At 65.7% G+C, this 55405-nt stretch carries 53 protein-coding genes, 1 tRNA gene and 1 pseudogene (1 of these 55 cut by a window edge); 30 read left to right on the top strand and 25 right to left on the bottom strand.

Annotated elements, in window-relative coordinates:
• Together HV701_RS20620 and HV701_RS20615 are read right to left on the bottom strand one after the other, a co-directional pair.
• Nucleotides 1–702, bottom strand: partial view of an ABC transporter substrate-binding protein gene (locus HV701_RS20620; RefSeq protein WP_175134869.1) — the 5' portion only. It extends 624 nt beyond the left edge of the window; only the first 702 of its 1326 coding nucleotides appear in the window; the start codon lies at nt 700–702; its stop codon lies off the left edge, out of view.
• A 128-nt stretch (nt 703–830) separates the two neighbouring features.
• Complete coding sequence (locus HV701_RS20615) at nt 831–1253, bottom strand: FlxA-like family protein (RefSeq protein ID WP_175134868.1); 423 nt, start codon at nt 1251–1253, stop codon at nt 831–833.
• Between the two features lie 131 nt (nt 1254–1384).
• Here HV701_RS20615 and HV701_RS20610 point away from each other — a divergent pair, with 131 nt between their 5' ends.
• Nucleotides 1385–2695, top strand: coding sequence for a solute carrier family 23 protein (locus HV701_RS20610; protein ID WP_175134867.1), 1311 nt, complete (start codon nt 1385–1387; stop codon nt 2693–2695).
• Between the two features lie 44 nt (nt 2696–2739).
• On the opposite strand, the gene HV701_RS20605 is transcribed toward HV701_RS20610, so the two are convergent.
• A complete protein-coding gene (locus HV701_RS20605; protein ID WP_175134866.1) occupies nt 2740–4350 on the bottom strand; it encodes a methyl-accepting chemotaxis protein in 1611 nt (536 codons plus the stop codon).
• Nucleotides 4351–5061: 711 nt separating this feature from the next.
• On the opposite strand from HV701_RS20605, the gene greA reads away from it, so the two are divergent.
• Nucleotides 5062–5538 (top strand): transcription elongation factor GreA, encoded by a 477-nt coding sequence (gene greA, locus HV701_RS20600; protein WP_175134865.1) that lies wholly within the window; start codon nt 5062–5064, stop codon nt 5536–5538.
• Between the two features lie 141 nt (nt 5539–5679).
• Here the strand turns inward: greA and HV701_RS20595 are convergent, their stop codons facing one another.
• Nucleotides 5680–6282, bottom strand: coding sequence for a YhbY family RNA-binding protein (locus HV701_RS20595; protein ID WP_175134864.1), 603 nt, complete (start codon nt 6280–6282; stop codon nt 5680–5682).
• 18 nt (nt 6283–6300) lie between these two features.
• Between HV701_RS20595 and HV701_RS20590 the strand changes: the two genes are divergently transcribed.
• The 5 genes from HV701_RS20590 to HV701_RS20570 all read left to right on the top strand — a co-directional run bounded on the left by HV701_RS20590 (nt 6301) and on the right by HV701_RS20570 (nt 12283).
• Nucleotides 6301–6933 carry an RlmE family RNA methyltransferase gene (locus tag HV701_RS20590; RefSeq protein WP_175134863.1) on the top strand — a complete coding sequence of 211 codons (633 nt, stop codon included), beginning with the start codon at nt 6301–6303 and terminating at the stop codon, nt 6931–6933.
• A 228-nt stretch (nt 6934–7161) separates the two neighbouring features.
• Nucleotides 7162–9060, top strand: a complete 1899-nt coding sequence (gene ftsH, locus HV701_RS20585) for an ATP-dependent zinc metalloprotease FtsH (RefSeq protein ID WP_175134862.1) — start codon at nt 7162–7164, stop codon at nt 9058–9060.
• A gap of 18 nt (nt 9061–9078) precedes the next feature.
• Nucleotides 9079–9924 carry a dihydropteroate synthase gene (folP, locus tag HV701_RS20580; protein WP_175134861.1) on the top strand — a complete coding sequence of 282 codons (846 nt, stop codon included), beginning with the start codon at nt 9079–9081 and terminating at the stop codon, nt 9922–9924.
• A complete protein-coding gene (glmM, locus tag HV701_RS20575; protein WP_175134860.1) occupies nt 9921–11264 on the top strand; it encodes a phosphoglucosamine mutase in 1344 nt (447 codons plus the stop codon). The genes folP and glmM overlap by 4 nt, the downstream gene beginning before the upstream one ends.
• A 215-nt stretch (nt 11265–11479) precedes the next feature.
• Complete coding sequence (locus tag HV701_RS20570) at nt 11480–12283, top strand: GNAT family N-acetyltransferase (protein ID WP_175134859.1); 804 nt, start codon at nt 11480–11482, stop codon at nt 12281–12283.
• A gap of 167 nt (nt 12284–12450) precedes the next feature.
• On the opposite strand, the gene ppx is transcribed toward HV701_RS20570, so the two are convergent.
• Nucleotides 12451–13938 (bottom strand): exopolyphosphatase, encoded by a 1488-nt coding sequence (ppx, locus tag HV701_RS20565; RefSeq protein ID WP_175134858.1) that lies wholly within the window; start codon nt 13936–13938, stop codon nt 12451–12453.
• 218 nt (nt 13939–14156) lie between these two features.
• Between ppx and ppk1 the strand changes: the two genes are divergently transcribed.
• The 5 genes from ppk1 (at nt 14157) to pstB (ending at nt 20483) form a co-directional block, all read left to right on the top strand.
• Complete coding sequence (ppk1, locus tag HV701_RS20560) at nt 14157–16232, top strand: polyphosphate kinase 1 (RefSeq protein WP_175134857.1); 2076 nt, start codon at nt 14157–14159, stop codon at nt 16230–16232.
• 349 nt (nt 16233–16581) lie between these two features.
• Entirely contained in the window at nt 16582–17622 is a 1041-nt protein-coding gene (gene pstS / locus HV701_RS20555) for a phosphate ABC transporter substrate-binding protein PstS (protein WP_175134856.1), read from the top strand.
• A gap of 138 nt (nt 17623–17760) precedes the next feature.
• Complete coding sequence (pstC, locus tag HV701_RS20550; protein ID WP_175134855.1) at nt 17761–18777, top strand: phosphate ABC transporter permease subunit PstC; 1017 nt, start codon at nt 17761–17763, stop codon at nt 18775–18777.
• A 24-nt stretch (nt 18778–18801) separates the two neighbouring features.
• Nucleotides 18802–19659, top strand: a complete 858-nt coding sequence (pstA, locus tag HV701_RS20545) for a phosphate ABC transporter permease PstA (protein WP_175134854.1) — start codon at nt 18802–18804, stop codon at nt 19657–19659.
• A 47-nt stretch (nt 19660–19706) separates the two neighbouring features.
• Nucleotides 19707–20483, top strand: coding sequence for a phosphate ABC transporter ATP-binding protein PstB (gene pstB / locus HV701_RS20540; protein ID WP_006385463.1), 777 nt, complete (start codon nt 19707–19709; stop codon nt 20481–20483).
• Between the two features lie 37 nt (nt 20484–20520).
• On the opposite strand, the gene HV701_RS20535 is transcribed toward pstB, so the two are convergent.
• Entirely contained in the window at nt 20521–21876 is a 1356-nt protein-coding gene (locus tag HV701_RS20535; protein WP_175134853.1) for an MFS transporter, read from the bottom strand.
• A gap of 210 nt (nt 21877–22086) precedes the next feature.
• Between HV701_RS20535 and HV701_RS20530 the strand changes: the two genes are divergently transcribed.
• Together HV701_RS20530 and HV701_RS20525 are read left to right on the top strand one after the other, a co-directional pair.
• Nucleotides 22087–22163 (top strand) — tRNA-Pro (locus HV701_RS20530).
• 162 nt (nt 22164–22325) lie between these two features.
• A complete protein-coding gene (locus HV701_RS20525; protein ID WP_175134852.1) occupies nt 22326–22793 on the top strand; it encodes a carboxymuconolactone decarboxylase family protein in 468 nt (155 codons plus the stop codon).
• Between the two features lie 17 nt (nt 22794–22810).
• Here the strand turns inward: HV701_RS20525 and HV701_RS20520 are convergent, their stop codons facing one another.
• The 3 genes from HV701_RS20520 to HV701_RS20510 form a co-directional block, all read right to left on the bottom strand.
• Nucleotides 22811–23413, bottom strand: a complete 603-nt coding sequence (locus HV701_RS20520) for a LysE/ArgO family amino acid transporter (RefSeq protein WP_175134851.1) — start codon at nt 23411–23413, stop codon at nt 22811–22813.
• Between the two features lie 112 nt (nt 23414–23525).
• On the bottom strand, nt 23526–23777 hold the full coding sequence (locus HV701_RS20515; RefSeq protein WP_175134850.1) for a hypothetical protein: 252 nt from the start codon (nt 23775–23777) through the stop codon (nt 23526–23528).
• 258 nt (nt 23778–24035) lie between these two features.
• Nucleotides 24036–24260: an HP1242/YdcH family protein gene (locus HV701_RS20510; RefSeq protein ID WP_175134849.1), complete on the bottom strand. Its 225-nt coding sequence runs from the start codon at nt 24258–24260 to the stop codon at nt 24036–24038.
• Between the two features lie 261 nt (nt 24261–24521).
• Here HV701_RS20510 and HV701_RS20505 point away from each other — a divergent pair, with 261 nt between their 5' ends.
• Nucleotides 24522–25667 carry a sterol desaturase family protein gene (locus HV701_RS20505; RefSeq protein WP_175134848.1) on the top strand — a complete coding sequence of 382 codons (1146 nt, stop codon included), beginning with the start codon at nt 24522–24524 and terminating at the stop codon, nt 25665–25667.
• A gap of 10 nt (nt 25668–25677) precedes the next feature.
• On the opposite strand, the gene HV701_RS20500 is transcribed toward HV701_RS20505, so the two are convergent.
• The 4 genes from HV701_RS20500 to HV701_RS20485 form a co-directional block, all read right to left on the bottom strand.
• Complete coding sequence (locus HV701_RS20500; protein WP_175134847.1) at nt 25678–26409, bottom strand: anti-sigma factor; 732 nt, start codon at nt 26407–26409, stop codon at nt 25678–25680.
• Entirely contained in the window at nt 26406–26975 is a 570-nt protein-coding gene (locus tag HV701_RS20495; RefSeq protein WP_150101821.1) for a sigma-70 family RNA polymerase sigma factor, read from the bottom strand. Before HV701_RS20495 ends, HV701_RS20500 begins: the two co-directional genes overlap by 4 nt.
• A 92-nt stretch (nt 26976–27067) precedes the next feature.
• Entirely contained in the window at nt 27068–27631 is a 564-nt protein-coding gene (locus HV701_RS20490; RefSeq protein WP_150101822.1) for a DUF3455 domain-containing protein, read from the bottom strand.
• 169 nt (nt 27632–27800) lie between these two features.
• Nucleotides 27801–28745 carry an AraC family transcriptional regulator gene (locus HV701_RS20485; protein WP_175134846.1) on the bottom strand — a complete coding sequence of 315 codons (945 nt, stop codon included), beginning with the start codon at nt 28743–28745 and terminating at the stop codon, nt 27801–27803.
• 317 nt (nt 28746–29062) lie between these two features.
• On the opposite strand from HV701_RS20485, the gene HV701_RS20480 reads away from it, so the two are divergent.
• From HV701_RS20480 to HV701_RS20470, 3 genes and pseudogenes are all read left to right on the top strand, one after another.
• Nucleotides 29063–30109: an aldo/keto reductase gene (locus HV701_RS20480; protein WP_175134845.1), complete on the top strand. Its 1047-nt coding sequence runs from the start codon at nt 29063–29065 to the stop codon at nt 30107–30109.
• A 123-nt stretch (nt 30110–30232) separates the two neighbouring features.
• Nucleotides 30233–30448, top strand: coding sequence for a hypothetical protein (locus HV701_RS20475; protein WP_175134844.1), 216 nt, complete (start codon nt 30233–30235; stop codon nt 30446–30448).
• Nucleotides 30449–30455: 7 nt separating this feature from the next.
• Nucleotides 30456–31193, top strand: a pseudogene (locus HV701_RS20470) (YoaK family protein); the annotation flags it as partial.
• Nucleotides 31194–31249: 56 nt separating this feature from the next.
• Here the strand turns inward: HV701_RS20470 and HV701_RS20465 are convergent.
• The 3 genes from HV701_RS20465 to HV701_RS20455 all read right to left on the bottom strand — a co-directional run bounded on the left by HV701_RS20465 (nt 31250) and on the right by HV701_RS20455 (nt 33630).
• Entirely contained in the window at nt 31250–32068 is an 819-nt protein-coding gene (locus HV701_RS20465) for a hypothetical protein (protein ID WP_254595221.1), read from the bottom strand.
• Between the two features lie 68 nt (nt 32069–32136).
• A complete protein-coding gene (locus HV701_RS20460; RefSeq protein WP_254595220.1) occupies nt 32137–32937 on the bottom strand; it encodes a tetratricopeptide repeat protein in 801 nt (266 codons plus the stop codon).
• A gap of 147 nt (nt 32938–33084) precedes the next feature.
• Nucleotides 33085–33630 (bottom strand): fasciclin domain-containing protein, encoded by a 546-nt coding sequence (locus HV701_RS20455; protein WP_175134842.1) that lies wholly within the window; start codon nt 33628–33630, stop codon nt 33085–33087.
• A gap of 335 nt (nt 33631–33965) precedes the next feature.
• On the opposite strand from HV701_RS20455, the gene HV701_RS20450 reads away from it, so the two are divergent.
• Complete coding sequence (locus HV701_RS20450; protein ID WP_175134841.1) at nt 33966–34625, top strand: thiopurine S-methyltransferase; 660 nt, start codon at nt 33966–33968, stop codon at nt 34623–34625.
• Between the two features lie 60 nt (nt 34626–34685).
• Here HV701_RS20450 and HV701_RS20445 read toward each other — a convergent pair whose 3' ends face one another.
• The 4 genes from HV701_RS20445 to HV701_RS20430 form a co-directional block, all read right to left on the bottom strand.
• A complete protein-coding gene (locus HV701_RS20445) occupies nt 34686–35285 on the bottom strand; it encodes a transglycosylase SLT domain-containing protein (RefSeq protein WP_175134840.1) in 600 nt (199 codons plus the stop codon).
• A 227-nt stretch (nt 35286–35512) separates the two neighbouring features.
• Nucleotides 35513–38104 (bottom strand): bifunctional aconitate hydratase 2/2-methylisocitrate dehydratase, encoded by a 2592-nt coding sequence (gene acnB / locus HV701_RS20440; protein ID WP_175134839.1) that lies wholly within the window; start codon nt 38102–38104, stop codon nt 35513–35515.
• Between the two features lie 281 nt (nt 38105–38385).
• Entirely contained in the window at nt 38386–39234 is an 849-nt protein-coding gene (locus HV701_RS20435) for an FxLYD domain-containing protein (RefSeq protein WP_244957931.1), read from the bottom strand.
• A gap of 46 nt (nt 39235–39280) precedes the next feature.
• Nucleotides 39281–40204 carry an FxLYD domain-containing protein gene (locus tag HV701_RS20430; protein WP_236755991.1) on the bottom strand — a complete coding sequence of 308 codons (924 nt, stop codon included), beginning with the start codon at nt 40202–40204 and terminating at the stop codon, nt 39281–39283.
• Nucleotides 40205–40423: 219 nt separating this feature from the next.
• Between HV701_RS20430 and HV701_RS20425 the strand changes: the two genes are divergently transcribed.
• The gene (locus HV701_RS20425) at nt 40424–41188 is read left to right on the top strand and encodes a TSUP family transporter (protein ID WP_175134837.1); all 765 of its coding nucleotides are present in this window, start codon (nt 40424–40426) and stop codon (nt 41186–41188) included.
• A 32-nt stretch (nt 41189–41220) separates the two neighbouring features.
• Here the strand turns inward: HV701_RS20425 and HV701_RS20420 are convergent, their stop codons facing one another.
• Entirely contained in the window at nt 41221–41661 is a 441-nt protein-coding gene (locus HV701_RS20420; RefSeq protein ID WP_175134836.1) for a CBS domain-containing protein, read from the bottom strand.
• Between the two features lie 173 nt (nt 41662–41834).
• On the opposite strand from HV701_RS20420, the gene HV701_RS20415 reads away from it, so the two are divergent.
• The 5 genes from HV701_RS20415 to HV701_RS20395 all read left to right on the top strand — a co-directional run bounded on the left by HV701_RS20415 (nt 41835) and on the right by HV701_RS20395 (nt 45736).
• Nucleotides 41835–42080: a helix-turn-helix domain-containing protein gene (locus HV701_RS20415; RefSeq protein WP_338077772.1), complete on the top strand. Its 246-nt coding sequence runs from the start codon at nt 41835–41837 to the stop codon at nt 42078–42080.
• A 55-nt stretch (nt 42081–42135) separates the two neighbouring features.
• On the top strand, nt 42136–42846 hold the full coding sequence (locus HV701_RS20410) for a glutathione S-transferase (RefSeq protein ID WP_175134835.1): 711 nt from the start codon (nt 42136–42138) through the stop codon (nt 42844–42846).
• A 465-nt stretch (nt 42847–43311) separates the two neighbouring features.
• Nucleotides 43312–44781: a methyl-accepting chemotaxis protein gene (locus HV701_RS20405; RefSeq protein ID WP_175134834.1), complete on the top strand. Its 1470-nt coding sequence runs from the start codon at nt 43312–43314 to the stop codon at nt 44779–44781.
• 109 nt (nt 44782–44890) lie between these two features.
• The gene (locus tag HV701_RS20400; protein WP_175134833.1) at nt 44891–45112 is read left to right on the top strand and encodes a DUF1653 domain-containing protein; all 222 of its coding nucleotides are present in this window, start codon (nt 44891–44893) and stop codon (nt 45110–45112) included.
• Between the two features lie 6 nt (nt 45113–45118).
• Nucleotides 45119–45736, top strand: coding sequence for a 3'-5' exonuclease (locus HV701_RS20395; protein WP_175134832.1), 618 nt, complete (start codon nt 45119–45121; stop codon nt 45734–45736).
• Between the two features lie 3 nt (nt 45737–45739).
• Here HV701_RS20395 and HV701_RS20390 read toward each other — a convergent pair whose 3' ends face one another.
• Nucleotides 45740–46030 (bottom strand): antibiotic biosynthesis monooxygenase family protein, encoded by a 291-nt coding sequence (locus tag HV701_RS20390; protein WP_175134831.1) that lies wholly within the window; start codon nt 46028–46030, stop codon nt 45740–45742.
• 52 nt (nt 46031–46082) lie between these two features.
• Between HV701_RS20390 and HV701_RS20385 the strand changes: the two genes are divergently transcribed.
• The 3 genes from HV701_RS20385 to HV701_RS20375 all read left to right on the top strand — a co-directional run bounded on the left by HV701_RS20385 (nt 46083) and on the right by HV701_RS20375 (nt 48143).
• Nucleotides 46083–46541: a hypothetical protein gene (locus tag HV701_RS20385; RefSeq protein ID WP_175134830.1), complete on the top strand. Its 459-nt coding sequence runs from the start codon at nt 46083–46085 to the stop codon at nt 46539–46541.
• A 391-nt stretch (nt 46542–46932) separates the two neighbouring features.
• Nucleotides 46933–47400 carry a hypothetical protein gene (locus HV701_RS20380; protein WP_175134829.1) on the top strand — a complete coding sequence of 156 codons (468 nt, stop codon included), beginning with the start codon at nt 46933–46935 and terminating at the stop codon, nt 47398–47400.
• A 47-nt stretch (nt 47401–47447) separates the two neighbouring features.
• Complete coding sequence (locus HV701_RS20375) at nt 47448–48143, top strand: hypothetical protein (protein WP_175134828.1); 696 nt, start codon at nt 47448–47450, stop codon at nt 48141–48143.
• An 18-nt stretch (nt 48144–48161) separates the two neighbouring features.
• Here HV701_RS20375 and HV701_RS20370 read toward each other — a convergent pair whose 3' ends face one another.
• Nucleotides 48162–50588, bottom strand: coding sequence for a DUF3772 domain-containing protein (locus tag HV701_RS20370; RefSeq protein ID WP_175134827.1), 2427 nt, complete (start codon nt 50586–50588; stop codon nt 48162–48164).
• 88 nt (nt 50589–50676) lie between these two features.
• A complete protein-coding gene (locus HV701_RS20365; protein WP_175134826.1) occupies nt 50677–51582 on the bottom strand; it encodes a LysR family transcriptional regulator in 906 nt (301 codons plus the stop codon).
• 239 nt (nt 51583–51821) lie between these two features.
• On the opposite strand from HV701_RS20365, the gene HV701_RS20360 reads away from it, so the two are divergent.
• Entirely contained in the window at nt 51822–53339 is a 1518-nt protein-coding gene (locus tag HV701_RS20360) for an acetyl-CoA hydrolase/transferase family protein (RefSeq protein WP_175134825.1), read from the top strand.
• 41 nt (nt 53340–53380) lie between these two features.
• Here HV701_RS20360 and HV701_RS20355 read toward each other — a convergent pair whose 3' ends face one another.
• A complete protein-coding gene (locus HV701_RS20355; RefSeq protein ID WP_175134824.1) occupies nt 53381–54319 on the bottom strand; it encodes a LysR substrate-binding domain-containing protein in 939 nt (312 codons plus the stop codon).
• Nucleotides 54320–54500: 181 nt separating this feature from the next.
• On the opposite strand from HV701_RS20355, the gene HV701_RS26860 reads away from it, so the two are divergent.
• Nucleotides 54501–54851: a hypothetical protein gene (locus tag HV701_RS26860; protein WP_236755993.1), complete on the top strand. Its 351-nt coding sequence runs from the start codon at nt 54501–54503 to the stop codon at nt 54849–54851.
• The last annotated feature ends 554 nt before the right edge of the window (nt 54852–55405 follow it).

The following is a 55405-nucleotide window of genomic DNA, read 5'->3' as shown; positions in this document are numbered from 1 at the left end:
ATACTTGCTCGACAGGCCGAAGAAGTCGATCACCGGCCCGGCCCCGAACTGGCCGTTGTTGACCCCGTCCGGCACGCCGAACGAACGTTCGGTCACGGTGCTGCTGTTGCCCGACATGCGCAGCAGCGTATTCCAGCCATCGTCCCAGCCCTCGCCCTGCAGGATGGTCTCGACCGTCAGGTGCATGGTGCCCGAGCGCGACGGCGAGGTGATGCCGAGGTGGCCGAACCAGTGCGGCGCCAGCAGATCCTTCCACTCGACCGGCGCGGGAATCTTGTGCGCCTTGATGTAGCGCGTGTTGTAGACGATGCCGTAGCCGGCCAGCGCCTGGCCCAGGTACATGCCGCTCGGATCGTTGATGGGATAGTTGCCGATCTTGTCCGGCACGTCCTTGTTGGCGACATCCGAAGACTTGGCCAGCAGCTTGTCGCGCCCCAGCACCTCGAAGGCATCCGGCGCGCTGGCCCAGAACACTTCCGGACGCTGGCCTGCCGGCGTTTCGCGCACATAGGCGATGCCGGACACGGTGTTCTTGTTGAGGATTTCCAGCGTGATGCCGGGGTTGGCCTTTTCGAATGCGGTCTTGTAGGCCTGGGTCAGATCTTTCGGGAACGACGTGATCACCGTGACGGTGCCCGCCAGCGCGGGGGCGGCGCAGGCGGCCAGCAGCGCCCCTGCAAGGGCTGTGCGCATTGCATGCATGGTTTGTCTCCGTGGTTTTTTGATTTGTCCGGAGACCTTAGCGGCTACGCGCGCCGCCAGTCCAATCACAAATTTTGATGCGCGCCATCAGCCCGGCGGGCATTCGGGAGAACCCGCGCCAATGGCCCCTAGGCCGTGGCCGAGACGCCACCGTTCGCCTTGGCCATCGCCTTGATCTTCTCGTTCATCACCTGCTGGATCTGATTCATGATCTGCAGCGCCTGTCCGTTCAACGCCTGCAACTGGGTGGCCTTCTGTTCGGCCGACGCGTTGCTGTCGCGCACGCGAGCGATCTGCTCCATCACGCGCTTGAGCTGGCGCTGCAGTTCCTTGATCTGGCGGGTGTAGTGGTCGTCATTTTCGGACGATTCGGTTTCCTCGGCCTGGCCGACCTTCATGGCGCCGGCATTGGTGACGCGGATCTTGCCGTCGGGGGTGACGGTGACGCCCTTGTTGTCGTCCTTGGCATCCTTGTTGGCCTGGATTTTCTGCGCCCACAGGTCTGCCATGCTGCCGATGCGTGAGGTGCCGCTGATGGAATCGATGGCCATGGAGATCTCCGGGAAGGGGATTGATCGGGGTTTCCACTAATACGGCATGCCGGCGCGGAACTTAAGTTGCCGCCCGTTCCCGGCCCCCTTTACACTGGCGCCCGCTCACACCAATCATTCCCGGGGATTCCATGTCCAATTCCTATTTTCCGCGCTGGCGCCTGGCGGACGACGCCGAGCCCGGCGTCATCATTGCGCCCGACGAACGGCTGTCCTGGCCCAAGAATGTGGCCATGGGCGCCCAGCACGTGGTGGCGATGTTCGGCTCCACCGTGCTGGCGCCGCTGCTGATGGGCTTCGACCCCAACGTGGCCATCCTGATGTCGGGCATCGGCACCCTGATCTTCTTCCTGTTCGTGGGCGGCCGCGTGCCCAGCTACCTGGGCTCCAGCTTCGCTTTCATCGGCGGCGTCATCGCCGTCACCGGCTACGCCGGAGGCGGGGCCAACGCCAACATCGGCGTGGCGCTGGGCGCCATCATCGCCTGCGGCCTGGCCTACACCCTGATCGGCGTGCTGGTCTGGATCGCCAACGGCCGCGCCGGCGGGGGCGCCAACTGGATCGACGCGCTGATGCCGCCGGTGGTGACCGGCGCCGTGGTTGCGGTGATCGGTCTGAATCTGGCGCCCATCGCCGCCAAGGGCGCCATGGGCGCCTCGGGCTTCGACAGCGCCATGGCCATCGTCACCATCCTGTGCGTGGGGGGCATTGCCGTCTATACCAAGGGCATGGTGCAGCGCCTGCTGATCCTGGTGGGCCTGATCCTGGCCTGCGTGGTGTACGCGATCTGCGCCAACGGCCTGGGCCTGGGCAAGCCGATGGACTTCGCGGCCGTGTCGGCCGCCGCCTGGCTCGGCCTGCCGCACTTTGCCGCGCCGGTGTTCAAGGCCGAGGCGATGGGCCTGATCGTGCCGGTGGCCATTATCCTGGTCGCCGAGAACCTGGGCCACGTCAAGGCGGTCAGCGCCATGACCGGCCAGGACCTCGACCGCTACCTGGGCCGCGCCTTCGTCGGCGACGGCGTGGCCACGATGGTGTCGGGGGCGGTCGGCGGCACCGGCGTCACCACCTATGCCGAGAACATTGGCGTGATGGCGGTCACCCGCATCTATTCGACGCTGGTGTTCGTGATCGCCGCGCTGATCGCCATTGTGCTGGGCTTTTCGCCCAAGTTCGGGGCCCTGATCCAGACCATTCCGGCGCCGGTGCTGGGCGGCATGTCCGTGGTGGTGTTCGGCCTGATCGCCATCGCCGGGGCCCGCATCTGGGTCGTCAACCAGGTCGACTTCAGCGACAACCGCAACCTGATCGTGGCCGCGGTCACGCTGGTGCTGGGCGCGGGTGACTTCACCGTCAAGCTGGGTAACTTCACGCTGGGCGGTATCGGTACCGCGACCTTCGGCGCCATCATCCTGTACGCCCTGCTGCGCCGCAAGAAATAAGGGCACAGCAGGGCGCGGGGGAGCATCGCGTCCGCCCGGGCCGCTCAGGAGCGCGACAGCCGCGACGCCGGCGCCCTGCCGTCCACCGGCAGCGGCGTCGCCTCGATCACCTGGCCCGACTGGGTTTTGAACACCGAGGTCGCTTCCGCCAGGCGCCGCGCCTGCTCCTCCATCGCCGACGCGGCGGCCGAGGCCTGCTCCACCAGCGCGGCGTTCTGCTGCGTGACCTCGTCCATCTGCGAGACGGCCAGGCTGACCTGGTCGATGCCCCCGGCCTGTTGCGAGGAGGCCGCCGAGATCTCGCCCATGATGTCGGCCACCCGTTGCACCGAGGTCACGATCTCGTCCATGGTCTGGCCGGCCGCGGCGACCTGGGACGATCCGGCCGCGACCGTTTCGACCGAGCTTTCGATCAGCGTCTTGATTTCCTTGGCCGCCTGCGCGGCGCGCTGCGCCAGGCTGCGCACCTCGCCGGCCACCACCGCGAAACCCTTGCCCTGTTCGCCTGCCCGGGCCGCCTCTACCGCGGCGTTGAGCGCCAGGATATTGGTCTGGAAAGCGATGCCGTCTATCACCGAGACGATCTCGGCGATGCGGCGCGAACTGTCGGAAATGCCCTGCATGGTGGCCACGACCTGGCTGACCGTATGGCCGCCGCGCTGCGCCACCTCCATGCTCACCCCTGCCAGTTGGTTGGCCTGGGCCGCGTTCTCGGCATTCTGCTTGACCGTGGCGGCCAGCTCCTCCATGGTCGAGGCGGTTTCCTCCAGCGCCGCGGCCTGCTCTTCGGTGCGGGTCGACAGATTGGCGTTGCCGGCGGCGATCTCGGCCGCGCCCACATTGATTTCTTCCACCCCCTGGCGCACCGTCGTCACCGTGCGGTTCAGGCCGTCCTGCATACGCCGCAGCGCCGAAAACAGCATGCCGATCTCGTTGTTAGAGCGGGCCTCCACGCGCTGGGTCAGGTCGCCGGCGGCGATCCGGTCGAAGTGGCGGCCGGCGTCCTGCAACGGCAGCAGCACTGCGCGCCGGACGAAGGCCCAGCACAACAGCGCCAGTAGCAGGGCGGCGGACAGGAGCACCACGGCCGACAGCCGCGCCGTGGCATAAGTGTGCTGCGAGCGCGCCAGCACGCCATCGCTGCGCTCCTGTACCCGCGCCAGGAACGCCTGCATGTCGCTGGCGAACGCGGCGTCCGCCTGCGGTACCCGCGGCGCGGCTTGCTGGTAGCGGGCGAGCGCGCCTTGCTTGAGGGCCGCGTCCAGCTCGTCCAGTGCGGCCGCATAGGCGTTGAACCGCCCCTGCAGGATCTGCGCCAGCTCTTGGCCGCGCTCGCTCTTGGGCACGGCCATGTAGCGGGTGAAGCGTTCGCGGGCCAGTTGCAACTGGCCGGCGGCCGCCTCCGTGGTCCGGCCGCCGGCTCCCGCCTGCAGATCGGCCAGCCCCGCCCCCAATGCCAGCCGGGCGCGCAGCAGGGCGGCGTTGGCTTCATACAGTGGATCGACCTGGTGTACGGCCACATTATTCAGGTCTTCGATTTCACGCACGCTGCTTTCGGCATTCATCCAACTCAAGCCGCAAGCCAGGGCCAGGGTAATCACAAAACAGGCCAGTACCAGCATCATGCCCGTACGGACTTTCAGTTTTTGCAGCATGGCAGCTCCCGTTCCCGAACGCGCTCCGCCGCAGGCGCGGGCCTGTGCCCATAGGCGCTGCGATGGAGGGGCGGACGTCGCGCCGGATGACTGCGATGCGCCCGCACAACCTTGCAACACGCACAATCAATCGCTGTGCGCGGCGGCCGTAAGGGCCGGGCCGCGCATTCCTTCGCTTGCAGATTGGAAAATGCCGGCGCATACCGGCATGTATTTAATTGTTATTAATAGGCCATTTTTTTTGGTTATACCTTTTTTATTCAATGCAATATGGCGTTTTTACATAAACCCCGCTGAAAATACCGGGACTCGGGGTTTATCCGTGGCGCCAAGTATCTTTTATGCAACGCCGGGTAGCGGTATGGAATCAACGGGTTTTAGCGGGTTACAGCGCCGAAATGCGCCGAAAACATGGTTTTCTCCGGCCGCTTGCAATTCCCTCGGACTTTGACCACAATAGGGACTTGATTGCCCCGGTTCCGACCCGAGCCGGGGTTTTGTTTTGGTCGCAGCTTGCCGCATTCGTCCGGCGGGCCGGCCCGAGCGGGCGCAAGGGGATCCATCGGGTTCGACTTTGCCCGTCCCTGGCCGTTCCGTTCCTGGCGTTGCCCGTCCCGATCCGCTTTCGACGGCGCCCATGCGTCAGGTCCAAGACCTTCACACCGAGAACGCTCCGTCGGGGGCGTTTTCTACTTTTGTTTGGGAAACGACATGTCTGCCATTCCTTTGACCGTGCGCGGGGCCGAGCGCTTGCAAGAAGAGCTCCAGCGGCTGAAAACCGTGGAACGTCCCGCCGTCATCAACGCTATCGCCGAAGCGCGCGCGCAGGGCGATCTGTCGGAAAATGCCGAGTACGACGCCGCTCGCGAGCGCCAGGGTTTTATCGAGGGCCGGATCGCCGAACTTGAAGGCACGCTTTCCAATGCCCACCTGATCGATCCGTCCTCGCTCGAAGCCGAGGGTCGTGCCGTGTTCGGCGCCACCGTCGATATCGAAGACCTGGATTCGGGCGATCGCGTGACGTACCAGATCGTCGGCGACGTCGAGGCCGATATCAAGTCGAACCTGATTTCCGTGTCGAGCCCGGTGGCGCGCGCGCTGATCGGCAAAAGCGAAGGCGATGTGGTCGAGGTCAAGGCCCCGGCTGGCGTTCGCGAATATGAAGTCCTGAGCGTGCGTTACATTTGACGCCAGCGCTTGAGCGGTAAAATCAGCAAAACACCATAGCCTCTGCCCCGAACCGGGCATCCGGCAGGATTCCGGCGGCGCTATCGTGGAAAGCCATGGTGGATCGGGCGCGTAAAGCGCCCGTTTTTGTGCCCGGCGGCGCTATCGCTTGGTCGACGAACGGCGGCTGGTGCCGCTGCGTGCCCCGGCCCGCAGGCTCAGGGCGCTGCCGGCGCGGCGCGGAATGCCGTGGCTGCCGGAAGCGGTTTTCTTGTTGCTGGGACGCATCGGTTTGCCGTTCTTGTTGAGCTGGTCCTGCGGCACGAAGCGCGTCTTCGGCTTGGGCTCTTCGGTTTCGGAACGGCGCGGACGCTTGGCCAGGGTCTTGCCCTCGGCGGCCAGCTTCTTGGGCGTGTGCGGCTCGGAGGCGCGGCGCTTGGCGGGGCGTTCAGGCTCGGCGGCGGCCAGCGCGGCGGGCTTGATGTTGCCGGCCAGCGGGCGGAACAGGATCAGGGTCTTGCCCAGGTGGTGCACCGGGGCGCAGGACAGGGTCTCGCAGATGGTCGACAGCATGGCCTCGCGGGCCTCGCGATCGTCGCCGCCGGCCCGGACCTTGATCAGGCCGTGGGAAGTGAGTGCCAGGTCGATTTCCTTGAGCACGGCTTCGGTCAGGCCGTTGTCGCCGATCAGGACGACGGGGCGCAGAGGGTGAGCGGCGGACCGAAGGTCGCTGCGCTCACGAGAGGTAAGTTCTAATATAGGCATGCGTGGAATTGTACGGTAATGGCCAAGAATAAATTCTCCAAAGACTGGATTCACCAGCACATCAACGATCCCTATGTGAAGATGGCGCAACAGAAGGGCTACCGGGCCCGCGCCGCCTTCAAGCTGATCGAGATCCTCGACGCCGAGAAGCTGCTGCGGCGCGGCGATCTGGTCGTCGATCTGGGCTCGGCCCCGGGCAGCTGGTCGCAGGTGGCGCGCGAGCGCCTGGCGGGCCCGGGCGGGGTGGTGGACGGGCGCATCATCGCTCTGGACATGCTGCCCATGGAGCCGGTGGCGGGCGTCGAATTCATCCAGGGCGACTTCCGCGAAGATGACATTTTGAAACAGCTGGAGGATCTGGTCGGATCGCGCGCGGTGGACCTTGTAATTTCCGACATGGCCCCCAACTTGTCAGGCGTGGGTATCGCCGACGCCGCGCGTATCGAGCACGTGTGCGAGCTGGCGATGGAGTTCGCGCTCGCCCACCTCAAGCCCAACGGGGCGCTGATTGTCAAGGCATTCCACGGAACCGGCTTTTCGCAGATCGTGGAGTCCTACAAGCGGCACTTCAAGCGGGTGGTCGAGCGCAAGCCGAAGGCATCGCGGGACAAGTCCTCCGAAACCTTTTTGGTCGCCCGTGATCTGAAATAGCCCGCGCCGGGGTTCGTGCCCCGGTGTCACAAGAACCTACCGGCCCGAGCGCGGCCGGCCTGCCGAGACAAAGACCAGAAAAATCACGAATCAGACGTAACTTAGCGGCCCGCCCCTTCCCAGGACGCAACCCGGTCCGACAGGGTAGAATGGGCTATTGACATACTTGTGACTGTGCCATACGCGGGTGCGCAGTCGCCGGTCGGAATCGAAAGCAGGAGATCGACCTTGAATAATTCATTTTCGAAAGTCGCCGTCTGGATGGTGATAGCCCTGGTGCTATTCACGGTCTTCAAGCAGTTCGACGGACGCGCGCAGACCCAGGACGGCGTGACCTACACGCAGTTCATGGATGACGCCAAGGCGGGCCGTATCCGCAAGGTGGACGTGCAGGGCGGCGCCGGTGGCGACGTGCTCTACGTCACGCCGGACGCGGGCCGTCCTTACACGCTGACCTCGCCGGGCGACCTCTGGATGGTTTCCGACCTGCTCAAGTACGGCGTGCAGGTATCGGGCAAGCCGCGCGAAGAGCAGTCGCTGCTGATGAGCATCTTCGTGTCCTGGTTCCCCATGCTGCTGCTGATCGGCGTGTGGGTGTTCTTCATGCGCCAGATGCAGGGCGGTGGCAAGGGCGGCGCGTTCAGCTTCGGCAAGTCGCGCGCCCGCATGCTCGACGAGAACACCAACCAGATCACCTTCGCCGATGTCGCTGGCTGCGACGAAGCCAAGGAAGACGTCCAGGAACTGGTCGACTTCCTGCGCGACCCCAGCAAGTTCCAGAAGCTGGGCGGCCGTATCCCGCGCGGCGTGCTGATGGTCGGTTCGCCCGGTACCGGCAAGACGCTGCTGGCCAAGGCCATCGCCGGCGAAGCCAAGGTGCCGTTCTTCAGCATTTCCGGTTCGGACTTCGTTGAAATGTTCGTCGGCGTGGGCGCGGCCCGCGTGCGCGACATGTTCGAGAACGCCAAGAAGCACGCGCCCTGCATCATCTTCATCGACGAAATCGACGCGGTCGGCCGCCAGCGTGGCGCCGGCCTGGGCGGTGGCAACGATGAACGCGAGCAGACGCTGAACCAGATGCTGGTGGAAATGGACGGCTTCGAGTCGGGCCAGGGCGTCATCGTGATCGCCGCCACCAACCGCCCCGACGTGCTCGATCCGGCGCTGCTGCGTCCGGGCCGCTTCGACCGCCAGGTCGTGGTGCCGCTGCCCGACATCCGCGGCCGCGAGCAGATTCTGAAGGTCCACATGCGCAAGGTGCCGCTGTCGCCCAACGTCGACGCCACCATCCTGGCGCGTGGCACCCCGGGCTTCTCGGGCGCCGACCTGGCCAACCTGGTCAACGAGGCCGCGCTGTTCGCCGCGCGCCGCAACGGCCGCACGGTCGACATGTCGGACTTCGAAAAGGCCAAGGACAAGATCATCATGGGCGCCGAGCGCCGCTCGATCGTCATGCCCGAAGAGGAACGCAAGAACACCGCGTACCACGAGTCCGGCCATGCCATCGTCGCCCGCATGCTGCCCAAGACCGACCCGGTTCACAAGGTCACCATCATCCCTCGCGGCCGCGCGCTGGGCGTGACGATGCAGTTGCCCGAGTCCGACCGCTACAGCATGGACAAGAGCCGCCTGCTGTCGACCATCGCGGTGCTGTTCGGCGGCCGTATCGCCGAAGAGCTCTTCATGAACCAGATGACCACCGGCGCCTCGAACGACTTCGAACGCGCCACGGCCATCGCCCGCGATATCGTCACGCGGTACGGCATGACCGACGAGCTGGGCCCGATGGTCTACGCCGAGAACGAAGGCGAGGTCTTCCTGGGCCGCAGCGTGACCAAGACCACGCACATGTCCGAAGCCACCATGCAGAAGGTGGATTCCGAGATCCGCCGCATCATCGACGAGCAATACGGCGTGGCGCGCAAGATCCTGGAAGACAACCGCGACAAGGTCGAGGTCATGACCGCCGCGCTGCTCGAATGGGAAACCATCGACGCCGACCAGATCAACGACATCATCGAGGGGCGCCCGCCGCGTCCCCCGAAGACGCCGCAAGGCCCGTCCGATACGTCGGATACGCCCCCGACCGGGCTGGCCGCCGGCGGTAACACGGCAGCCGCGGTCTGAGGTCTTTCGTCCTGATTTATGGCGAATAACTTCCTTTGCGGGCGCTTCGAGTTTGATCTCGAGCGCCCGCTTGTCATGGGAATCGTCAATGTCACGCCGGATTCGTTTTCCGACGGCGGCCAACACGACGATACCGATTCCGCGGTGGCGCACGCGCGCCAGCTGATTGCAGAGGGTGCCCACATCCTCGACCTGGGGGGCGAGTCCACGCGGCCCGGCGCCGAGCCGGTGTCCGTCGCCGACGAGCTCGATCGGCTGCTGCCGGTGATCGAGGCGTTGCGCGATTGCGGCGCGCCGCTGTCCATCGACACCTTCAAACCCGAGGTCATGCGCGCCGTGCTGGATGCCGGTGCCGATATGATCAACGACATCTACGGCTTCCGGCAGCCCGGCGCCATCGAGGCGGTGGCGCGGTCGCGCTGCGGGTTGTGCGTGATGCACATGAAGGGCGAGCCGCGCACCATGCAGGCGACACCGCCCGAATATTCCGACCTGATCGGTGAAATCGGTCTCTTCCTGGGGGCGCGGGCGCAGAAATTGCGCGCGGCCTGGGTCGATCCCCGACGCATCGTGCTGGACCCTGGCTTTGGGTTCGGCAAGACCGCCGACCAGAACTTCCAGTTGCTGCGCCGGCTGTCCAGCCTGCGCAGCGGCGGCTATCCATTGCTGATCGGCCTGTCGCGCAAGAGCATGATCGGTCAGGCCACCGGCCGACCGGTCGGCGACCGGTTGTCCGGCAGCATTGCCGCCGCGCTGGCCTGCGTGGCTCGTGGCGCCTCCATCGTGCGGGTGCACGACGTGGCGGCCACGGTCGATGCGCTCAAGGTCTGGCAGGCGGCCGAACAAGGAGCAATCAGTTCATGACTCAACGCAAGTATTTTGGGACTGACGGGGTGCGCGGCGAAGTCGGCGGCCCGGTGATCAACGCCGAATTCGCCCTGCGCCTGGGCTACGCCGCCGGCCGCGTGCTGGCGCGCGAGCATGCGGTGCGCGGCGGTAGCCGCCCGCAGGTCGTGATCGGCAAGGACACCCGTATCTCCGGCTATATGCTGGAATCGGCGCTGGAGGCCGGCCTGTCGGCCGCGGGTATCGACGTGCTGCTGGCCGGCCCGATTCCCACCCCCGCCGTGGCCTACCTGACCCGCGCGCTGCGCCTGGTCGCCGGCATCGTGATCAGCGCCTCGCACAATCCCTACCAGGACAACGGCATCAAGTTCTTCTCGGCCCAGGGCATGAAACTGCCCGACGAAATCGAGACCGCCATCGAAACCGCGCTGGACGAGCCGCTGGGCTGCGTCAGCTCGGAAGGGCTGGGGCGGGCGCGCCGCATGTCGGACTCCCAGGGCCGTTACATCGAATTCTGCAAGAGCACCTTCCCCAACGATCTGGACCTGAACGGCATGACGATCGTGGTGGACGCCGCCCATGGCGCCGCCTACAACATCGCGCCGCACGTGTTCCGCGAACTGGGCGCCGAGGTGCATGCCATCGGCGTGCATCCGGATGGCTTCAACATCAACAAGGGCGTGGGTGCGCTGCATCCGGAACTGCTGGCCAAGGAAGTGAAGGCGCGCGGCGCCCAGCTCGGCATCGCTCTGGACGGCGACGCCGACCGGCTGCAGATGGTGGACGGCGACGGCCGCATCTACAACGGCGATGAACTGCTCTACGCCATCCTGCGCGAGCGCATGCAGCGCGGCAAGGTCGACGGCGTGGTCGGCACGCTGATGACCAACTTCGGCTTCGAACGCGAATTGCAACGCCTGGGCGTGGGGTTCGAACGCGCCAACGTGGGCGACCGCTACGTGCTCGAACAGATGCAGGCGCGCGGCTGGCTGTACGGCGGCGAGAGCTCGGGCCACCTGTTGTGTCTGGATTGCCACTCCACCGGCGACGGCATCGTGGCGGCCCTGCAGGTGCTGACGGCGTTGCGCCGCAACCAGGTCACGATGGCGCAGTGGGTCCAGGACCTGCGTATGTATCCGCAGAAGATGATCAACGTGCCGCTGGCGCCAGGCCAGGACTGGAAAACCCATGCCGGCCTGAGCGCGGCGCGCCAGGCGGTCGAGGCCGAACTGGCTGGGCGCGGCCGCATCCTGATCCGCGCTTCCGGCACCGAGCCCAAGCTGCGCCTGATGGTCGAAGCCGAGGACGAGGCCCTGGCCGTGGCCTGCGCCGAGAAGCTGGCGGCCAGCCTGGGATAACCGATTTTTGCCTCGATCGGACATGGCCATTCATTGTTTTGCGATGAATGGCCATTGTTTGTGAATAGTCCGTATTTGTTTGTAAAGTTTTGTCGAGCTTTGCAGGAATTGGGCGCCATCGCTCCGAACTAAACTTCATAGTCACGTAACATATTGGTCAAGTCTTTGACATACAGGGCGTCCAAACTGACCGGACTCTCTAGGAGCTTCGCGCAATGCTGGAACTAGCACGCATCAACCCAAGCCGTAACGCCGCAGAACCATGGACTGGCCCCGCCGCCAGGGTGCTGGTGGTCGGTCTGGCGCGCACGGCCGAGGAAATTGAACAGATCCAGCGCCTGCGCTATGACGTCTTCACCGAGGACATGGGCGCGGTCTTTCCAGACGCTCAGGACGGAATCGAACATGACCGCTTCGATCCCTACTGCGAGCATCTGATGGTGCGCGAGCTCGACACCGGCCGTGTCGTGGGCACCTACCGCATTCTCACGCCCGAAAAGGCGCGCGAGGCCGGCGGTTATTACTCGCAGTCGGAATTCGACCTGTCGGGCCTGGGCGCCATCCGCGACGAGCTGGTGGAAGTGGGGCGTTCCTGCACTCACGCCGACTACCGCAATGGCGCGGTCATCATGTTGCTGTGGTCCGGCCTGGCGGAATACCTGCGCCGCGGCGGCTATCAGTACGTGCTGGGTTGCGCCAGCGTCAGCCTGCGCGACGACGGGGTCACGGCGGCGGAAGTGTGGCGCACCATCTCCAAGCAGCTGCCCAAGGAAGGCGAGCCGCGCGTGTTGCCGCTGCATCGCTATCCGGTGGAAAAGCTCAACAGCACCCTGCCGGCGCGCGTGCCGCCGCTGATCAAGGGCTATCTGAAGCTGGGCGCCACGGTGTGCGGCGAGCCGGCCTGGGACCCTGATTTCAATGCGGCCGATTTCCCGGTGCTGCTGAAGATGGACGGCATGGACGAGCGCTACCGCCGCCATTTCGGCCTGGACCAACCGATCGTCAACGGTCAGCGCTGACCATGCGCCGCCTGTTCCGCCGTATGAAGATCAGACTGATACGGCGGGCCACGCGGCCTTTCCGTCTGGAGCTCAAGCAGCTCGATCGTCAGACCGACCTGTCACCGTTCTAGGGCCGGGCTTGCTGGCGCACACAAGGCCCCGGGCTTTCCGGGGCCTTGTCGCTTTCAGAATTCGAGCAGCTGGAACGAGAAACCGACCTTGGACCATTCCGCTTCTTCCGCGCGCAGCGTGAAGTCGCTGAGCGGATGTTGCGCCAGCCAGTTGCGGTTCACCCGGACCACGATCGAGTCGTTGCGCATGGATGCGGTCAACGGCAGGGGCTCGATCTCGCCGCGGCGGCGGAACAGCAGCACTGCCAGGCGCAGGCTGAGGATGGCCATCCATTGGGCGCGGTTGCGCACCAGCGGTTCGAGCTTGCTCAGCTTGCCCTGGTGTCCCAGCGCCAGCAGCGCCAGCAGTTGCTGGTCGGCGCGCGAGAAGCCCGGCATGTCGGCATTTTCGAGCACGTAGGCGGTGTGCTTGTGATAGGCGTTGTGGGCGATCGACAGGCCCACTTCGTGCAGGTCCGCGGCCCAGCCCAGCGCGGCGCGCAATTCTGCGCGTTCGGGGCCGTCGGGCATCATCGCGTCGAACAGGCTGAGGGCGGCATGGTGCACGCGGCGCGCCTGGTTGACGTCGACGTGGTAGCGCTTCATGAACTGGCGCACCGATTCGTCGCGCTTGTCGTGTTCGTCGTCGCGGCCCAGCAGGTCGTACAGCACGCCCAGGCGCAGCGCGCCGTCGCCGGTGTGCATGACGTCGATGCCGAGCTCGTCGAACAGCGCGCTCATGATGGCCAGCCCGCCGGGCAGCACGTCGGCGCGTTCGATCTTGATGCCGGGCAGCTCGGACGGGATGACCCGGCCGGCGCGCACGATGCGGTCCTTGAGCTTGCTCAGGCCGGCGCGGGTGATGCCGCGGTCCGACATGCCGCCTTCGGTGAGGATGGCGAACAGCGCCTTGGCGGTGCCGGACGAGCCGTAGGCTTCCTTCCACCCCGCCTTGCGATACTGCTTGGCAATGACTTCGATTTCACGCCGGGCGGCCAGCTCGGCCTGTTTCATCTGGTGGGCATCGACGATGCCGTCCGAGAAGAACTGGCGGCTGTAGCTGACGCAGCCCATGTAGAGCGAGGACATGAGGCCGGGCTCATGGCCCTTGCCGATGATGACTTCGGTGGAGCCGCCGCCGATATCGATCACCAGGCGCTTGTTGGGGGAGGGGGGCAGGGTATGCACCACGCCCGAGAAAATCAGGCGGGCTTCCTCGCGTCCGGCGATGACTTCGATTGGAAAGCCCAGGGCCGCTTCGGCCCGCGGCAGGAAGTCACGGGTATTGCGCGCCACCCGGAAGGTGTTGGTGGCCACCGCGCGCACCCGGTTGGGGTGGAAGCTGCGCAGGCGGTCGCCGAAACGTCCCAGCACGGCGATGGCTCGTTCGATCGCTTCGTCGCCCAGGCGTTTTTCGGTGTCCAGCCCGGCGGCGAGCCGGACGGTTTCCTTGAGGCGGTCGATCTGGTAGATCTGGGGCGTACCGTCCTGTTGGACGATGCGTCCGATGGAGAGGCGGAAGCTGTTGGACCCGAGGTCCACGGCGGCCAGAAGTTGATCCATGCGGCTGGTGATAAAGGCTGTAGGGTGGCCTGATTATAGAGACCCCATGTGACAGCGCCGGCCGCTGCGGGTTTTCGCTTATGGATCAGGGCATTGGCAGCGGGAGAGGATGTCCCATGTGTCCCGGTTTTGTCGTACGCTACGTATATGGCGCGATGTCATGGAACCGTCATTTGTTTGCAGTAAAACGCTACGCTCCCCAACGTATGGAATCCGGTATGACCCCACGTCCGCCCGCCGAGCCCTTGCTCCTGAATCGCGAATTGTCGCTGCTCAAGTTCAACGAACGCGTGCTGGCGATGGCGGAAAACCCCACGACTCCCTTGCTCGAGCGGCTGCGTTACGTCTGCATCGTCAGTTCCAACCTGGATGAGTTCTTCGAGATCCGCATCTCCAGCCTGAAAGAGCAGCAGCGCCAGTCGCCCAACCTGGTGGGGCCGGACGGCATGACGCCGGACCAGGCATTCGAGAACGTCCAGCAGGCGGTGCACGAGCTGGTGGGGCGCCAGTACGCCCTGCTGAACGACGCCATCCTGCCGGCGTTGCAGGCAGAGGGCATCGCGCTACACCATGCGTCCGAGTGGAATGCCGAGCAGCAGGAATGGGCGCGCGAAGTGTTCAGCCGCGACGTCATGCCGCTGCTGACGCCGATCGGGCTGGACCCGGCGCACCCGTTTCCGCGGGTCTACAACAAGAGCCTGAATTTCATCGTCTCGCTGTCGGGCGCCGACGCCTTCGGCCGCCAGGCCTCGATTGCCGTGGTGCAGGCGCCGCGCGCGCTGCCGCGCCTGATCAAGATGCCGCAGGAGCTGTCCGGCCATCCGGAAGGCTACATCCTGCTGACCTCGCTGCTGCGCGCCTTCGTCGGTGAGCTGTTCCCGGGCCTCGAAATGCTGGGTTGCTACCAGTGGCGGGTGACGCGGAACAGCGATCTGTTCGTGGACGAAGAGGAAGTCACCAACCTGCGCCACGCCTTGCAGGGCGAATTGTCGCAGCGCAACTTCGGCGCGGCGGTGCGCCTGGAGATCGACAAGCTGACACCGGTCGAGTTGGAAACCTTCCTGCAGCGCGAGTTCTCGCTCAAGCCCGAGGACACCTACCGCGTGCCGGGGCCGGTGAACCTGTCGCGTCTGATGCAGCTGTGCAATTCGGCCAGCCGGCCGGACCTGTTGTTTCCCGACTATCGCGCGCCGGTACCGGCGCCGTTCGACCGCGTCGGCGACAAGCCGGCCGAGTTGTTCGAGGCGGTGGCGCAACAGGATCGCCTGCTGCATCACCCCTACCAGTCGTTCCAACCCGTCATCGACTTCCTGACCGCCGCGGCGCTCGATCCGGACGTGATGGCCATCAAGCAGACCATCTACCGCACCGGCGAGGATTCCGAGCTGATGAAGATCCTGTTGGCCGCGGCGCGCGCCGGCAAGGAAGTGACGGTGGTGGTGGAATTGATGGCGCGCTTCGACGAGCAGACCAATATCAACTGGGCTTCCAAGCTGGAAGAGGTGGGGGCGCACGTGGTCTATGGCGTGGTGGCGCACAAGACCCACGCCAAGATGGCGGTGGTGCTGCGGCGCGAAAAGGGCCGCTTGCGCCGCTACGCCCACCTGGGCACGGGCAATTACCACCCGCGCACCGCGCGCCTGTATACCGATTTTGGCCTGCTTACCGCCGATCCCAAGCTGTGCGAGGACATGGACAAGGTCTTCGCGCAGTTGACCGGCCTGGGTGCGCGCCGCGCGCTCAAGTCGCTGATGCAGTCGCCGTTCACCATGCATGACGGCATGGTGGCGCTGATCCGCGCCGAGGCGCGCGCCGCCAAGGCCGGCAAGCGCGCGCGCATCATGGCCAAGATGAACTCGCTGCTGGAAGAGCAGATCATCGAGGAACTCTACAAGGCCAGCCAGGCCGGCGTGAAGATCGACCTGATCGTGCGCGGCGTGTGCGCGCTGCGCGCGGGCGTGCCGGGGCTGTCGGAGAACATCCGGGTGCGGTCCATCGTCGGCCGCTTCCTGGAGCACTCGCGCGTGTTCTATTTCTACGCCGAGGGCGCCGAGACGGTGTACCTGTCGTCGGCCGACTGGATGGACCGCAATTTCTTCCGCCGGGTGGAAATCGCCTTCCCGATCTACGACAAGACGCTCAAGAAGCGCGTCATCGACGAGGCCTTCACCTTCGCCCTGCGCGACAATCAGTTGGCCTGGCAGCAACAGGCCGACGGCGACTACGTCCGCGTGCGCAGCCGCCGCGAGCCGTTCAACCTGCACCAGTACCTGATGCAGAAGCTGGGCGTGTAACCCGCGCGCGGCGGCGCTTCATCGCCCCGTTGCCGTCGCCGTCGTCCACCGAGGCAACGGCGACAAGGAGCAAGGCCCCGCCGTGCGGAGCCCTCCCCATCCGTCCCCAAACCCCGCCGCGGACAAAAACGCCCCCCCAAGGCAACCCCTCCCCCAGCCAGGCCGCGCGGATCCGGCTCCGCCGGTCCGCCACCGGCGCCCCCCTGGGGGGGAAGCGCGCAGCGCTCCGGGGGGGGTATATGACTGTCACTATCCTGTCACGTTGGGCTTCTAAGATGCGAGGGTCGCTGAAAGACAGGCAGTAGAAAGCCTGCCAAAGACTCCTCTAACGAGCACAGAAGGAACCAAGATGTTCAAACGTGTCTTCAAGCAAGTTTCCCTGGGCGTCGCGCTGAGCGCCGCCGTTTTCGCCGTCCAGGCCGCCGATGTGACCGGCGCCGGCGCCTCGTTCCCGTACCCGATCTACGCCAAGTGGGCGTCGGACTACAAGGCCGCGACCAACAACGCGGTGAACTACCAGTCGATCGGTTCGGGCGGCGGCCAGCAACAGATCATCGCCAAGACCGTCGATTTCGGCGCTTCGGACGATCCCATGAAGGCGGCCGACCTGGAAAAGAACGGTCTGCTGCAATTCCCGGCCGTCATCGGCGGCACGGTTGCCGTGGTGAACATCGACGGCATCGAGCCGGGCAAGCTGAAGTTGTCGGGCAAGGTCCTGGGCGACATCTTCCTGGGCAAGATCAAGAAGTGGGACGACGCCGCCATCAAAGCGATGAATCCCGACCTGAAGCTGCCGTCGGCCGACATCATCGTGGTGCACCGTTCGGATGGCTCGGGCACGACGTTCGGCTGGACCAACTACCTGTCCAAGGTGTCGCCGGAATGGAAGGCGCAGGTTGGCGAAGGCAAGGCCGTCAAGTGGCCCGTGGGCCAGGGTGGCAAGGGTAACGAAGGCGTCGCTGCCTACGTCGGCCAGCTGAAGAACTCGATCGGCTACGTCGAATACGCCTACGCCAAGCAGAACAAGCTGGCCTGGACGCAGCTGCAGAACAAGGCCGGCAAGTTCGTCCAGCCGGAGCAGAAGGCTTTCGCCGCCGCCGCCGCCAACGCCGATTGGAAGAGCGCGCCGGGCATGGGCGTGGTGCTGACCGACGAGCCGGGCGCCGATTCCTGGCCCGTGACCGCCGCCACCTTCATCCTGCTGCACAAGAAGCAGGACAAGCCGGTGCAGGGCAAGGCCGTGCTGGACTTCTTCGACTGGGCTTTCAAGAACGGCGCCAAGTCGGCCGAAGCCATGGACTACGTGCCGCTGCCGGATGCCGTGACCAAGGAAATCCGCGCTGCCTGGGGCGAAGTCAAGTCCGCCGACGGCAAGCCGGTCTGGAAGTAAAGCGGTTGTCCGGCGCGGGCGGTCATCGCTCGCGCCGGCGCCGGCAGGCCGCCCTGGCACGCTTCGTGGGTGCCAGGGCGGGCCCCTCCCGGGGCCTACTCATCGTTTCCCCCAAGGTTTCCTAAGGAAAGTCCATCCATGAGCGCGGTAATGGATAATAGTGTGCCGCTTTCGCCCAGCGTGGCGGACTCCGTGACTACCGGCACGCCTTCGCCTATGAAGCAAAACAACAACGCGCTGATGGATGCGCTGTTCAAGAACCTGACCCGCCTGTTCGCCTTCCTGGTGTTCATCCTGTTGGCGGCGATCCTCGTATCCCTGATCTATGGCAGTCGCGAATCGCTGGCCAAGTACGGCCTGTCGTTCCTTTGGCTGAACGATTGGGATCCCGTCAAGCAAAGCTACGGCGCGGTGGTGCCCATCATCGGCACGCTGCTGACCTCGGCCATCGCCCTGATCATCGCGGTGCCGGTGTCGTTCGGCATCGCCATCTTCCTGACCGAACTGTCGCCGACCTGGCTGCGCCGCCCGTTGGGCACCGCGGTCGAGATGCTGGCGGCGATTCCGTCGATCATCTACGGCATGTGGGGCCTGTTCGTCTTCGTGCCGGTGTTCCAGCAGTATGTGCAGCCTTTCCTGATCGCGACGCTGGGCAGCGTGCCGATCATCGGCGGAATCTTCGCCGGACCGCCGTTCGGCATCGGTATTTTCACCGCCGGCCTGATCCTGTCGATCATGATCATCCCGTTCATCGCGGCCGTCATGCGCGATGTGTTCGAGCTGGTGCCGGCCATGCTGAAGGAATCGGCCTACGGCCTGGGCAGCACGACCTGGGAAGTGATGTGGCGCGTGGTGCTGCCGTTCACCAAGTCGGGCGTCATCGGCGGCATCATGCTGGGCCTGGGGCGCGCCCTGGGCGAGACCATGGCGGTGACCTTCGTGATCGGCAACGCCTTCAAGTGGTCCGGCTCGCTGTTTTCGCCGGGCAACTCGATCGCCTCGGCCCTGGCCAACGAGTTCAATGAAGCCGGCGGCATCCAGAAGGCGGCGCTCTTGGAACTGGGCCTGATCCTGTTCCTCATCACCACCATCGTGCTGGCGCTGGCCAAGATGCTGCTGGTCCGCTTGTCGGCCAACGAAGGCAAGCGCACCTGAGCGTCGCCGCACTAGGAAAAGATCATGGCTGCTGTCTCCGTACTCAATATGCAGAATGGCGTGTATCGCCGCCGCCGCGTGGTCAATCGCGTCATGCTGACCATCTCGCTGGGCACGCTGGTGTTCGGGCTGTTCTGGTTGTTCTGGATCATTCTGACCCTGCTGTTCAAGGGCGCGCCGGCGCTGTCGCTCACGCTCTTCACTGAGATCACGCCGCCTCCGGGACAAGCCGGCGGCCTGATCAACGCCATCTTCGGCAGCGTGATGATGGCGGGCGTGGGCACGCTGATCGGCACGCCGGTCGGCATCCTGGCAGGCACCTACCTGGCCGAATACGGCCAGCGCGGCTGGCTGGCGCCGGCCACGCGTTTCCTGAACGACGTGCTGCTGTCGGCGCCGTCCATCATCATCGGCCTGTTCATCTATGCCGTGTATGTGGCGCAGGTGGGACATTACTCGGGTTGGGCCGGCGCCATCGCCCTGTCCATCCTGGTGATTCCGGTGGTGGTGCGCACCACCGACAACATGCTGCTGCTGGTGCCCAACAGCCTGCGCGAGGCCGCGGCCGCGCTGGGCTGCCCCAAGTGGCGCATGATCACGCTGGTGTGCTATCGCGCCGCCAAGACCGGCATCATCACCGGCGTGTTGCTGGCCATCGCCCGCATTTCGGGCGAAACCGCGCCGCTGTTGTTCACGGCGCTGTCCAACCAGTTCATGTCGACCAACATGAACGGCCCGATGGCCAACCTGCCGGTCGTGATCTACCAATACGCCGCCAGCCCCTTCAAGGACTGGAACAACCTGGCCTGGGCCGGCGCCACCCTGATTACGCTGCTGGTGCTGGGCATCAACATCATCGCCCGCAACATGTTCCGCAAGTAAAGATCGCTTTGCCGGCGCGCCTGCCGCGCCGGCCCTAGGGAAACCAAATGGAAAACACCGCTACCGCCGTCAAGAACAAGATCGAGGTCAAGAACCTGAACTTCTACTACGGCAAGTTCCATGCGATCCGCAATGTGAACATGTCGATCCAGGAGAAGAAGGTCACCGCCTTCATCGGCCCGTCGGGCTGCGGCAAGTCGACACTGCTGCGTACCTTCAACCGCATGTTCGAGCTGTACCCGGGCCAGCGCGCCGAGGGCGAAATCATCCTGGACGGCGAGAACCTGCTGACCGCCAAGACCGATATCTCGCTGATCCGCGCCAAGGTCGGCATGGTGTTCCAGAAGCCGACGCCGTTCCCCATGAGCATCTATGACAACATCGCATTCGGCGTGCGCCTGTTCGAGCGCCTGTCCAAGGGCGAGATGGACGAGCGGGTCGAATGGGCCCTGAGCAAGGCCGCGCTCTGGAACGAAGTGAAGGACAAGCTGCACCAGAGCGGCAACAGCCTGTCGGGCGGCCAGCAACAGCGCCTGTGCATCGCGCGCGGCGTGGCCATCAAACCCGAAGTGCTGCTGCTGGACGAGCCGTGCTCGGCGCTGGATCCGATCTCGACCGCCAAGATCGAGGAACTGATCGCCGAACTGAAGAACGACTACACCGTCGTCATCGTGACCCACAACATGCAGCAGGCCGCCCGTTGCTCGGATTTCACGGCCTACATGTACCTGGGCGAGCTGATGGAATTCGGCCAGACCGACCAGATCTTCGTGAAGCCGTCGCGCAAGGAAACCGAGGACTACATCACCGGCCGTTTCGGCTGATCGCCGGCGGGGGGAGCGCGCCCGGCTGGGGGCAACGTCAGGAACGCTGCTGTTCCAGCGTCCGCGCGCCGGCCGCCGGCCGTGTCGACGCGCCGCCCGCGTAGCGGCCCGGGATCAGGATCACGAACACCGCCGCCAGCACCGCCGCGCACGAGAACGCGATGAAGTTCCACGCCAGCGGCAGTTGCAGGCCGGCCAGATAGCCGCCGACAATGGGGCCGCTCATGGCGCCGATGCGGGCGAACGACAGCGCCCAGCCGGTGGCGGCGCCGCGCGCATGCGCCGGGTAGTAGCCGGCCAGGTAGCCGGTCAGGATCAGCGACGACGAAATGCTGCCGATGCCGGCCAGCGCCACCCACAGGTAATTGACCGCCAGCGGATTGTTGTAGGTCAGGCAGTAGATGCCGATAGCGCCCACCAGATAGAACAGCGCGACGATCTTGCGCGGCTCGCTCTTGTCGGCGAACTGGCCCAGCACCAGGCCGCCGATGGCCGACGCCAGGCTGAAGACCAGCAGGAACGAGAGGCTCGAGCCCAGGTCATAGCCGTTCTTTCGCATGATCTGCGGCAGCCAGGTGTTCAGGCCATACACCAGCATCATGCCCAGGAACAGCGCGCCCCAGAAGCACAGCGTGGCGCGCAGGTGGCGCGGCGCGAACACCGCGGCCATCACATCGCGCCAGGAGGTCTTTTCACCCGTCACTTCGCGCGGACGGAACGGTTCCAGCGACGTGATGCCCAGGCGCTGCGCCACGGCGCGGGCGCCGGCCTCGTCCCCCTTGGCCAGCAGGTATTCCAGCGATTCGGGCAGCAGGCGCGCCACCACCGGCACCAGCAGCAGCGGCGCCGCGCCCACCAGGATCACCGCGCGCCAGCCCCAGTGCTGCAGCACGGCCATGGCCACCGCGGCGGAGCAGAGGATGCCGAGCGAGTAGCCGGAATACATCACGCCGTAGTTGAAGCCGCGCCTGGCGGGCGGGGAATACTCGATGGTCAGAGCCGCCGCCACCGGGATCACGCCGCCCAGGCCCAGGCCGCCAATGAACCGGAACGTCGCGAACCAGGTCGGCGTCGGCGCCCAGGCCGCGCCGATCATGGTCAGCGAGAAGAGCGTGACACAGGCCAGCAGCATGCGCCGCCGGCCCAGCAGGTCGGACAGCGTGCCGACTGCGAACGAGCCGACGAACATGCCTGCCAGCGCGTAACTGCCCAGCATGCCGAGCTCGATCGGCGTCAGGTTCCAGCTCTTGTCGTCGGCCAGGGCGGGCAGCACCGCGCCCATGACGCCGACGTCGTAGCCCTCGAACAGGATCGCCAGCCAGCAGACAAACAGCACGGTATAAGTGGTGCGCGTGGGGGTGGCCCAGGCGGACGAGGAGGGGACGCTTGCCATGTGGCTCCCGATGCGTGTGGTCTATGAGATGTGCCGACGACGCCCGCCAGGGCGAAGGGAGCACGGCGCGCGGCCCGGCTCAGCGGCGCCTCTCGATGCGGCGCTGCCGGGTGCAATTAATTTATGCTTCAACTATATAGGTGTCAATCAGGGGATCGCCGGGCAGGGCGTCGTGGGGCAGGCGTCCGTATCTGGTATAGTGGCGTCCCTCGGGGCGTAGCGCAGCCTGGTAGCGCATCTGCTTTGGGAGCAGAGGGTCGCGAGTTCGAATCCCGCCGCCCCGACCAGTAAAAGCAAGGCCGTTAGTGAGAGTGTTCACTAACGGCCTTTGTCATTGGGGGGCTGTCCCGGCCTGATGGCCCAGCACGCAACCTGTTTCTTGGCTCTACCCGAAAGCGCCGTCCGCGTGCAGCATGATGTCTTCGACAGCCAGACAATCAGGATGCATCATGCGCCAACGCCTCGACTACACCCATGCCGCGCCGGAAGGCTACAAAGCCTATGGCGGCGTGTACACCTATCTGCGCCAATGCGGCCTGCCGGAAGTGCTGCTCAATCTGGTCTATTTGCGCGTCTCGCAGATCAACGGCTGCGCCTACTGCATCGATATGCATTCACGAGATCTGCTCAAGCAGGGCATGGCGGTGGACAAGCTGGTGCTGGTGCCGGTCTGGCGCGAAGCCGGTGCGCTGTTCAGCGCGCGCGAGCAGGCGGCGCTGGCCTGGGCCGAATGCGTCACGCGGGTGGCTGATACCGGAGTGCCGGATGCGGACTACGCCGCGGCTGCGACCGCGTTCAACGACAAGGAATTGGCCGACCTGACCTACGCGATCGGTCTGATGAATGCCTTCAACCGCCTCGGTATCACGTTCCGCAACGTGCCTGCCGCCGTCAGGCAGGTACCCGCGGCGGATTGACGGCCGGCGCGGCGCCGCTAGGGCCAGACAAGTTTGAGCGCAATGGCCAGCATGGCGGTTCCGACCAGGGCATCCAGCACCCGCCAGGCGGTCGGGCTGGCGAATATGGGCCGCAGCAGGCGGGCGCCAAATCCCAGCGTGAAGAAGAACAGGAACGAGGCGCTCATCGCTCCCAGCGCGAAGGCGGTCTTGTGGCCTTGGTACTGGCTGGAGATCGACCCCAGCAGCACCACGGTGTCCAGATATACGTGTGGGTTGAGCCAGGTGAAAGCCAGGCAGGAGGCCAGGGTGGCGCCCAGACCGGCGGCCACGCGTGTGGATGGCGTCAGGCAGCCGGGGTTGCCCAGGGCCGAGCGCCAACTGCGGACCGCATAGCAAAGCAGGAACAGGGCGCCGCCATAGCGCAAGACCGGTTCCAGCCAGGGCAGCGTGTGTGCGGCCAGCCCGAATCCCGCAACGCCGGCTGCGATCAGGATCGCGTCCGAGATGGCGCAGACCAGGCACACCGCAAAGACGTGTTCCTGGCGCAAGCCCTGGCGCAGCACAAAGGCGTTCTGTGCCCCGATCGCGAGAATCAGGCTCAGGCTGAGAAGAAAACCGGGAAAGAAGGCGCTGGTCATGTCGTACCTGGTGGCGAGGACGACAGGCTAGTGGTTGCTGGCGAATTAGAAAATCTAAAGCTGCTAATCCATCTTTAGCAGCACTGAATCCGTAGGGGGGCGCCCTCGTGAATCAATGGCTCGGGCTGGCGGGCACGGGCTGCAGCTTGTCGAGTTGGGTCTGCAGCGAGTCGAGCAGCAATTGCAACTGCTCGGAGGTGACGGCATAGACGCGGCCCCGCCCGCTGCGCGACGGGTCGGCGGATGACGACTCGGTCAGGAAATCGAGCCGCAGCAGCAGGGAGTCGTGCTCCACCAAGGGCATCATGGCCCAACCGGTCACCGGCGACACGGCTTCGCCCGCCTTGAAGTCTCTGTCTTGCACCTTGCTCCGTCCTCTATGCGTGGCCGGCAAATGGCCGGCGCGCTTGATTTTATGCATTCAGATTATTGTCAGCAAGCAAAGACTCGCTGCCGGGCCTGAGAACGGCCATCTTCGATGGTCTTATCGGACTGGATAACGTAGCGGGAGGGCGCGTCGTACTGGGCGGTCCCTGCCGCGCCGCCGCGATGGCGCCGGCCGCGCCATCGGCCAACAAAAAGGCGCCGCGAATGCGGCGCCTTGGGTGGGCAGTGGAAGGTTTCAGCCGGCGTGCGAATCGGCCGCGCGCAGCAAGCTGTAGAGCTTGTCCTTGAGCAGCAGTTTTTCCTTTTTCAGGACTTCGACACTGGTGTCCGAGGCCGGCACGATGCCCGCCTCCATGTTCTTGATTTCCTGGTCCAGGTCGTTGTGGCGTTGGAACAGTGCCGAGAAATGTCCGTTCTCGGCTTTCAGGCGGGTAATCAGTTGGCGGTACTCAGGGAACATGACGGCCTCTTGCGTGATCCGGTTGAGGGGGGGGCTGCGCGGGGTCGGCGGACCGGCCCGTAAATGAGCTGTCGGTTCCATGACATCGCAACGGCCCGTCAAAGTCAACCCGCCGGACAAATGGCCGGGGGCCGGATTTGACGCCAAGCAAGGGGGCGTCACGCGAGAGGTTTCTTGGTCGTATATTTTCACGTTTGTTTACATTGCATTTTGGGGCCGGAGATACACTCGCCTGCCTATATGGTCTGCCATCAAAATGCAATGAATCAGCGTGCCCCCATCTATCGTCAGGTCCTGGATTTGTTCAGGCAGGACGGCCGCATCCACCCGGGTACCGGCATGATCACCGGCGTGATCGCGCTGTTCCTGGCGATCCTGTCCGTGTTGGGGGTGCTGGCGTTTCATTTCCCGGCCTACCTGACCACCCCCGAGCTGCGTTCCTTCTATAGCGTCGACGCGATGCGCACGCTGCTGTTCACCGCGCTGCTGGCCTCGGGCACCATCGCGCTGACCAATATCGTGTTCGGCCGCCAGCGCTGGCTCAGCATCGCCGCGTTCGTGCTGGTGTGCATTGCGGTGGCCGCCGGCGGCAGCCAGGTGGTGGTGACCACCTCCAATACCGGCAACCATCCCTACCTGGGCCTGGACTGGTTCATCCTCGACCTGCTGGCATCCAGCACCGTGTTCATCATCTTCGAAAAGCTGTTCCCGCTGTATCCGGGCCAACCGGTGTTCCGCGGCGAATGGCAGGTGGACATGAAGCACTTCCTGTTCAACCACTTGTCGGTGGGCGCGGTGCTGCTGTGCATCAACTTCTTCGTGCACCGGTTGTTCTCATGGGCCGCTTACGAGCCGCTGCAGCAGGCGATCCAGTCGCTGCCATATTTGGCCGAGCTGTTCGTGGCGGTGCTGGTGGCCGACCTGGTGCAGTACGCCGCGCATCGTGCATACCACGAGGTGCCGTTCCTGTGGCGCATCCACGCGGTGCACCATAGCACCCGCACGCTCGACTGGCTGGCCGGTTCACGCCTGCACATCGTCGAGCTGCTGATCACGCGGGTGGCGGTGCTGGGCGTGTTGTTCGCCCTGGGCTTTTCCAAGCCGGTGCTGGACGCCTACATCATCATCGTCGGGTTCCAGGCGGTGCTGATCCACTCCAACGTCAAGCTGCCGTGGGGCTGGCTGCGCTACGTGATCGTGACGCCCGACTTCCATCACTGGCACCATTCGTCCGATACCGAGGCGATCGACAGGAACTACGCGGCCCACCTCTCGTTCATCGACTACCTGCTCGGCACGGCGGTGCGCGGCACGGGCAAACGCCTGCCGGAAAACTACGGCATTCTCGACAACGACATGCCGGGCACCTTCCTGGCGCAGCAGGCCTATCCTTTCCGCAAGAAGTAGGCCGGGGCGGCTACATCATCTTCACCGCGCGGCCGATGAACTGGATCGGCCCGGTGGGTTTGCCGATAGGCGAGCCGGTGGCGGGCTCCAAAGTCAGTTCAAACAATTGGTTCGGTTCGAGCGGCGGCAATTGATCCAGCGGGATGCGCACGGGTTCGCCGGGCTTGACCAGCCCCAGGGATACCGGTCCCGCCCACCCGTCGGCCTTGGTCCAGAATTCCAGGGCGCGGTCCGCGGGCACCTGGACCGCGGCCAGTGGCACCAGTTGCACCTCGCGCTGGCCGGCGCGGGCCTGGACCACCCAGCCCGGCGTTTGGGATTGCGGCGCCACCAGCACGACCATGTACTGCATCGTGGCGGGGGCCTGGGCGGGCCGCAACGCCAGGGTGGCGACCGTCAGGGCCAGTGCCGCGGCGAGACCGCCGGCGGCGGCGCGCCAGAATCCCAGGTTGTCCCAGAGCCGCGTTCGAGCCAGGCCGCGCGCGCGTGCCGCCGCCGCCTGGCGGGGCGCATCGAGGGTGGCGGCGATGCGCGGCCACAAACCAGGGGAGGGCTCGATGGGGGAGGCCAGCGCGGTCAATGGCAGTAGCCGGTCTTCCCAGCGCGCCACGGCGGCGCGCAGCGTGGGATCATGGGGCAGGCGGCTTTCGACCTCACGCCGGCGGTGGTTGGGCAACGTGCCCAGCACGTACTCGCCGGCCAGTTCGTCCAGGTCTTCCGGGGTTTCGGGGGGCGCGTTCATGCCAGGCATTCCTTGAGCGCCTTCAGGCTGCGCTTGATCCAGGCCTTGACCGTGCCCAGGGGCGCCTCCAGGCGCTGCGCGATTTCGCTGTGGGACAGGCCCTCGACGTAGGCGTGCAGCAGGCAGTTGCGGCGCACCGGTTCCAATTGCTCCAGGCAGGGGCCGATGCGGCCAGCGCTTTCGCGCCATTCGAAGGCATCGCGGGTGTCATGCCACGCCTGCATCGAGTCACGGATATCGAGCGCGGCCGCGGTGTCATCGTCCACGCCGGTTTCGCGGCGTTCATCGCGCACGGCGTTCAGCGCCAGGTTACGGGCCACGCTGTACATCCAGCCTCGCGCCGAGCCTCGGGTACCGTCGAAAGAGGCCGCCCGCTTCCAGATATTGACGAAGGTGTCGTGCACGATGTCTTCGGCGCGCGCGCGATCTCGCAGGATGCGTTGGGCCACGCCCAGCAGGCGGGCGCCCTCCTGGTGGTAGAGAGCCTCCAGTGCGGGCCGGCGTCCGGCCGCGCACTCTCTGAGGGCCGCTTCGTAGTCGAAATCCGGGGCAGGTCTGTTCGGCATGCTCGCGGGGCACGGAAGGTTGGGCCCGGGCGCGTTCCGGGCGGCGGATAGGGCATCTTACCGGAGTTCCGCCGCGCGAAACGCGCCCGGCTTCAGTTTGCCTTCCAGAAGATGTAGTCGGCCTGGTAGGAGACCTGGCTGCGTTGTCCCAGCGTGGCGTTGGTGCAAGGCGCCTGCGGCGCGACGCCGCCCTTGAGCGCGGTGCGCTGGATGTAGGCGACCCCGGTCATTGCGCCCTTACCCATGGCGGGATTGGCCTTGACCAATTGATAGGGCAGATTGCCCGCTCCGGCTGGCGCAACGGCGACCTGGGTGCCGGTCAGTTTGGAGCCATCCGTTGCTTCCCAGGTGGCGGGCGGGCCGTAGTAGCTGCCGACCTGCTTGCCCTGGCGGTCTTTCAATACCGCTTTCGGGCCGGCGAAGACCCATTCCGCCTGGTCCTTGGCGTCGGCCTTGGCACGGCATTCGTAGGTGATCTCGCCGGTGCCGACGGTTTCCCAGGCGACTTTGTGGCCGGCCGGCACCTGCACGCTGGCGGGCAGGCCATCTTGCGAATACGCCATGGCCTGCGACTGGCCGAGCAGGCCGCCAGCGGCCAGGGTTGCAATGGCGAACAATGTGGCGGCCGGGCGGCCGGCGATGCGTCGAGTCTTCATGAGGGGTCTCCTGCGATAGGGGATCTGTCTGCAACGACGCACGGGGTGCGCGTCGTTGCAGGTACTACACGCGGGAAACGCTTTTGGATGCAGCCGGGTGAAAAAAATCGTGAGATCGATCCGGACAGCGGCGCACCCTCACCGGTTGACGCAGGATGCCGCCGCCGGATCAGGCCGCCAGCGCCTCATCCTTCCAGCGCTGTTTGTCGCGCAAGGGGGGCGCGCCGAACAGGCGGCTGTATTCGCGGCTGAATTGCGACGAACTCTCGTATCCCACCGCGTGCGCGGCCAGCGCCACGCCGGCGTCGTCGGTCAGCATCAGGCGGCGTGCCTCTTGCAGCCGCAGGTGCTTCTGGTACTGCAGCGGGCTCATGGCGGTGGCCTGTTTGAAGTGATGGTGCAGCGACGACACGCTCATGTGCACGTCGCGGGCGATTTCCTCGACCCGCAGCGGCTGGGCATAGTTGTCGCGCAGGATGCGGATGGCCTTGGCCACGCGGTTGAGTTGGCTGTCCTGCAGCACGGTCTGGCGCAGCACCACGCCCTGGCCGTTCATCAGCAGGCGGTACAGCAATTCGCGCTTGACCATGGGGGCCAGGATGGGAATATCGCGCGGCGTGTCCAACAGCCGCAGCAGGCGCAGCACCACATCCAGCAGCGCGCCGCCCAGCGGATTGACGCACATGGCGCGGGCGGCCTCCGCCGGCAACAGCGGCGGCAGGTTCTCGTCGCTGATCAGGGCGGTGATTTCCTCGGGGTTCAGGTCCAGCCGCAGACCCAGGTAGGGCAGCGTCGGGCTGGCCACCGAGACCTTGGCCACCACCGGCAGGTCGACCGACGAGATGAGGTAGTGGAACGGGTCGTACTCATAGGCTTCGTCGCCGATCAGCACCCGCTTGGATCCCTGCGCGATGACCGCCAGCGCCGCCTTCTGCAAGGCCGGCTTGGGGCCGGTCGGCTGCGAGATGCGGTGCAGGTACAGGCCTTCGATGGGGGTGTCGAGCGAGCCCTCGAGCGTGCCGGTCATGCGTTCGAGCAGGCAGAGCAGTTCGTGCCGGGCGGGCTCGAAAACGGCGTTCGGAGGCGTGGGGGTATCGGCGGGGGAGGGAGGCATGGACAGGCTCCGGGCAAGGCGGCCGCGCGCGTGGGGGCGAGCGGCACGCCAGAGGATCAGGCGCTATCGAGTGTAGACCCAACCAGGAATGCGCGTTTGTTGGCGAAACCGGATGCGGAGGAATAGGCAAAAGATGTGGAGGATCGGGCGTGCCCAGGGGGAGGATCCGCGCAGGGCGGAGAATCAGGCAAAAAAAGGGCAGGATCCAGCATCGCCGGCCGCCGTCGCGGCGCCGCATACTGTGCCCATCCCAGCCGTGCGCCGACGCCGTCCCATCCCGGGCCGGCAGTGCACCGCGCCCTGGAAGGAGTGCAACCATGCGGTACAAGAAATTCGGCAATACTGGCCTGTTCGTCTCGGAACTGTGCCTGGGCACGATGACCTTCGGCGGCGAAGGCGAATTGTGGAGCAAGATTGGCGCCCTGCAGCAGGAAGACGCCAACCGGCTGGTGGGCCGCGCGCTGGAGGCAGGCGTCAACTTCATCGACACCGCCGACGTGTATTCGGAAGGGCGTTCCGAGATCATTACCGGACAGGCGTTGCGCGATCTGAAGGTGGCGCGCGACGATGTGGTCATCGCCACCAAGGTGTTCGGCCAGACCGGCGCCGGCGTCAATGCCCGTGGCAACTCGCGCTTTCACATCATGGACGGCGTCAAGAAGAGCCTGGCGCGCCTGCAACTGGACCATATCGACCTCTACCAGATTCATGGCTTCGATCCGGCCACGCCCATCGAGGAAACGGTGCGCGCGCTCGACAATCTGGTGCAGCACGGCCATGTGCGCTACGTCGGCGTGTCCAACTGGGCAGCCTGGCAGATTATGAAAGCGCTGGGCATCGCCGAGCGTCTCGGCCTGGCCCGCTTCGAGTCACTGCAGGCCTACTACACCATTGCCGGCCGCGACCTGGAGCGCGAAATCGTGCCCCTGCTGCAAAGCGAAGGCGTCGGTCTGATGGTGTGGAGCCCGCTGGCCGGTGGCCTGCTCAGCGGCAAATACAGCCGTGACGGCCAGGCCGCGGCCGGCGATCGCCGCGCGCAGTTCGACTTTCCGCCGGTCGACCGCGAACGCGCCTTCGACAGCATCGACGTCCTGCGCCAGGTGGCCCAGGCGCGCGGCGTGTCGGTGGCGCAGGTGGCGTTGGCCTGGCTGCTGCACCAGCGGGCGGTCACCAGCGTCATCATCGGCGCCAAGCGCGTCGACCAGTTGGACGACAATCTCGCCGCCACCGCCATTCGCCTGGACGCGGAAGAACTGGCGGCGCTGGACAAGATCAGCGCCTTGCCGCCGGAGTATCCGGGGTGGATGCACACGCGCCAGGGCGAGTTCCGCCGCCAGCAGTTGCGTGAGTCCGACGCGGCGTAACCCGGATTCGGGCTGGGAAAGCGCCGGCGGCGGCTGTTGCCAACGCCGGCGCGCCGCCGGACGGGTAGAATCCTGGAACCGGGCGCGGCCGAGCAGCCGCGTCCTTTTTCCGGGAGCTTCCGTATGCCGCGCATTGCGCGCCGCGCCGCCGCGCTGGCGGCACTCATGCTGGTTGCCTTGGCGCACGCGGCCCAGGCGGCCACGCCCGCGTCTTGCTTCGATTACGTCCCGACCCCGCCCGACGCCGCCGCGGCCCTTCACGGCGACATGCGCGGCGCAACCCCGGCCGGCCGCGGCAACGCCAGCGCGCCATCCGGCATCCGCTGCGCCAAGTCCTAGCGCCGCCATGGCCATTCCTTTCCTGCGCCAGCTCACCGCGGTCAGCCGCACGCCGCAGGCCAACCGGCGGCTGGCCTACTTCCTGACTTTCGTCGCCGGCGCCGTCAACGCCGGCGGTTTCCTGGCTGTGCAGCAGTACACCTCGCACATGTCGGGCATTGTCTCCATGATGGCCGACCACATGGTGCTGGGCAGTGTGGCCGTGGTGGCGCAGGGGCTGGCCGCGTTGCTGTCGTTCCTGGCGGGCGCGGCGACCTCGGCCTCCCTGATCAATTTCGGACGGCGCTCGCACCTGGCCAGCGAGTTCGCCCTGCCGCTGGTGCTGGAGGCCCTGTTGCTGCTGGCTTTCGGGCTGCTGGGCGCGAACCTGGGGAACCTGCGCTGGTTCTACGTGCCCGCCACCGTGATGTTGCTGTGCTACATCATGGGCCTGCAGAACGCGATGATCACCAAGGTTTCCAAGTCCGAGATCCGCACGACCCACGTGACCGGCATGGTCACCGATATCGGCATCGAGCTGGGCAAGTTGTTCTACTGGAACCTGGCTCACGATGACAAGACCGGCACGGCGCCGGTGCGCGCCGACCGTGGCAAGCTGGTCGTGCTGAGCACGATGGTGTCGCTGTTCTTCACAGGCGGGGTGGTGGGGGCCTATTCCTTCTATCACTACGGTTTCGGCTCGACGCTGCCGCTGGCGCTGTGTCTGCTGGTCCTGGCGGCGGTGCCGGTGGCCGACGATATCCGCCAGTTCCTTGCGCGGCCCTAGCGAGCGGCTGCGAGTCCGCGGCGCTGGCGCCCCGGTCAGGCGCGGGCGTGCGCCAGCACGACTTGCAACGCGGCGGCCGTCTGCCAATGCAGGCGTTCCAGGCGCGCGTCCCGGGCGGGATCTGTGACCGCGTAGCCCTTGGCATCCAAGGGATAGGGCCGGCCCAGCAGCCGCGCCATGTCGATCTGGTAATAGCTACTGTCGCCATAAGGACGCTTGCCGTCGATGAACGGCATGGGCCAGTAGGCTTCGCCTTCGCGCAACACTGACTCCAGTTCACGCTTGCCGGCCTCGCGCCAGTTCGCCGCGCGCAACAGAATCAGGTGCTCGCGGCGCAACTGGAAATGGCCCTGGGCGTCGACGCCGCTGTCGGGGAAATCGAAGGCCGCGCGCCGCGGGGCCGGCAACGCATAGCGCCCGGGCGCCAAGTCGCCGACCGCGCGCACATAGCCCGGCAGCAAGCGGCACACCTCGGCCAGGCGCCGTGTCGCCAGGCGTCTGTCGGCGGTGCCCAGCAGCGTCATCGCCGCGCCGACGCTATCGCCGCTCCCCAGCGGATGCTCGAATTCGATGCCGGGCGCGCCGGACTCCATGGGAATCCAGATCACGCCAAGGCCGCGCATCAGCCTGGCGTGGTCCGCGCCGAAGCGCAGGCGTGCCAGGTCCGCCTGGAATACCCGGCGGATGATGGCGTCGCGGTCGTCGGCGGCCGCGTTGCCCGTCGCCGACGCCAGACGCAGCGGCGCGCAGACCAGCGCCGCCAGGGCCAGCGTGAGCGCGCGGCGCGGCCCGCACGCGCCGGATGCGGCTTGCGCGTCTTGAGCGGGCGATGCCGTGGTGGGCTGGCGCGGCATGGGGCGGGCTTCAATGACGGTCGAGGGGGTTGGCCAAGGCGGCATTCGAGGTTGGGCGTGCAGCGGCATTATCGTGGCAACGATGCCAGGGCGGCGGCCGCGCGGGAATAGCCGGGCTGTACTCGTAGCGCCGCCTCGTAGCTGGCGCGGGCCTCGGCCTCGCGGCCAAGCCGCTGCAACAGCAAGCCCTGGTTGGTCAATATCTGGGCGCTGGAGGGTGTCGCCGCCACGGCGCGTTGGTACGCCTGCAAGGCTTGCGGAACGCGGCCCAGGCCATCCAGCAGCGCGGCTTCCAGGTTCAGGCCGATGCTCCATTGCGGATAGCGCGCGGTCAGGGTGCGCGCCGTGGCCAACGCGCCGGACAGATCGCGCAATTCGGCCTGGGCGCCGGCTTTGTTCACATAGAACCAGCGATTGTCCGGATCCAGCCGGATCGCTTCATCCAGCAGCTTGACCGCTGCCGCCTGCTGGCCGTTGGCGGATTGCAGCCGGGCCAGGAAATTCCTGACGTCGGCATTGCCGGGGTCGCGCTGGGACAGGTTTTCGGCGAGGCGCAGCGCCTGGGCCACGTCGTTGGCGCGCAGCGCCGCGGCGATCTGCTGGTTGGCATCGCGCAGCGGCGCCGGCCATTGCTGGATGCGGGCGCGCAAGGCGGCCCTTTCCGCTGCCATCTCGGTCTGGTAGGCGTGGTCGAATTCCAGCGGGAGGTCAGCCTGCGCGCGGGCGCTGGCATGGCCCGCCAGCAGCAGCGCGGCCAGCAGGGCGCGGAGAAGGCGGCGGGTATATGCCGGGCCGCGGCGTGGGCCCCTCATCCAGTCGAAGAGCGTGGCGCGGGGCAGGCGCGGCGGACGGTGCGGCGTTGGGTTCATGAGGGATGGCGATGGCGACGCGGACCCTTACGATATCCCGAAACCGCGTCCTCGGCCGCATGAACGGAAAGGCCCGGCGTTACCACCGGGCCGGGCCAGGCCGCCAGGCATCCAGGCCTTGCGGCCTGGCACCCGTGGCGGCAGGGGTCATTTGGGCATCAGCACGCTGTCGATCACGTGGATCACGCCGTTGGACTGGTAGACGTCATAGGTACTGATGTTGGCGGTGCCGCCTTTCTCGTCCTTGACGATGAGGTTGTGCTTGCCATTCATCATGACCCACAGCTTGCCGCCGCTGGCGGTGGTCAGTTCGGTGACGCCACCCTTTTTGGCCTTGGCGGCCAGGGCGTCAAAGTCCAGCTTGCCCGGCACCACGTGGTAGGTCAGGATCTTGGTCAGCGTGGCCTTGTTCTCCGGTTTGACCAGGGTGTCGACGGTGCCGGCCGGCAGCTTGTTGAAGGCGGCATTGGTAGGGGCAAAGACCGTGAAAGGCCCCTTTCCCTGCAGCGTATCCACCAGGCCGGCGGCCTTCACCGCCGCGACCAGGGTTGTGTGGTCGGCGGAGTTGACCGCATTGGCGACGATGGTCTTGTTGGGCATCATCGGCTGTCCGCCGACCATGACATCGGCCGCGAAAGTGGGTGACAGGGTCAGGGCGGAGCAGGCAATGGCAATCGAAGCGAGCAATTTCATGACGATCTCCTTTTTTGGTTGGCCGTCGTCAGCAAATACGGGTCGGCGCGGCCAATGGATGCATCAATGTTCCTAGGACAAACCCTAGGCAGGCGGCGCGGGCGTGGCCAGCCCCGCCGGCGTGCTGCCCCGGCGCCACGCGACCGGATCACTACAATGGGCTGACCGGAACCTGGTAGCGGCGGTTTCGCAGCCGGTTTCGCAGCCGGTTTCCGGTAAACACGCCTTTCGGGCGCTTGTTCGCAACGTAGGTCCGGCAGCGGGCAGGTAGTATCGGGAGGTGGGACACTAGGCCGCGCATCACGCGATTTTTTTTCCGGAGGACAAGAACAAACATGGACGCGGAATTCTGGTTGGAACGCTGGCGCGACGGGCGCACGCATTTTCATCAAACACGCGTGACGCCACTGTTGCAGAAATACTGGCCGACGCTCTCGGTGCCCGCTGGCGGCAAGGTGCTGGTGCCGTTGTGCGGCAAGTCGCTGGACATGGTCTGGCTGGCGGCCCAGGGCTATCAGGTGCTGGGCGTGGAGCTGTCGCAACTGGCCGTCGAGCAGTTCTTCGTCGAGAACGAACTCAAGCCGGTCATCCACGACAGTCCCTACGGCCAGCACTACGTGGCGGGCAATATCGAGATCATCCGCGGCGACATCTTCAAGCTGGACGCGCCGCTGCTGTCGCACTGCGTCGGCGCCTACGACCGCGCCGCGCTGGTGGCGCTGCCCGCGCAGATGCGGGGCGATTACGTGCGCCATGTCTACGGGCAATTGGCGCCCGGCTATCGCGGTCTGCTGATCACGCTGGACTATCCGCAGGACGAAATGGACGGACCGCCCTTCGCGGTGGTCGATGCGGAAATGCGCAGCCTGTTCAACGGCGTGTCGCCAGCGGTCATCATCGACCGCCGCGACATCCTGGCCAAGGAGCCCAAATTCGCCGAGCGCGGCGTGAGCCGGCTCGACACGGTGGTCTACCGCTTGGGCGAGCAGGCCTGAGGCGGGGCGTCCGGCGCGAGCCGCCGCGCCGGGCATGACCGCGCCCTGGCGCGGGCGCGATCAAAAGAACCAGCCGCCACGCGTCAGGTCTTTTTCGCAGCGTTTGTACTGGCTGGCGAATTTGTCGGCGCGCGCCTGCACTTTCTTGGACACCGTCTTGAGCCACGCCTTGCGGTCATAGCTGCGGTTGCGATAGCCGGTCCAGCCCTCGTGGTAGTTCAGGTATTGGCCGTAAGCGTCCCATTTTGAGATGCCGTTCAGGCGCTGGCTCTTGTTCATGTACCAGCCCATGAAGTCCAGCGCGTCGGCGAAATTGTCGCGGCTGGCGCCCCAGCCGCCCGCGTCCTTCTTGTAATCGGCCCAGGTCTCGTCCTTGGCCTGGGCGTAGCCGTAAGCGGAACTGACCCGGCCCCATGGGATGATGCCCAGGAAATAATAGCGCGGCGGCACCGCATCCTGCTTGAAACTGGATTCCTGGAACATCATCGCCATCGGTACCTGCACCGGCGCGCCCCATTTCTTCTGCACTTTCAGCGCGGCATCGTGCCAGTCCGGCTTTTCACGGAAGATGGCGCAGATGTTCTCGGGATTCGACGGGGGCGCGGTGGCGCAGCCGGCCAGCGCGGTCAACAGTGGCAGCGGCATCAAGAGCCGTGTCATGGGCGGTCTTCTCCGGGGAGCCGGCGGGCGGCGGTTACGTCTGGTACGTCACGATTTGCAGTGATTGTATAAAAACGTATCGCTGCAGAAGTTCCGCCCCCCAATTTCGGACCTCGGGCAGGGGGAACGGTCCGATCCACGTCCTGGCGTGGCCTGCGTGCGCGCCAAAGAAAAACGGCCCCGGATCGCTCCGGGGCCGTGTCACAGGCGTGCCTGCGTGGCGAGGCTTACACCTCGATCACGTCCGCCACGTCCTTGTAGTCGGCGATCTTGTCGAAGTTCAGGTACTGGTAGATCTGGTCGCCGCTCTTGTTGATGACGCCCATGTCGGCCATGTACTCGTCCTTGGTCGGGATACGGCCCAGCTTCGAGCAGATCGCGGCCAGTTCGGCCGAACCCAGGTACACGTTGGTGTTCTTGCCCAGGCGGTTCGGGAAGTTGCGGGTGCTGGTGGACATCACCGTGGCGCCTTCGCGGACCTGCGCCTGGTTGCCCATGCACAGCGAGCAGCCCGGCATTTCGGTGCGGGCGCCAGCCGTGCCGAACACGCCGTAATGGCCTTCTTCGGTCAGTTGCGTGGCATCCATCTTGGTGGGCGGGGCCACCCACAGCTTGACCGGGATGTCGCGCTTGCCTTCGAGCAGCTTGGAGGCCGCGCGGAAGTGGCCGATGTTGGTCATGCAGCTGCCGATGAACACTTCGTCGATCTTGGCGCCGGCGACTTCCGACAGCGTCTTGACGTCGTCCGGGTCGTTCGGGCAGGCCACGATGGGCTCGTGCACGTCGGCCAGGTCGATCTCGATGACGGCGGCGTATTCGGCGTCGGCGTCCGGCTCCAGCAGTTGGGGGTTGGCCAGCCAGGCTTCCATCGCCTTGATGCGGCGGCCCAGCGTGCGCTCATCTTCGTAGCCGTTGGCGATCATCCACTTGAGCATCACGATGTTGCTGTTGATGTACTCGATGATCGGTTCCTTGTTCAGGCGCACCGAGCAGCCGGCGGCCGAACGTTCCGCCGAGGCGTCCGACAGTTCGAAGGCTTGTTCGACCTTCAGGTCGGGCAGGCCTTCGATTTCGAGGATGCGGCCCGAGAAGATGTTCTTCTTGCCTTGCTTGGCGACCGTCAGCAGGCCCTGCTTGATGGCGTACAGCGGGATGGCATTGACCAGGTCGCGCAGGGTGACGCCGGGCTGCAGCTTGCCCTTGAAGCGCACCAGCACCGACTCCGGCATGTCCAGCGGCATCACGCCGGTGGCGGCGGCGAAGGCGACCAGGCCCGAGCCAGCCGGGAACGAGATGCCGATGGGGAAGCGGGTGTGCGAATCGCCGCCGGTGCCGACGGTGTCGGGCAGCAGCATGCGGTTGAGCCAGGAGTGGATCACGCCGTCGCCCGGACGCAGCGAGACGCCGCCGCGGGTGCTGATGAACTCGGGCAGCGTGTGGTGCGTCTTGACGTCCACGGGCTTGGGGTAGGCGGCGGTGTGGCAGAACGACTGCATCACCAGGTCGGCCGAGAAGCCCAGGCAAGCCAGGTCCTTGAGTTCGTCGCGGGTCATGGGGCCGGTGGTGTCCTGGCTGCCGACCGAGGTCATCTTCGGTTCGCAGTAGGTGCCCGGGCGGATGCCGCGGCCTTCCGGCAGGCCGCAGGCGCGGCCGACCATCTTCTGGGCCAGCGAGAAACCCTTGCCGGTGTCGGCCGGGTCCTTGGGCAGGCGGAACAGCGTCGAAGGCGGCAGGCCCAGCGCTTCGCGCGCCTTGGCGGTCAGGCCGCGGCCGATGATCAGCGGAATGCGGCCACCGGCGCGCACTTCGTCGAACAGCACGTCCGACTTCACCTGGAATTCGGCGATCACTTCGCCGTTCTTGAGGGCTTTGCCTTCGTAGGGGCGCAGTTCGACCACGTCGCCCATTTCCATCTTGGAAACGTCGAGTTCGATCGGCAGGGCGCCGGCGTCTTCCATGGTGTTGTAGAAGATCGGGGCGATCTTGTTGCCCAGGCACACGCCGCCGAAGCGCTTGTTCGGCACGAAGGGGATGTCTTCGCCGGTGAACCACAGCACCGAGTTGGTGGCCGACTTGCGCGAGGAGCCGGTGCCGACCACGTCGCCGACGTAGGCGACCAGGTGGCCCTTTTCCTTCAGCGATTCGATGAACTTCACGGGGCCGCGCTTGCCGTCTTCTTCCGGTTGGAAGGCGGCGCCGTCACGCTTGTTCTTGAGCATCGCCAGGGCGTGCATCGGGATGTCGGGACGGGTGGTGGCGTCCGGGGCCGGCGACAGGTCGTCGGTGTTGGTTTCGCCGGGCACCTTGAAGACCGTGATGGTCAGGCTTTCGGGCAGTTCGGGACGGCTGGTGAACCATTCGGCGTCGGCCCAGCTCTGCATCACGGACTTGGCGTTGGCGTTGCCCTTGTCGGCCTTTTCCTTGACGTCGTGGAAGGCGTCGAACATCAGCAGGGTCTTTTTCAGGGCGTCGGCGGCGATCGTGCCGATTTCCTGGTCGTCGAGCAGTTGGATCAGCGGGCCAATGTTGTAGCCGCCCAGCATGGTGCCGAGCAGTTCGGTCGCCTTGGCGCGGCTGATCAGGGCACAAGCCTCGCTGCCCAGGGCCACGGCGGCCAGATACGAGGCCTTGACCTTGGCGGCGTCGTCCACGCCGGCCGGAACACGGTGGGTCAGCAACTCGACCAGGTTCTGCTCTTCGCCGGCGGGCGGGTTCTTCAGCAGTTCGATCAGTTCAGCGGTTTGTTTTGCCGTCAGGGGCAGCGGGGGGATCCCCAGGGCCGCGCGTTCGGCAACGTGTTGGCGGTAAGTATCCAGCATGTGAGGCCTGCTCAAAGTCGGGTTGGAAGAAGGGGTGTGGCCGGAATTGTAGAGGGAAGAGGGCGCCCCTAGCAAATGTCTTATATCTTATATAAGACTTGTGTCGATAGGCGTTGCCTGCGGGCCACGGCCCCGGGCGGGCCAGGGCGGGAGGCGGTGGCATGACCGGCGTGAAAACCAGGTCGGACTGGGGCGGGAACGCCCGGAATGGGCGGCGTGGCGGCAGACGGGCGCGGCCGCCATCAAGGGGGCGCCCGGTGCGGCGGCCTGTCGCCGCAGCGTCAGTTGGCCTTGGCGTCGTACACCACGCCCACGCGGGCGAAGTTGGCGCCGTACTGTTTGATGTCCAGTTGGAAAGGCGCGCTTTCGCCCGGCTTGAGCCTGGGCAGGCGCAGCTCCGAATAGCGCGCGCCGGTCAGCTTGTCCTGGGCGTCATAGAGGCTGACCCACACCTTGACGTTGTCGATCTCGGCGCTGTCGTCGTTGCGTACCCGGCCATGCACCGTGACGTACTTGTAGCGGTAGCGATAGGTGAAATTCAGGGTGCCGGTGCCGATGCCGGCCTCGGTGTTCTCGACGCGGATGTCCAGCTTGGGGCGGCTGCCGGGCAAGGGGGCGCGCTTGGCCGGCTTCCAGTCGGTTTTGATCTCGGAATAACGCTCGAAATTCTCGCCGTTCAGCATCACCGGAATGCGCTCGCCGGGGTAGAGCATGGCGGGCAGCGACCATTCCTGGCGCAGCCGCAGGCGGCGCGAGCCGTCGAATACCGCGATTTCCATGCCGGGCGACAGCGCCACGTACTGGTCGCTGCGGTTGACCACTTCGGCCAGCAGCAGCGGGCGTTCGATTTCGTTGAGCAGGCGGCGCGGCGGCGACAGGCTCAGCGACGCCGGGTCGAACAGGGCGAAGTCCGGATCCAGCAGTTCGGCCGTGGTCAGCCGCACGTGGTCGATGACGCGCGGATTGGCGGGACTGACACGGACAATGCGGCTGACCGGCGTGCTGGCGGCCACAGCGGCGGTGGCCGGCGCTGGCGCGGCTTCGGCTTCGGCCGCTTTGGGCGCGTCCCAGGGCAGCAGGCCGTTGTACTTGGCCAGGGCATAGCCGCCGGCGGCGAGGATGATCAGCACCAGCCCGGCGCGGGCGGACCGCGACAGGGGCCGCGCGGGGGAATGGTCAGCCTTCACTTTGCACCATGTAATCGTAGGACCCGACCTTGCCTTCGGTCAGCATGTCGCAGCGCACGTCGAACGAGGTCAGCGCGCCGGGCGCGAGCGGGCTGGCCGAGCCGTAGCCATTGCCCGTGCCGACCAGCTTGCCGTCTTCGTCGTACAGCATCACCGTCACCTGCGTGCTGCTGGCGGCGGTGCCGCCCTGGTTGCGCAGCAGGCCCACCAGGCGATAGGCGCCGTCGTTGCGCACCAGCTGTACCTTGTCGGCGGCGACGTCGCGGGCGTGGCCGCGCGCGAGCGAGGGCGTGGCCGGCGTCAGGGTGTAGCGGCTGTAGGCGGTATCCGGCAAGGAAATCGTCACCGGGGTGTATTCACCGGGCAGCAGGGTACGCGCCAGCGGCGAACCCGAGGCGGAAGTCAGCGTCAGCTCGCCCTGGTAGAACGTGGCTGTGACGCGCGGCGCCTCGATTTTCCTGCCGGTCTCGTTACGCATCAGCATCACCAGTTGGCCGCGGCCGTGGGCGCGCACTTCCTGCACATCGGTCAGCTTGACCAGCGCGGCATCGATCGGCGGCGGCGCGGCGCGCGACGGCGGGCGGCTGGACGAGCCAGTGTTGAACAACGACGCCGTCAGCGGCACCAGGATCGCCGCCAGCACCGCCAGCGCGATCGCGACCACCGCGCCCGGCTGCAGCCTGGCGGCGGGTGCCGGCTGCTGCATGCCACGCAGGATCTTCTCCAGCCGCTGGGCGACGTTGTCCTCGACCAGGGTCACGGCGTGGCAATGGCTGCACTGGTATTCGTTGGTATCGAGTTTGGTGAACTGGGCGCTGCCGCAAGTCGAGCAGGTCAGGGTCACCGTATTGATCGTGGTCTGTTTGGGCGTCATGCTGGGGGAGGGCACGGCCTGGCCGGGTGCGGCGGGCATACTGGGCGGCAAGGATAGCGGCCGGGCGCGGGCGGCGGGGTGCATGAGCGCATCTGGTTATTACAAAATGTATAAAGGCGCCAGGTCGCCTCCCGCCCCGGTGCTATGATCGCCGCCGTCGAATGCCCTCTTGAATACGCCGTTTCCGCAGTCGTTCCGCTCCAGGCCGCGATCCTTCGCGGCGGGGCCGAGCCGAGGCAGGTCTGGCTCCGCCCCAGCATGAGCATCCTCCAACACGCGTTGTTTCTCGCCTGCGTGGCGCTGGCGACCTACGCCCAGACCATGACGGGCTTCGCCTTCGGCCTGGTGCTGCTGGGGTTGTCCGGGGTGTTCCAGTTGGCGTCGGTGTCCGAGGTGGCCAATGTGGTCAGCGTGCTGTCGCTGGTCAATGCCATGGTCACGCTGGCGCGTGCCCGGCCCCAGGTCAACTGGCCGTTGATGGCGCCAGCGCTGGCCAGCAGCCTGGCGGGTGTGGCGTTGGGCGTGGCCGCGCTGGCCTGGATCAGCGGCGCCATGGCCGTGTTGCTGCAATTGCTGCTTGGCGTCACCATCATGGCCTGCGCCGTATTGCTGGTGGCGCGCACCCAGCCTCTGGCGCATCTGTCGTCACGCGGGTCTTTCCTGTTCTTCGGCGGGGTGTCGGGCGTGCTGGGCGGACTGTTTTCAAGCGCCGGGCCGCCGATGGTCTATCACCTGTACCGTCAGCCGCTGCCGCTGGCGTCGATCCGCAACAGCCTGCTGGTGTTGTTCTCCTTGAACGCCGTGGTGCGTCTGACGCTGGTGACGGGGCAAGGGGCTTTCAAGGCAACCTCGTTCTGGCTGAGCCTGCAGGCCCTGCCGGTGGTGATTGGCGTCACGTGGGCTGCGCGCCGCTATGCCACTGCCGGGTCGATGAAGACCGTCAAGCGAATGGTGTTCGTGCTGCTGCTGGCGGCTGGCCTGGGATTGGTGGTGCCGGCGTCGCGCCTGCTCGCGGCCGGGTAGCGGCGAGGCGCGACGTCAACCGGCAGGGGCGCTCAGCCGTGCTCGCCGGAAATGTAGCGTTCGAGTTCGGTAATGATGAACTTCTGTTCGCTCATGACGTCCTTGACCAGGTCGCCGATGGACACCAGGCCGACCAGCTTCTTATCCTGGATCACCGGCAGGTGGCGGAAGTGGCGCTCGGTCATCAGCGCCATACAGTGTTCGCGAGTGTCCTCCGGACGCACGTAGAAAACCGACTCGGTCATGATTTCGCGGACCTTGGTGGTGCGCGATGAACGGTCCTGCAAGACGATCTTGCGGGCGTAGTCGCGCTCGGTGAGCATGCCCAGCACCTCGTCGCCCTCGGCCACCACCACGGCGCCGATGCTGCGTTCCGCCATGGTCTTGATGGCGTCGTACACGGACGAGTCCGGCGTGACGGTCACGACGGGCGGATTGGCCTTTTCCCTGAGAATCTCAGCAACTTTCTTCACGATGTGCTCCCGAATCGCTGGCAAGGTTCAAGCGCCGGCCCGAACCCGCGCCGTACGCCTGTCGGCGGTGCACGGTCTGACCGTGGCTCCATCCTAAGCCCGGCGACGGGATTGCCGCAAGTTCGTGGATCATCAAGACAGCCGCGGCGCTTCGTTCCCGCGCCGGCGTCGGGATGGGGCGGCGCCAGCGGGAAGGCGCCTTCTGCCTGGCGACGGGCAGGTCGCCCATGGCATTCCAGCGCCAATTGCGTTTGGAATATGGCAGTTGGCTATTGCTTAATACTGCCTGCAGCATTACGCAAATCGCGCTGGACTGCGGATTTGCCGATGGCGCATTTTTCACACGATTTCCACGCGCACTTCGGGCAATTCCCGCGCCAGTATCAGCAAAGCCATGGGCGGCAGGCAGCGCGCAATGACGGCGAGATCGGCGTCTTTCCCGCGTAGCCGCCCTGGCGCCACCAGGAGAGCGGCATGACCTATGACCTTTGGTATTGGGATGGCATCCCCGGGCGCGGCGAATTCGTGCGTCTGGCGTTGGAGGCGGGCGGCATCGCGTACCGTGAATGCGCACGGGAACCGGGTATTGGCGAAGACGCGCTGGTCAAGGACATGCTGTCCGAGCGCAAGCATCCGCCATTTGCGCCGCCTTATCTGGTGGCAGGGAAAATGGTCCTGGCGCAAACCGCCAATATTCTGCTGTTTCTCGGCGAAAAGCATGGCCTGGCGCCCGCCGGGGCCGCGGAGCGGCTATGGGTCAATCAACTGCAACTGACCATCGCCGACATGGTGACCGAGGCGCACGATACCCATCATCCCATCTCCGCCAGTGATTATTACGAAGACCAGAAGAAAGAAGCGGCGCGCCGCGCGCGCGGCTTCCGGGATGAGCGGATTCCGAAATTCCTGGGATATTTCGAGCGCGTGCTGGCCGGCGCCGACGCCTGGTTGGCCGCTGGCGAACGCTGGAGTTATGCCGATCTGTCGTTGTTTTACCTGATCGATGGCTTGCTCCATGCATTCCCGCGCCGCATGTGCTCCGTGGCAGCGCAGTTCCCCAAGGTGATGGCATTGCACCGCCGGGTGGCGCATTTGCCGGAACTGCAGTCGTATTTTTCAAGCGGCAGGCGCCTGCCATTTGCCGACGGTATTTTTCGCCATTATCCCGAGCTGGATGGCGAATAGCCGGGCGTGTGCGCGATCCGGCGCATATTCCGGCGGGGGTTCTGATAATAAGGGCCGCTTCCCGGCAAGCACGATTATCGGCAGCCTTTCTGGCGGAAAATGGAGGCCGAGTGCGTATTAACCCTGATTTTCGCCATGAAGCGGACTTTATGTCGCTGTTGACTAATGCCTGAAACGCCATTGCGCAAAACCTATTCCGCTATTTTTTTTGAGAAGCGCATACGGAAAATATTGAGGGCGGCTCATTTTTGGGATTAAATAATTTCGACTGGATACATTTTTGTTCCTTCGCAATTGTTGCCCCGCCGTCGCCACAGCGGTGACGGACTCGCAGGCAACGCGTGCATGCGGCGTGGCATGCACGGCCTGATCTCCAGGACGCGCCAGCAGTCTGCTTCAGATAAGCCAACTGGTTTCTTTATCGGTTTCAGCAAATTCGTCCCATTCCCTGCGGGAGACGTCAACATGCAATGGCTTACCCTCAAACGCCTGCTGCGCGGCGAGCGCGGCATGCAGAAAGCGGATCTATACGGACAGATAGCGGCCATCCACAAGGCGCAAGCCGTGATCGAATTCGATCTCGAAGGCCATGTCCTGATGGCCAACCAGAATTTCCTCGACACCATGGGCTACGAACTGGACGAGGTGCTGGGGCAGCACCACCGCATGTTCGTGGTGCCGGAAGAACGCGAGTCCGCCGGCTACCTGGCCTTCTGGGAAAAGCTGGGCCAGGGCGCGCATGACACAGGGCGTTATCGCCGCATGCGCAAGGACGGCAGCGACGTCTGGCTGCAGGCCAGCTATAACCCGATTTTCGACAAGCACGGGCGCGCCTTCAAGGTGGTCAAGTACGCCACCGACATTACCGAACAGCAGCAGCGCCAGGCCGACACCGAAGGTCAGCTGGAAGCCATCTCCAAGGTGCAGGCGATTATCGAGTTCGAGCTCGATGGCACCATCATCCGTGCCAACGACCTGTTCCTGAAAGCGGTGGGATATAGCGAAGCTGAGATCCGCGGACGGCACCACAGCATGTTCGTGTTGCCCGAAGAAGCGCGCAGCGCGGCTTATGCGGAGTTCTGGCGCAAACTGCGCAGCGGCGAGCACGACACCGGCCAGTATCTTCGCATCGGCAAGAATGGCCGTCATGTCTGGATCGAGGCCAGCTACAACCCGATTTTCGACGCCGAGGGCCGGCCATTCAAAGTGGTGAAGTTCGCCACCGACATTACCAGGCGTTTTACTGCCGCCCAGACCCTGCGGGTGGCGGTGCAGGGCCTGACGGAAAACGCCGAGCGCGCCGGACAGGCCAATACCCTGGCGCAGGATGCCTGTCGCGTCGCCGAAGAGGGCGGCAAGACGGTGCGGGATGTGGTGCGCACCATGGGTGCGATCACCGACAGTTCCAAGCGCATTTCCGAGATCATCGGCGTGATGGACGGTATCGCTTTCCAGACCAATATCCTGGCCTTGAATGCCGCGGTCGAGGCGGCCCGCGCCGGTTCGCACGGCAAGGGTTTTGCGGTCGTGGCGGCGGAAGTGCGCAGCCTGGCGCAGAACAGCGCCGCCGCGGCCAAGGAAATCAAAGGCCTGATCACGACATCGGTCGAGCAGATCGAGAGCGGCGCCGGCCAGGTGCAGTCGGCCGGCGTCACCATGGAGGATATCGTGGCCTCGTCGCGCCGCGTCACCGAGATCATGGGCGAGGTGGTGGAGGTCTCGCTGGCGCAGTCCGGCAAGCTCGGCGAGGTGACTGAGGACATCACCCAGATGACCGCCGAAGCCGCCGCTGCCTTGCAGGCCGCCCACCAATCGCATCAAGCCGCGCCGGTGCTGCGGCCGGCGGTCAAGCCGGTGGCGCCGTCGGTGCGGGCGCGGGCGGCGGCCAATACGCCCATGCCTGCCAAGCCGGTACTGGAGTACGTGCGCTATTGAAGGCCGGGCGGCGCGTGCCGCCCGAGTGCGCTATAAATAGGGTCTTGTAGAACCCGTCGGCCCGGGCCGGAACCCACCGCCCCGGGCCGCGCTTTTCGTGGCTCCTCTCATGACCGAATCCGACGCCCTGGCGCTCGCCACCCATCGCCATTACAAGGGCGGTCTGTACCGCTATATCGACACGGCCCGCCATTCCGAGACCGAAGCGCCCATGGTGGTCTATGAGCATCTGTGGCCGCATGCCCGCGGCCTGTGGGTGCGGCCCGCCGAGTTGTTCTTCGGCCAACTGGCCGATGGCTCGCCGCGCTTTGCCGCGCTGCGGCCGGCTTGACGCATCATGGCTTTTTATTACCGTCGTACCCGCCCGGCTGCTGGAGCGACCGGGCTGGCTGGTGGCGCGGCCAAATCCTCGGCCGCCCTGTCGGCGGCGCTGGCCGCGCTGCGTGGCCCGTTCGTGGTGGCCGACCTGGAAACCACCGGGCTCTCGACCGCATCGTGCGAGATCCTGGAGTTCGCGGCGGTGCGGGTCGGGCCGGAGGGCGCGGCGCAGCGGGAGTATGCGCAGGTGGTGCGCACGCGCGCCGCCGTGCCGCCTTTCATCACCCGCCTGACCGGCATCACGCAGGCCGAGGTGGATCGTCAGGGTGTGCCCGTGGCGCAGGCATTCGCGGCCTTCCTGGATTTTGTCGAAGACCTGCCGGTGTTTTTCCACAATGCCTCGTTCGACCGCCGATTCCTGGCCGCGGCCGCATCTCAGACCGGCCTGCCGTTCGCCAATGCCACGCATTGCACACTGGCGCTGGCCCGGCGCGCCTGGCCGGAATTGCCGTCGCACAAACTCGACATCCTGGCGCGGCACGTGGGGGCCAGCGAGCCTACCCACCGCGCCCTGGCAGACGTGCGCACCACCGTGGCGGTGGCGCTGGCGGCCGGATCACGGCTGGCGCCGGCCTGAGCGTCAGAGCACTTTCTGCTCATGGTGCACTTGGGGCGGCTCGACGAAGAAGCCCGCCACCAACTTGCGCCATTCCTGAAAATCGACAGATTCCCGGAAATCCACCATATGGTTTTCGACGGTTTCCCAATCCACCACCAGGGTGTAGCGTTGCGGCTGCTCGATGCTGCGGTACAGCTCCATGCCGTGGCAGCCGCGGGCCCGCAGGAACAGCGGCCTGGCCTGGGCCACGCCAGCCTCGAACAGGGCTTCCTGTCCTTCGCGCACGTGGATGCTGGCAATCTCCTGGATCATGATCCTGTCTCCGGATGAAAGGGCCGGGCGGGAGCCGGCCGGGCGGAGTAGTATGGCGCAAAAATTCGTCACGATGAATCCATCTGTCTCGACCCTGCCGCGTTTTCTCGCTGCCCGCTTGCTGTGGTATGCGGGGGTTGCCGCGCTCGCCGTCATGGCTTTGGTGTCGCAGACCCAATTCAGCGTGACGGCCGTGCTGTCGGCCATTGCGATCTACATTCCCCTGTCCATGCTCGCCTTGCCGCTCGTCGCCTGGCTGGCGCTGCGCCGCGCCACGGGGCCTGCGCCCGTGAAGGCCGCGCCGGCGTGGCCTTGCTGGCTGGCGGCGGCAGTGGGGATGGCACTGCTGGCCGGCTACCACCTGTGGGCGTGGCTCGAACTGGCCGAGGGCGGCGTGTTGTTGCTGCTCGTCGCGGTGGATATCGCCCTGGCCCGGTGCGAGTCGGCGCGCCTGATCGCATACGCCGCGGCGCACCGTGCCACCAGGCCCGGCCTCCCGGGCTCATCCTGACAGTAAACCGAACGGCGGCCTGTCGAAGACCGCACGCCGTGCGTGCTAGGGAATGCGTGCGAGGGCATGCCGCATCCCCCCATCCTATGAGCTGAGATGCGCCGCAGCAATCGCGCCCGGCGCGGGCCAAGCCTCCGCCATACGCATGGCGCGGGCGCCGATATTCGCAGATTGCATGACATCTTTTACGTCTTCCTCCTCACTCCCTTGGGATCGGTCGCCCGTTTAACCGATACCGACGTCCTTAGTACGGCGCAATCATTCCGTACCAATACGAAAGTCCCAAACGCCACGTTGCCGTATGCGCGTACAGCGTCGGGGGGGTAGAGGTCCGCGCCGGTCGGCCACCGGTACCTGATCATCCGCATGCAGCGGATCGGGAGGAGCGCAAATGAAAAAGCTCGCAGCAGTCGCAACGTTGTCCCTCGTCGCGGTTTCCGCCTACGCGAGTGGACCGGGCCAGCCCGGCATGTCGGCGTCCGGCCATGTCGGTACCATCACGGGCACGGTCTCGTCGGTTTCCACGGGCACCTCCGTGGTCTCGACCCAGATCAACGGCTATGGCTCATCGAGCCAGACGTCGTTCGGCGAGACGGGCGGTGTCGCCACAGCGGGAGGATCGTTCAGTCCCGACGGCACCACCGCGGTCACCAGCACGCGGCAATACGCCACCAGTGAAAGCTACGGCCACATCACCGGCAATGCGCCGATCATGGTGGGCGACAGCATCGCCAACGGCGGCGCCACGTTCGGCAACACCACCACCAACGCATCGGCCACGGGCACGTTCAATGCCGGTGCGATCGGGGCGACCGCGTCGATCCACGGCGTCGGTCCCGTGGGCGGTTTCGGTCACTGAGCAGCACGCAATCCGGACGGCTTCGGCCGTCCGGTCGAGAGGACATCATGAAAACCCTTGCGCTTGCCTTAACCCTGTCGCTGGTGGCCTTCTCCGCCGGCGCCCAGACCAGCACTTCTTCCTCGACCACTGCGGCGACATCAGGCTCGACCAACGCCGGCAACAATCAGGGCATCACGTTCAATTCCAACAGCAACGGTTCGAGCACCCTGCGGACCGCGCCGCCGATTGGCGCGCAGAGTTTCTATGGCTCGTTCTCGTCCGACAGCTGCATGGTGTCGGCTGGCGGCGGAGGTTCCGTGGTCGGGTTCGGCATGAACGTGGCCTTCCCGGTCGAAGACCAGAAGTGCAGCCTGCGCCGCAACTTTGAACGCACCATGCAGGCGGCCGCCTCCACCAAGGATCCGGATCGCTCGCGCCGCCTCGAGACTGCGGCGGTCGACATCCTCTGCCAGACCGATGACCGGACCAAGGCTGCGCTGACCGCGCAGGGACTGTGCACCAATCCTTCGCTGACGACCGCTGACCACCGGTTCGAGAGTCCCAACTCGAACGTCGCCCAGGCCGCGCCCGCGCCGGGGCCAAACCAGGCGCAATACGCACCGGCGCCGGCCATGGCGTCCGGACCCCTTGCGCAGACTTATCCGGTCCTGTCCGTGCAAAACACCATGGTGAATTCGCCGCCGCTGCGCAATCCGCGCATGGACAGTCAGCGCCTGGCGGACTTCTACTCGCCGGGTTGACGAGCGTGGCCCCGGCTCTCAGGGCGCGGCGACGGGCGTGGCCGCGGCGCCCGGCCCCTCGGCGGCATCCGGGCGCATTAACGCCGCCGCCTGCGGGGCCGATGCCAGTAACATCGTGGGTGGCGCCGATACCGCCAACCCGGCCTCCTGCAGCCGCTGCAGTACGGTGAAAAGCAGTGCGCTACGCACGCCGTAGGCCGAGCGTGGCGACGAGACATAGCCCTTGGCGTTGAACACCAGATTGCCGGCCTCGATCCCATCGAGGAATACATTGGGCGGCGGCGAATCGAGCACATCCTCATGGTCGGCGAATGCCTGCAGGATCAGCTCGCGCACCCGCTGGGCGTCGGTCGACAGCGGCAATGGCAGCTTGATCTGCACCAGCCCCAAGGGATTTGAGCGCGTGACGTTGCGCACCGTCTTGGTGACGAATTCCGAATTCGGAACGATCACCGTCGAGCGATCGCCCATCTGGATCTCCGTAGCCCGCACATTGATGCGCAGGATGTCGCCCTCGACGCCGCCCAGCGAGACCCAGTCGCCCACTTTGACGGGGCGTTCGGCCAGCAGGATCAGGCCCGACACGAAATTCTGCACCACCGCCTGCAGACCGAAACCGATGCCCACCGACAGTGCGCTGGCGATCCACGCCACCCGTTCCAGACCGATGCCCGCGGCCGACAGCGACAGCGCGATCGCCAGGACGAACCCCGCGTAGCCGAACAGCGTTGCCGCCGACAACTGCATGCCCGGATCCAGCTCGGTGGTGGGCAGGTAGCGGTTGGCCAGCCAGCGCTTGAGCATCTTCACGCTCAACAGCGACAGGCTCAGCACCAGCAGCGCCTGCAGCACCGCGCCCGGCCGGATCTGCGCCTCACCGATGGCCAGGCCCTTGCGCAACTGGTCGAAGCGCTGCACCAGGTCCATCGGCCCTTCGCCGAACGGCGCCAGCAACAGGATCAGCGCCAGCAGTCCCACCGCCACCCGGCCCACGCCCGACAGCAGCACCGCCGCCTGATCGCGCAGGCTGGTGCCCTCGCCATCATCACGGTGCGAGGTGCCGAGCAAAGTGCTGAACCCATCTTCGATCAGCAGCGACAGCAGATAGGCCGATGCCAGGATGATCAGTACCCACAGCACCTGCTTGGCCAGGAAACTGCCGAATGCCACGTAACCGGCCAGCAGACTGGCCAGGCTGATGGCCAGTACGGTGCCGGCGGCGGTCAGCAGCAACGAGACCCAGAAGGGCGTGGGGGCGGCGTCCTGTTGCTGCGCCAGGCGGCGCAGCCGGCGGCCGATCGACAACGCCACCGCCATCGTCGCCATGACGAGCACCGCGGCGATGCCGGTCAGGGTGATGGTGGTGGTCAGGCTGACGTTCAGCAGCACCGGCAGGCGTTCGGCCAGCCAGATCATCACGACCAGCACACCCAGTACCCCCGGCAGCCAGCGCAGGCGTTGCGCCACCATGTCGGAGACCGGAGGCAGGCGCCAGGATGGCCGGTTGGCCGAAAGCAGGGCGTAGCCCAGCCCTGACACATACCCCCCGAAACAGACTGTCGCAACCAGATTGGCCAACAGCGTGCCGCTGTTGTCCGACAGTTGCGAATTCCAGTCCAGGCCAATATGCAACAGCAGGGCGATGACCCCCGGCGTGGCCACCGCCAGCGCCAGCAGCGCGACCGCCAGGAACGAACGCCGCAGGCGTCCCGGCGGTACCCGCGTGGCGGTGATGCGCAAGAGCATGCGCCCGATCCAGATACGCAGGGCGATCGCCAGCGCGGCTGCCGTGGCCAGCAGCACCCAGCCCCACCTCGGCGTCTGGCCGACCGCGGTCGCCAGATCGTCGCGCAATGCCAGCAACCGTTCCAGGTCGCGCGGAAATTCCTGGCGGAATTCGGTCCAGAACTGGGCCGACAGGAACGAGTCGCGGCGCTCGCCCAGCCGTGCCTGGAATTGGGTGCGGCGCTGGGCCGCGATCTGCTCCACGGCCTGGGCCGCATCCACGGACAGCAGCCGGGCCAGCTTGATCTGCGCATCCAGGGCGCGGCTGCTCTTGTCCAGTTGCATGCGCTGGGCCGCGACGTCGGGCGCCTCCTTGGCGCCGTCGGGCGGAGTGCCCAACTCGCTCAGGCGCGCCGTCACGCTGGTCAACTGCGGCGTGAGCGCATCGGCGGCGGCGTCGGCCTTGGATTGAATGTCGAGCGCATCGCCGCGCTGCTTGAGCAGCTCGGCGTCATCGGTCTCGTCGGGGATGCGCTTGCGGATGTCATCGAGCTGTTTGCGGGCGGCGACCAGCATGGCGTCGGTCTCGCCGGGCGTGGCGGGCGTGGCGGCAAACGCGGGCGCCAGGCACAGTGCCAGCAGCAGGGCGGCGATCAGGGCGACGAAAGCGCGGGCGCGGGGGGCGACGCGCAGGCGCGGATATGGCAGGTTCGGAGTCATGTTTCTTAGGCGATCGAATCGCTTTGAGGCGGCAGCATAGCAAGCCGTTGCCCGCTTCGTTGCAACAAAAACTCCGCTGTGTCCCCCCTTAGTTGCGGCGGCTGGCGCGAGGCCCGCCCAGCACCGCATCGCACACCTCCAGCCAGGCGCGGGCGGCGTACGACAAGTAACCGGATTGCTGCCAGATATGGCCGACCTCCCATTGCAGCCCGGATTTGGCCAGCCGGGCGGTACTCAATCCGCGGGTCTTCATGCGGCGCATCAGGGGCTCGGGCAGCAAGGCCGCGCCCAGGCCGGCCGAGGCCATCGCGACCAGGAAGTCCCAATGCGCGCTCTGGGCCGCGATGCCGGGCTGCAAGCCCGCGTCGGCAAAGGCCTGGCGCAGCCGCCGGGTCATGGCGAAGTCATCGGTGGGAATCAGCAGGCGGGTGTCGCGCAGTGCGCTCAAAGGCAGTGAGGTCTTACCGGCCCAGGACGCGTCCGGCGGTCCGATCACCCAGATCGGATAGCTGCCGAATGCCCGCGCGGCCAGGCCGCTGTCGGCCGCGATCGGCAGGATGGTCGCGCCCACTTCCAGTTCTCCTCCCGCCACCAGGTCTTCCACCGCGCGGCCGGTGCCCTCGCGCAAGGTGAGGTGGATGCCGGGATGCAACTCGCGAAAGCGCTTGACCACGGGCGTGAACAGCAGGTTGATCATGGGCGGAATGCCGACTTCGAGAGCGCCGCGTTGCAGCTCGGCGGTCTGGCGCATTTCCTCGCCTAGCTGGCGCATGGTCTCCAGCACTTGCAGGCCACGCTGGTACATCACGCGCCCCGTATCGGTGGGCCGCGCGGTGTGGCCGTCCCGTATCAGCAGCGGCGTACCCGCCTCTTCCTCAAGCTGGCGGATCATCTTGCTGACGGTCGACTGGGTGACGAACAGGGCCTTGGCCGCCTGCGTGAAGCTGGCATGCCGCACCGTTTCGACGAAATATCGCAGAGCGCGCACGTCCAAGATGATCCCCCGTCCAAAAAGCGGAATGTTCAAGTAATGAAAAAAACGACTTATTTGGATGATTTTAAGTCATTACGAGATTTGGCCTGCGCTTCCTATACTGCGGGAAATTCGACCCGGAGCAGGCCGGCAAGGCGCGCTTCGGACGTCACGAAACGCCGCGCTAGACGGCGCCTGGACGTCGGCGGCATACCGTCGCGTCCAGCCGCGAGCCGCCGGCTTTTGAATCTGGAGACACCATGCATACCGACCGTATCCGCCACCCCGGGCTACGTGCCAAGATCACGACCGCGCAACAGGCGGCCCTGCTGGTCGAAGACGGCATGACCGTGGGCATGAGCGGTTTCACGCGTGCCGGCGATTGCAAGTCGGTGCCCGCGGCGCTGGCCGCGCGCGCCGAGCGCGAACCGCTTGCCATCACGCTGATCACCGGCGCCTCGCTGGGGCACGACACCGACAAGATGCTGGCGCAGGCCAATGCGCTCGCTCGCCGCATGCCGTTCCAGGTTGACACCACCCTGCGCCGCAAGATCAACCAGGGCGAGGTTGCCTTCATCGACCAGCACCTGTCGGAGACCGCCGAGCAACTGCGCGCCGGCCACATCGGCCCGGTCGACGTGGCCATCATCGAGGCCGCCGCCATCACCGAAACCGGCGCCATTGTGCCCACCATGTCGGTGGGCAACTCCGCGTCGTTCGCGCAGCAGGCTCAGCGCATCATCATCGAGCTGAACCTCGGTGTCCCGGCCGCCATCGAAGGCCTGCACGACATCTACGTTCCCACTGACAGGCCTCGGCGCGAGCCGATCGGCCTGGTCTCGGTCGACCAACGCATCGGTCAGCCCTGCATCGAGGTCGATCCTGACAGGATCGCCGCCATCGTCATCACGCACGAGCCGGATAGCCCCTCCAATGCCCTGCCGCCGGATGCCGAAACCAGCGCCATTGCGGCCCACATCAACACCTTCCTGCGCGCGGAGGTCGCCGCCGGCCGCCTGGACAGTACGCTGTTGCCGCTGCAGGCCGGCATCGGCACCATTGCCAATGCCGTGTTGCATGGCTTCGAGTCGTCGGAGTTCGAAGGCCTGACGATGTATTCGGAAGTGCTGCAGGACAGCGCCATCGAATTGCTGGACCAAGGCAAGTTGGCGTTCGCCTCGGCCTCGTCCATTACCGTTTCCCGGCCGGTCTATGAAAAGATCCTGGCCAATATCGAGCATTACCGTGAACGCATCGTGCTGCGTCCGCAAGAGATCAGCAACGCGCCGGAGATCGTGCGCCGCCTTGGCATCATTGCGATCAACACCGCGCTGGAATTCGACATCTACGGCAACGTCAATTCGACCCATGTCGGCGGTACCCACATGATGAATGGCATCGGCGGTTCGGGTGACTTCGCCCGCAATGCCCATCTGGCGATCTTCGTGTCCAAGTCCATGGCCAAGAACGGTGATATTTCCAGTGTCGTGCCGATGGTCTCGCATGTCGATCACACGGAACACGACGTCGACGTGTTGGTGACCGAATGCGGCCTGGCCGATCTGCGCGGCCTGGCGCCGCGCGAGCGCGCCCGCGCCATCATCCAGCATTGCGTCCATCCCTCTTACCGCGATGCGTTGCAGGACTATTTCGATCGCGCCTGCGAACGTGGGGGCCAGACGCCGCACCTGCTGGAAGAGGCCTTTTCCTGGCACCAGCGCTTCAATCAGGCCGACTCCATGCGCGCGACGCCGCCCGCGGCCCGCAAAGTCGCCTGAACGCGACTACCGCCGGCGGTCCGGAGACCGCTGGCGCCGCGCTACACCTGCTTTGGCGGCGCTGTTCCGTGTTCAGCGCTGGACTCAAGGCCGTTGCCGCATCGCTCCAGTTCGTCGCGCAACCACTGCTTCAAGGCGACCAGCGGTTCCCAATCACGCAGGCTGGGGCGGTAGACCAGGTGATAGGTCTGGGCCTGTTCGTAGTGCACGGTCACAGGCGACACCTGCACCAGGCGCCCCGCGTTGATCGCATCGGCGGCCAGCAGCTCGCGTCCCAGGGTGATGCCCAAGCCCTGTTCCGCCGCCTGCAGCATCATGCCGGCATCATTGAACGTGGCCACGGGCGTGACCGGCACGCTCAGGCCGGCGCCGTTGAACCAGTGTTGCCACATCTCGCGCTCACCCAGCAGCGGTTGGCGCGCGAGCGTCTCGGGCGTGTTGTCGGGTAGCGCCGCGGCGGTCTCCGGCGAAGCCAGCACAATCAACGGCAACGGCAGATCGAACAGCGGTTCCGACGCCACACCGGGCCAGGGGCCGCGGCCGAACCGCAGCGCGGCGTGAAAGCCATCGCGCAACAAATCCACGACGTTTTGCGAGGTCTCGATCTCCAACGAGAGTTCCGGATGGCGCTTGTGCCAGCGCGCCATGCGCGGCAACAGCCAGCGTTGTGCGAACGACGGCAGCACCGAGACGCGCAAGCGCTGCGCGCTGCCGCTGGCGGCGGCAGCCGCCGCCATCACCCCCTCGTCCAGCAGCGCCATCGCGCTCTGCACGCTGCACAACAGGGCCGCGCCCGCGGCGTTGAGCACGATGCCGCGTCCACTGCGATCGAACAGCGCAAAGCCGAGTTGTTCTTCCAGGCCCTTGATCTGTTGGCTGACGGCGCTATGGGTCAGGTGCAGGCGATCGGCGGCGGCACGCAGGTTTTGCAGTTCGGCGACGACACGGAACGCGGGCAGGGTATTAAGGGGCAGGCGCATGCGTAGGATAAGAAATTGGCTGCTGCGGTCGGTGGGAGCGCTTCGGCACGGCGGCGGGGAAGGGCAAGGGAGAAGATTGATTGGTTAGTTTATCTGAACGATATGGGTAAAACAATTCGATTTTCTGCGCAGGTTTGGGCGAATAAGCTTACCGGAACGAATGATCCCAAGGAGCCTGCCCATGTCCCCGCAAACCTGTTTCCAGGCATCGCCATCCGCGGCCCCAGCCTCGCCGCCGACCGGGCCATCCTTGGCGTCTGTGGTCGTCGGTCTGAGTGCATCAGCAGTCTCCCGCGACATTGGCACGCCATCGAAGGCCATGGTGCCCGCGCCCTCGGCGCCGGGCGGAATCCTGCTCCGGCTATGGCGTCGCTATCGCCAACGGCGCGCCCACGCCGTGTTGCGCAACCTGGCCGAGGAAATGGACCCGCATATGCTGGCTGATATCGGGGCGCCGCAATGGCTGGTCAACCAGAGCACGGCGAACCGGGCGTTGACGCGCAGGGTGGGAGTGGAATACCTGCGCTGGTAGCCGGGACGCGCGCGGCTGACTGCCGCACCGGCTGGCCGTCGGCGTCAGGGCGGCCTGCCAGCGGTATGACAGATGCTCGCCTGGATGCTCTCTCTATCTATATATATAGACAGCTTCTATATATAGACAGCTGGCGAAAGGACCGCTGCCCGCGTCGGCGCCAACCGCTTGCTCATCCGCGGTAGCGTCCGAAGCCATCAGTCAGAATGATTCCAGCGCGACGGCCTGCCGTGCTGGAATCCTCTTTCTGCAAAATGCGTGTCATGCTGGCGTGACAAGCCGAAATTCTGTGCTATAGTCTCGCTCCTTCGCAGTTCAAGCAGTTTTGTTGAGCGGCGAGGGCAGGCAAGTGCAACGGATCCGAAGGCTACGGCAAGCGGGTTTGTCGCGGGGCGGCAAGGCGGTGGGTCAGTGATGATTCTCTCGAACCGGCGGTCAGCGAATTTTGCGTAAGTCGGTGCAAATCAGGCAGAAGCCAGTTGCACGATCTGCAAAAATTGTGCTATAGTCTTGGGCTTGGCTGGTGACGGCGAATCAGGGTTTACCCGGTAGGG

This window comes from Achromobacter pulmonis (assembly GCF_902859765.1).
GTDB classification, from domain to species: Bacteria; Pseudomonadota; Gammaproteobacteria; order Burkholderiales; family Burkholderiaceae_B; genus Achromobacter; species Achromobacter pulmonis.
Note: the sequence above shows the minus strand (reverse complement) of the source record. Positions and strands in the feature narration are given on the sequence as shown.

Bases quoted from the DNA above. Each gene is read 5' to 3' on its own strand.
- HV701_RS20465 (WP_254595221.1), bottom strand. From the start codon at position 32,068: ATGCCGCGCCAGCCCACCACGGCATCGCCCGCTCAAGACGCGCAAGCC.
- HV701_RS20450 (WP_175134841.1), top strand. From the start codon at position 33,966: ATGGACGCGGAATTCTGGTTGGAACGCTGGCGCGACGGGCGCACGCAT.
- HV701_RS20415 (WP_338077772.1), top strand. From the start codon at position 41,835: ATGGGGCGGCGCCAGCGGGAAGGCGCCTTCTGCCTGGCGACGGGCAGG.
- HV701_RS20390 (WP_175134831.1), bottom strand. From the start codon at position 46,030: ATGATCCAGGAGATTGCCAGCATCCACGTGCGCGAAGGACAGGAAGCC.
- HV701_RS20395 (WP_175134832.1), top strand. From the start codon at position 45,119: ATGGCTTTTTATTACCGTCGTACCCGCCCGGCTGCTGGAGCGACCGGG.
- HV701_RS26860 (WP_236755993.1), top strand. From the start codon at position 54,501: ATGTCCCCGCAAACCTGTTTCCAGGCATCGCCATCCGCGGCCCCAGCC.
- HV701_RS20535 (WP_175134853.1), bottom strand. From the start codon at position 21,876: ATGGCAAGCGTCCCCTCCTCGTCCGCCTGGGCCACCCCCACGCGCACC.
- HV701_RS20590 (WP_175134863.1), top strand. From the start codon at position 6,301: ATGGCCAAGAATAAATTCTCCAAAGACTGGATTCACCAGCACATCAAC.
- HV701_RS20605 (WP_175134866.1), bottom strand. From the start codon at position 4,350: ATGCTGCAAAAACTGAAAGTCCGTACGGGCATGATGCTGGTACTGGCC.
- HV701_RS20525 (WP_175134852.1), top strand. From the start codon at position 22,326: ATGCGCCAACGCCTCGACTACACCCATGCCGCGCCGGAAGGCTACAAA.
- HV701_RS20460 (WP_254595220.1), bottom strand. From the start codon at position 32,937: ATGAACCCAACGCCGCACCGTCCGCCGCGCCTGCCCCGCGCCACGCTC.
- HV701_RS20500 (WP_175134847.1), bottom strand. From the start codon at position 26,409: ATGAACGCGCCCCCCGAAACCCCGGAAGACCTGGACGAACTGGCCGGC.
- acnB (WP_175134839.1), bottom strand. From the start codon at position 38,104: ATGCTGGATACTTACCGCCAACACGTTGCCGAACGCGCGGCCCTGGGG.
- HV701_RS20445 (WP_175134840.1), bottom strand. From the start codon at position 35,285: ATGACACGGCTCTTGATGCCGCTGCCACTGTTGACCGCGCTGGCCGGC.
- HV701_RS20595 (WP_175134864.1), bottom strand. From the start codon at position 6,282: ATGCCTATATTAGAACTTACCTCTCGTGAGCGCAGCGACCTTCGGTCC.
- pstB (WP_006385463.1), top strand. From the start codon at position 19,707: ATGGAAAACACCGCTACCGCCGTCAAGAACAAGATCGAGGTCAAGAAC.
- HV701_RS20505 (WP_175134848.1), top strand. From the start codon at position 24,522: ATGAATCAGCGTGCCCCCATCTATCGTCAGGTCCTGGATTTGTTCAGG.
- HV701_RS20480 (WP_175134845.1), top strand. From the start codon at position 29,063: ATGCGGTACAAGAAATTCGGCAATACTGGCCTGTTCGTCTCGGAACTG.
- HV701_RS20610 (WP_175134867.1), top strand. From the start codon at position 1,385: ATGTCCAATTCCTATTTTCCGCGCTGGCGCCTGGCGGACGACGCCGAG.
- HV701_RS20360 (WP_175134825.1), top strand. From the start codon at position 51,822: ATGCATACCGACCGTATCCGCCACCCCGGGCTACGTGCCAAGATCACG.
- HV701_RS20520 (WP_175134851.1), bottom strand. From the start codon at position 23,413: ATGACCAGCGCCTTCTTTCCCGGTTTTCTTCTCAGCCTGAGCCTGATT.
- HV701_RS20495 (WP_150101821.1), bottom strand. From the start codon at position 26,975: ATGCCGAACAGACCTGCCCCGGATTTCGACTACGAAGCGGCCCTCAGA.
- HV701_RS20405 (WP_175134834.1), top strand. From the start codon at position 43,312: ATGCAATGGCTTACCCTCAAACGCCTGCTGCGCGGCGAGCGCGGCATG.
- HV701_RS20375 (WP_175134828.1), top strand. From the start codon at position 47,448: ATGAAAACCCTTGCGCTTGCCTTAACCCTGTCGCTGGTGGCCTTCTCC.
- HV701_RS20475 (WP_175134844.1), top strand. From the start codon at position 30,233: ATGCCGCGCATTGCGCGCCGCGCCGCCGCGCTGGCGGCACTCATGCTG.
- pstC (WP_175134855.1), top strand. From the start codon at position 17,761: ATGAGCGCGGTAATGGATAATAGTGTGCCGCTTTCGCCCAGCGTGGCG.
- HV701_RS20510 (WP_175134849.1), bottom strand. From the start codon at position 24,260: ATGTTCCCTGAGTACCGCCAACTGATTACCCGCCTGAAAGCCGAGAAC.
- HV701_RS20410 (WP_175134835.1), top strand. From the start codon at position 42,136: ATGACCTATGACCTTTGGTATTGGGATGGCATCCCCGGGCGCGGCGAA.
- HV701_RS20425 (WP_175134837.1), top strand. From the start codon at position 40,424: ATGAGCATCCTCCAACACGCGTTGTTTCTCGCCTGCGTGGCGCTGGCG.
- HV701_RS20455 (WP_175134842.1), bottom strand. From the start codon at position 33,630: ATGAAATTGCTCGCTTCGATTGCCATTGCCTGCTCCGCCCTGACCCTG.
- HV701_RS20570 (WP_175134859.1), top strand. From the start codon at position 11,480: ATGCTGGAACTAGCACGCATCAACCCAAGCCGTAACGCCGCAGAACCA.
- pstA (WP_175134854.1), top strand. From the start codon at position 18,802: ATGGCTGCTGTCTCCGTACTCAATATGCAGAATGGCGTGTATCGCCGC.
- ppk1 (WP_175134857.1), top strand. From the start codon at position 14,157: ATGACCCCACGTCCGCCCGCCGAGCCCTTGCTCCTGAATCGCGAATTG.
- HV701_RS20490 (WP_150101822.1), bottom strand. From the start codon at position 27,631: ATGAAGACTCGACGCATCGCCGGCCGCCCGGCCGCCACATTGTTCGCC.
- HV701_RS20380 (WP_175134829.1), top strand. From the start codon at position 46,933: ATGAAAAAGCTCGCAGCAGTCGCAACGTTGTCCCTCGTCGCGGTTTCC.
- HV701_RS20400 (WP_175134833.1), top strand. From the start codon at position 44,891: ATGACCGAATCCGACGCCCTGGCGCTCGCCACCCATCGCCATTACAAG.
- ppx (WP_175134858.1), bottom strand. From the start codon at position 13,938: ATGGATCAACTTCTGGCCGCCGTGGACCTCGGGTCCAACAGCTTCCGC.
- HV701_RS20485 (WP_175134846.1), bottom strand. From the start codon at position 28,745: ATGCCTCCCTCCCCCGCCGATACCCCCACGCCTCCGAACGCCGTTTTC.
- greA (WP_175134865.1), top strand. From the start codon at position 5,062: ATGTCTGCCATTCCTTTGACCGTGCGCGGGGCCGAGCGCTTGCAAGAA.
- glmM (WP_175134860.1), top strand. From the start codon at position 9,921: ATGACTCAACGCAAGTATTTTGGGACTGACGGGGTGCGCGGCGAAGTC.
- HV701_RS20430 (WP_236755991.1), bottom strand. From the start codon at position 40,204: ATGCCCGCCGCACCCGGCCAGGCCGTGCCCTCCCCCAGCATGACGCCC.
- HV701_RS20615 (WP_175134868.1), bottom strand. From the start codon at position 1,253: ATGGCCATCGATTCCATCAGCGGCACCTCACGCATCGGCAGCATGGCA.
- folP (WP_175134861.1), top strand. From the start codon at position 9,079: ATGGCGAATAACTTCCTTTGCGGGCGCTTCGAGTTTGATCTCGAGCGC.
- HV701_RS20370 (WP_175134827.1), bottom strand. From the start codon at position 50,588: ATGACTCCGAACCTGCCATATCCGCGCCTGCGCGTCGCCCCCCGCGCC.
- HV701_RS20385 (WP_175134830.1), top strand. From the start codon at position 46,083: ATGGCGCAAAAATTCGTCACGATGAATCCATCTGTCTCGACCCTGCCG.
- HV701_RS20355 (WP_175134824.1), bottom strand. From the start codon at position 54,319: ATGCGCCTGCCCCTTAATACCCTGCCCGCGTTCCGTGTCGTCGCCGAA.
- pstS (WP_175134856.1), top strand. From the start codon at position 16,582: ATGTTCAAACGTGTCTTCAAGCAAGTTTCCCTGGGCGTCGCGCTGAGC.